Origin of the sequence: Guptibacillus hwajinpoensis (genome assembly GCF_020171785.1) — a bacterium.
Taxonomy (GTDB): domain Bacteria; phylum Bacillota; class Bacilli; order Bacillales; family Guptibacillaceae; genus Guptibacillus; species Guptibacillus sedimenti.
The window spans coordinates 1-57,671 of the sequence record NZ_JAIVAE010000013.1; the positions used below are offsets into that span (position 1 = coordinate 1).

Below are 57,671 nucleotides of genomic sequence, written 5' to 3' on the forward strand. Positions count from 1 at the left end.
ATCCAAGATTGCCATCTAAATACTCGGTTACAAGTTTTATTTTAAATTCCTCACTATATTTAGCCACAAAAACACCCCCAAAAGTTAGTTTTCTACTCTAACTTTTGGGGGTCGATACCTGCCTCTATGGCAACTGCTCTTTTTCATACCTAATTAATTTTACTTAAGACGGGAATCCTAGTACTGCTTTTGTTTCGAGGTACTCCTCAATTCCGAAGTCTCCCCACTCGCGGCCGATACCAGATTGCTTGTAGCCACCGAACGGTGCTGAGAAGTCCATATCAGCATTATTCACTTTAATGCGACCGGCACGGATGCTTGTTGCGACTTTGCGAAGTGTTTCTTTATCTTCACCAAAGACATATCCAGCAAGACCGTATACGACGTCGTTCGCAATTTCAATCGCTTCATCAATTGTTTCATATGTGATGATTGACATCACAGGACCAAAGATCTCTTCTTGTGCAATCACCATGTCATTTTTCACATCTGTAAAGATCGTTGGTTTTGTATAGTAGCCTTTCTCAAGACCTTCTGGCTTACCAGTTCCACCTGCAATCAAGTTGGCACCTTCATCGATTCCTTTTTGAATGTAAGACTGCACGGTATTCCACTGCTTTTCAGAAACGAGTGGTCCCACATAGTTGTTTCCGTTCGGGTCACCTACAGGAAATTCAGGAAGAACATTTTTCACGGCTTCTTCAAATTCTTCTTTTCGAGAAGCAGGAATAATCATTCGAGTCCCAGCCGAGCAAACCTGACCGGAGTTTGTTGCAATATGACTCACCGCAGCTTTAGCCGCTTCCGTAATATCCGCATCTTCTAGCATGACAAATGGAGATTTACCTCCAAGTTCAAGTGCAACTGTCTTGATTGTTTCTGCCGCGTTTTTCATCACTTTCTCCCCAACGCCTGCAGAACCAGTGAATGATACAAAGTCGATGTCAGGATGTGAGCTAATACCGTCACCAATCACTTCGCCTGTTCCGTTCACGAGGTTAAATACGCCTTTTGGTACGCCCACTTTATCAAAGATTTCGGTTAAAATAATGGCAGCAAATGGTGTGATTTCAGCTGGTTTTAAGACAACTGGACTTCCTGCTGCAAATGCACTCGCAATTTTAGTAGACGATTGGTTTGTTGGGAAGTTCCACGGTGTAATTAAACCACTCACGCCAATGGATTCTTTAAAGATTGTATGATCACCACGATCTTCTGAGAAAGAATACTCTTTCAATGCTTTTGCTGCTTCAGAGAAGTGTTGATAGCCCATGTTGTAATGAACTTTTTCTGAAATAGAGCGTGGAGAACCGAGTTCTTGTGTAATGACGTCAATAATTTCTTCTTTACGGTTCGCATATTCTTCCGCGATATCTTCAAGCATTTTCACACGTTCTTCTCGGCTTGTTTGAGAGAAAGAAGGGAATGCCGCACGTGCTGCTTTCACTGCTTTATCCAAATCTTCTTTCGTTCCTAAACTAATTTTGCCGATAACTTCCTCTGTCGCTGGATTGATTACTTCATGTGTTTCTGAACCTGTTGATTCAACCCATTCGCCATTAATGTAATGTTTTAATTGGTTACGCATGATGTAAAAACTCCTTTTTATGTTGATCGATTTAAATTGATTTAGCTTTTCTTTGCTTCCACAGTAACTGTAACCGTTAAGGACTATAGTTAAACATGCGGATGCTTTTATGAAACTTAGAAAGCGGTTGCTAATCTTTGAATCTCTGCTCTGCTAGCTATAGACTAGAAAGTAGTAAATTGGAGAAAGGATGATACAAAATGGGACAAACAATTAAAGGAAAAATTGCGTATATTACAGGCGCAAGTAGCGGTATCGGACGCGCGACAGCTCTTCAGCTTGCAAGTGAAGGGGTTCATGTTGGCTTGATTGCTAGAACCGAGAGCAAGCTAAACGAAGTCGCTAAGGAAGCAGAATCTTATGGAGTTAAAGCGATCGTTGCCCCTGCTAACATTGCAGAGATTGAGGAAGTCAATAAATCCATCGATCACTTGAAAAACGAACTCGGCTCGGCAGATATTCTGATCAATAATGCTGGCATGGGACGTTACGGATCGTTCTTAGAGATTGAACCCGATGACTGGAAGGAAACATTCGAAGTAAATGTTTATGGAACGTATCATGTAACACGGGCTGTTCTTCCACAAATGATTGAAAAAGATAGCGGTGATATTATCACAATCTCGTCAAGTAGTGGTTTAAAAGGGACTGCTGGATCTACGTCATATAGCGCTTCTAAATTCGCCATTCAAGGGATGACCGAAGCGCTTATGCAGGAAGTTCGTCGAAATAACATTCGCGTCTTTACTCTTAATCCAAGCCTTGTTGCGACTGAGCTCGTCTTTGGTGACAAGCTTGACGAGCAAGATAAAGAAAAGTATATGCAGCCTGAGGATCTTGCCGAATATATGGTGGGTCAATTGAAGTTGCACCCCCGGATTTTCATAAAGCAGTCATTGCAGTGGGCGACGAATCCGTTTTAACCTAAATTCACTAAATAAAAGGAGGTAACGGCTGTCCCGTTACCTCCTTTATTTTACTTTCTACTTTCGCCATTTTTCATAAAGTCGCTTGATTTGTTCAGGACTTGTCCGACAGCATCCACCAATTAGTCGTGCACCTGCTTGAAACCATTCATTTGATTCATCGACAATTCCATCACACGACTCACCCTCCCGCCATGTTTTGGTCTTAGCGTCATAAAATTCTCCTGAATTAGGATACACGATAATCGGTTTATCGGTTTGAGAAACTAATTGATGAATCGCTTTTGTCACAAGCGAAGGTGACGCACAGTTAATGCCGATTGCCGCAATCTGGTCATTTTCCTTAAAGTATTGAGAAGATGCTTTTAAAGACGTTCCATCGCTCATTTTCTCTTCATTTTGAAGAGTGAAAGAAAGCCAGGCATAAGTGAATGGAAACTCTTGTAATAGGGAACCTAAAACTTTCGCTTCTTGAAAAGACGGAATGGTTTCAAACGCCAAAACATCTGCACCTGCCTCAATCAATGCTTCTATTCTTGGACGATGAAACGCGGTAAGTACCTGATCGCTAACATTGTAATCGCCCCGATACTCGGAGCCATCAGCTAAATAGGCTCCATAAGGTCCAACGGAGGCTGCGATAAAAGGTTTTGGGCGATTCAACTTCCCCTCTTGCTCCCAGAAATCATCCCGTGCCTGGCGTGCAAGAAAAACCGTTTTCTTTATTAGCTCCACTGCCTCTCCTTCACTTAAACCACGAGATGTTAATCCTTCCATTGTAGCTTGATAACTTGATGTAATTGCACAGTCTGCACCTGCACGGAAATAATCTAGGTGAACCTGATAGATGAGCTCTGGATTTTCAAGCAAAACGCGCGCAGACCAAAGTGGGTCATTTAAGTTACAACCATATTTCTCAAGCTCTGTCGCAAGCGCCCCATCTAATAGGACTAAATTGAATTCTTCTAAAATAGACTTAATAGGATTCTGTTTCTGCCACATTACTGACTCCTCTTTTCTTTATTCGTTTTGATAAATAATAATTTCCATAGCACAGTGCAATGAACGGAATCCCGCAGTACAACGCGATTCGCTGAGTCGGATCAAAAGCAATCCCAATCAAAGAAGCGAAGCAGAGGACGAAAGCTAGAATCGGAACGATTGGATAGAATGGCGTTCGATAGCCGAGGTCTTTAATTGATTTGCCGCCTTTTACATATTTCTTTCTAAAGAGAAATTGTGACGCACTAATACTCATCCAGACAATGACAACAGCAAGCCCAGAAATAGAGACAAGCACCACATAAACGGTATCCGGCGCAATGATGCTTGAAAGTAGTGCTAGAGCTCCACCTAACATGCTTAAAATCACAGCATTAAGAGGGACACCATTTTTGTTAAGCCTAGCAAAAATAGGAGAAATCATTTGCTTGTGTGAAAGTGACCAGAGCATTCTCGACGAAGCATATAACCCTGAATTTGCAGCGGATAGAATGGCGGTAAGAATAACAAAATTCATGATATCTGCCGCATAAGGAACCCCGATCCTTTCGAGTACCGCTACAAATGGGCTTTCTAGAACGCCAGCTTCTGAGGCTGGTAGGAGAGCTGATAATATAAAAATGGATCCGACAAAAAATAGAATGAGCCGAATTAACGTGGTTCGAATCGCTTTTGGTATGGTTTGCGCAGGGTTTTCTGTTTCTCCAGCTGCAATTCCAATAAGTTCAGTTCCAGAGAAAGCAAAATTCACTGCCAGCATCGTCATTAGAATGGCAAACGCTCCATTCGGAAAGATGCCTTCATCTGTAAAGTTAGCGAATAAGGATTCATTCGCTCCAGAATCCATTGGAATAAATCCTACGATCGCTGTTGCACCTAAGATAATGAACAATACGATCGCCAGAACTTTTACAAGAGCAAACCAGAATTCGCTCTCAGCAAAAAATTTCACTGTTAGCGCATTTAAAATAAAAATCATAGCAGCAAACAATCCACTCCAGATCCACACGCTAACGAATGGAAACCATCTCTGCATGAGCATACCCGCAGCTGTAAACTCAGAACCAAGCGCTACAGTCCAAGTTAGCCAGTATAACCAGGCAACGGTATAACCCGTTCCTCCTCCAATATATTTAGCCGCATAGCTATGAAAAGCACCTGTTTCAGGCATATGAACCGCTAGCTCTCCCAAACACAGCATCACCAGATAAACAACAAGTGCACCTACCAGATAAGAAAGGATCGTCCCAATAGGGCCAGCTTGTTGGATCGTGTATCCAGAACTTAAAAACAACCCCGTACCGATGACTCCTCCAAGAGAGAGCATCACCACATGTCTTGACTTCATTTCCCTTTGAAAACTCTGTTTGCTTTCCATGTTACTTCTCCTTACTTTTCCATCCAGAAAAACAAAAAAACGCACTCGAAATGAGTGCGTAACTGACAAAATAAAACCGAAGGCTCTCATCTATCAGGTTTATCACCCGCTGGAGTTAGCACAGTATCCCATGGACCTGTTGCTGAGGTTTCGTAGGGCCAGTCCCTCCACCTCTCTGGATAAGAAAATATATTTTATCAAAAATACCAAGTTAGACAGGATTTGTCAAGATGCGACGATAAAACCATCTACCAAATGTCTCTTTTCCATTGACGACTTCCCTGCATCTGTCTTTGAACAATTGTTTTCATCCCATCCCGTTTCTTTACTTTTGAAAATCGCGTCATCGCTTCCCTCATATCTTTCTCAGCCTGCTGTAAAATGTACTCATTTTCCATTCCCTTTCCCTCCTCCTAAAAAAAGATGGCTCCCCCTAAGAAAGTGGAAGCCATACCATGATGTGAGAACATGCATTCGGTTGTTAACCTAAGTTTAGCGAACATTCGTTCTTTTAGCAAGGATTACTTTTATTTAAATATCGAAAAATCTACTGTATCTGCCATTTTCTTATATCCTTTATCATTGGGATGCAAATGATCTCCAGAGTCAAACTTTGAAAGGAACTTATCTGGGTTATCTGGATCTCGCAATGCTTTATCGAAGTCAATGACCCCATCAAACTCACCGCTTGTTCGAATCCACTCATTTACTTCCTGACGCGTCTTTTCTCCCTCTTTCGTAAACATACTGGAATCTTTAAATGGGGTTAATGTACCTCCATAAATCGGAATCCCCTGTTCATGAGTGGCTGTAATGATTTTTTTCATTCGATCAATAATTTTCTGTGAGTCGTATTCAGGATAGTGTCTTAAATCGTTAATGCCTTCATGCAATATCACACCTTTTATCCCTTCTTGACTTAGAACATCTCGTTCTAATCTCGCAAAGGCATTCTGTCCTTTTCCTTCTTCACTATTAATCAGGTGATTAGCAGAAATCCCTGCATTTAAAACCGACATTCTTACCTCAGTGTTTTCCGAATTCATACGATTCGCTAAATAATCAGACCAACGGCGATTTGCATTTAACGTGGAATAGTTGCCATTTGCAATGGAGCTTCCCATTACCACAACAGAACCTTCTACTGATTCATCAGGCACAACCTCTAAACGGTCTAGCCAGAACCACGCTTCTTCTTTTGAGGTAAATGCAGCGTCCTTTTCATCTCCGGTATGGTTCCCCTTTTCAGACATATAGACGGTTTGATTTGAACGCTGGTGCCACGTTGTTGGGCCTGTTTCACGATCTACATACAAACTAACCGTTATATTTTGATCGGCGTTTACCGGAAAATCAATTGGATCACTATATTGTGTTTCTCCTTGAGGAATCGTTACGGCTTCTTTATCATTAAAGGTAATCAGCTTGTCCGTCTCCTTATCAATACTTGCACCTTCCTTGGATATCGCAACTCTCACTTCTTTCATAGATAAAGGGAGGGAACCAAATTCATTGGATAATCGAATCCGCATCTTCTCCCCTTCCATATGCGGTCGAAGAATTAATCGGATTGTTTGATCCTTAAATCCCTCATGAGAATTTCCATCTTTAGCAGGCGCCTGCATGCTTGCCGTCCATGAACCTACCCATTCACTCTTCTCGGATGCATTCTTTGTTGTAGATGGCCACCCTTTTGCACTAACTAAGCTTATTAATCCAATCATTAGAACAATAACAATTCCAGTTAAAATACGTGTCATGTAAATCCCTCTCGTTTGCTAATTCTTTTTTTCATAAAAGTCTTCGCGTTTAACCGATTAACTTAGGTCGTTTTAATATTTCTGTTTCTTAATTGTTAACAGAATGCCCTTATCCTATTTGATTAATGCCGTTTCAAGTTGAATGTTAAGGATTTGCAATCCGTTTGACATATCGATGATCCTCGATTAGTATAAACTCATGGAAAATTACGTTGATATTTTTAAAGTGCTGGCAAATGAAACACGTATTGATATGTTAATGTGGCTCAAGAATCCAATGGAGCATTTCGAGAAACCAACCGCACACCTTTCTAAAAACATCAGTGAAAAAGGTGGCGTGTGCGTAGGCGACATTCAAGAAAAAGCGAACATGTCGCAATCGACCGTTTCACATTATTTATCCATGATGCAAAAAGCCGGGCTCCTAGAGTCTGAGCGACATGGGAAGTGGACCTATTACCGTAGAAATGAATCCACAATTCAACAAGTCGCTGCTTTTATTGAAAAAGAGCTCTAAGCTCTCTTCTTTTAGCAAACATATCGACATTACTCGAAATATAAATATGTTAGGAGTTGGTTAGCTTGAAAATTGGTATTTATCTTCTCGCCTTACTAGCCGGTGCTGCCTTAAGCATAGAAGGAGCAATCTATGGGGAGTTAGGCAAGTCAATCGGAAAATTAGAGAGCAGCTTTTATAATTTTGCTGTAGGTACAATCATTATTGGGATTATTGTGCTATTTCTTGGAAAAGGGTCTCTTTCTTATACGTTTAAAGCACCGAAGTGGCAGCTATCCGGAGGTTTTCTAGGCGTCATTTATTTAACCATTCTTGTCATTGGTATTCCTATTGTAGGTGTAGGCCTCGCGATGATCAGTGTTATTGTAGGTCAGATGGCTATGAGCATGATTATTGAACATAAGGGCTGGTTAGGAAGTAAAGCAACAAAGGTAAAAAAAGAAAAAATGATAGCCGTTTTATTAATGGCCATTGCACTTATCTTAATCTTTTAAGGAGTTGATTAATCGATGTCGGTTCTTATTCTACTTGCCTCTGTCTTTGGCGGCATTTTTCTAAGCGCTCAATCTTCCATCAATGGGGCTTTTAGTAAAAAAGCAGGAACATTTGAGAGTACATTTATCACTTTTATCACTGGGGCTATGATTTTATTTATCGTCATTCTTTTCTTTGGGAATGGAGATTTGCTTAAAGTTTTCGAAGCGCCGAAATGGCAGCTTAGTGCAGTTTGGTTTGGAGTAGGTTATCTTTTTCTTACGATTCTTGCTGTTCCAAAGATTGGTGTCATTGCAGCCAATATCTCAACCGTCATCGGTCAGCTATCTATGGGGATGCTAATTGATCACTTCGGTTGGTTCGGCGGCTTGCAAATTTCTTTTGATTTAAAACGATTGATTGCTATCCTACTCATGCTAGTCGCTTTGCGTTTCATATATGTTGGAAATATGAAGGCTGAAAGAGAAGCTTCGACTGAAGTTCATGAGTGAATCAAAAAATCCCTTCTCTCACTGTCCGAGAGAAGGGATTTTTTATTAAAAGAAGTCCATGAAATTTGTTTCCTTTGCGGAACGTATGCGTTGCAACCGCGAAACCTCTTCCTTTGATCCTTCTAATAAACCAGCTTCGTAAAGAAAGAAAGGCTCCTGGTATCCAGTTAACACAGAAGTTAGCGTATTAATGGTGCATCGTAGGCCTCGTTTTGGTGGATGAGCACACGCTGCATTCGATTTATCTCCTTTAAATACCCTCACTCCTTCAGCATCAATCAGGTAGCTTCCATTGTTCCACTCTGCCTGATCATCTGCAATATGGAGAAAGAGAGTCTCGCCTGACTTCAACGTAAACGGATATTCCCTAAGAAAATTCTCGACATCAACAATGCGTGCCATAAAGTACGGCTCGACCGTTGTTTTCACTTTGGGATTAGCTAATAAAAAAGCAAGCTGGTCACTTTCATTAGTTAGAATCGTAGCGCGATCAACCATAGAATCGTGCTGACAGAGATAATTCCACAATCCTCTTCTTGCTTCGCCATCTAAACAAAACATTTCTTCAACCTCTAACGTTCGATTCTCTATTTTGTAATAAATGTATCCTGTTATATCCCCCTCTTCATTTGTATAAGTAGCAAACCAGAAACCTTTTGAATAAACCCGTTCCTTCCACCAACTTTCCGTTCGAACGAGCATGCCATTAAAGCGAGACGCAAATGTATCGTAAACAGGATTCAAGACTTCAAAGACGTGATCTAGTTCGACACGCCTCACTTTTCCACTTACAGCAGGAAGAGGCTTAAGGTCCTCCGCTTTCAGCTCTAATTTCTTCCAATTATTTAACACTTCATAACCGAATTTTCGATAAAAAGAGATTTGAAACGGATGAAGAAAAGAGATTGTTTGGCCTTTTTCTTTCATTTGTAAAAGACCATTTCGGAGTAGGCGTGAAACCCTCCCCCCTCTTCTATGTTCAGGATAGGTTGCAACTGAGGCAACACCGCCCATCTTCATTTTCTTTCCTCCAAGCCATGTTTCAAAGTCAATTAGGTGGAGTTTCGCAGCTAGTTCATCCTCCTCGAAATCGCCCCATATTTCATGCTCGCTATATTTTTTAATTTTGTCATCTAACTCTTCTTTAGGTACTGTATATTGAAAGGCATATTCTGAAAGTCGTACAGCATCGATTACTTCGTTTTTTTCTAATTTACGCATGTTTTCGCTCCTTACCGTTTTTAGTAATGATAAAAAATAATGGGCCGATAATTGGAAGCAACCCGATCCACCCCGCTATCCCATCTCGATCTCTTAAAGCAACGATTGAAAGCCCAATTAATACAAGAAAATCAATGGTCATCACATGGACAAAATTTGATTCTAGAAAAGCTTTTTGGTAAATCATCGTGTCTCCTGCAAGAAGCCCATATACCATTAAACCGAAAGCTAGTCCGATTAGAACAATAGACAGACCTCTTAATTGAAGAAATCGCCTCACTTTATTTGGTGTTCGATTCGAACGTTCTTTATTTTTATTTAAAATAAAGTAGGGAAGCAAACTAAAAGCACCTAACACAAAAGAACCTACCACAAATGGCCAAGCTGGAATTGATCCACTATCGTCCCGTAGAAGAAGAATAGCAAATACCGCTGGAAAAACGCCAAGTAAGGAAAACATAGCAAGTAAACCTGCGTCTGGATTATTCATCGTTAGGAGATCTGAGAGATAAGAACCATTGCCATTCGGTGCTAGAAAAACAGAATATAAAATGAACCCAAGCCATATCATAAGGAATGAAACCCTGCTCATCGTCAACACTACTTTCTCATTCATCTTCTTAAATCATAAAGTGCTCGCAAAAAAATCTCAAATATGTGTAGAATTTTCAAACAATTGTGGTATACTAATTGTAACAAAACATTCACAAATTATCCTTTAATTCGACACAAGTTTAATTTGTAAGCGGTATCACTAAAAGGAGTTGTTCACTTTGGATGTCTATATGGTCTATCTTTTCGTTATCACAGCTACACCGTTGTTTCTGTGGCAGGATTATAAGAAACTTGCATTCGTTCACATGCCGTTTATTGTGGCAATCTGGGCACTGCTCATTTTCTACATTGGTGGCGGTATGACTCCAGTAGCACACACACTCTTCATTACACTTTTTGCGATTAACGTTTTATTTGCACACATCGCTGCTTACCTAATCTTTGCTCGTCCATTCCTTAAGGAACGTCAGCTTGCAAAGAAGATGCCACAAACAGAAGAATAAACAGCTTTTTAAACAAAAACCGTTGTTTCCCTTAAAGGGAAACAACGGTTTTTTAATTACATGTTCATATTGTGCATGCCGAATGACATAACCCAGATTGTACCTGCAACAACTGCAACGGCAATAAAGACCGCATATAAAATCGTTCCAACTTGAATTCGACTACTATCACTCTCTGTAATATGCATAAACATCAAGAGCTGAATCGCCGCTTGAATCAATGCCAGGATCACGACAATAATCATAATCGTTCTAAGGCTAAAGTCTGAAGCAAAGCCTACCCATAAAGCAAGTAACGTTAAGAAGATCGAAAGTCCGAACCCAATTAAATGGCTCCATGGGAAGTGGCTATGACTGTTTGTCTGCTCGTTGTTGGACATCTTACATCACCATCCCATACAAGTAGACTGCTGTGAAGATAAAGATCCACACAACGTCAAGGAAATGCCAGTAAAGACTTGAAATAAAGACCTTCCTTGTTGTGTCAGGTGTTAACCCGCGCTGTTTTAACTGAATTAAGATAAGAATAATCCACGCAATACCCATTGTAACGTGGGCACCGTGCGTTCCGACTAATACGAAGAAGGCAGACCAGTATGCACTGGTTGTTAGTGCCGCGCCTTCATGAATGTAATGAACAAATTCATAAATTTCAAATCCTAAGAAACCTAGACCTAATGCAAGTGTAATGCCTAACCAGAGAAACAAACCTTTAAGAGAATGATTTCTCATATAGTGTATGGCAAGTCCACATGTGAAACTGCTCGTTAGTAGCAAAAACGTTTCAATTAACACACCACTTATTTCAAAAAGCTCTCCTGGTCCTGGACCGCCCGCTGTTCGGCCAACCAATACTAAGTAAGTTGCGAACAACGTTGAAAATAGGGCAATTTCGGCGCCGAGGAAAATCCAGAAGCCTAGAATATTCAGTCGGCCAGTTTCCGACTGATATTCTAAAGGCGTGTTAGGAGAATATTCGACTGATTCCATGCTTCACGCCTCCTTTATAAAGTAGTCCTTTTTTGATCTTCTTCTATTTCTTCTACGCTTACGTAGAAACCTTTATCATAATCAAACGAACGAATGACCATTGTGGCTAGTACACCAATGAGCCCAAGGATCGACATCCAGTGCCAGGAGAAGACCATACCGAAACCGGCGATAAAGAAGAACACACTCATTACAATCGGCACACCAGAGTAACTTGGCATATGAATTGGTTTATAAGGTTTCTTCTCTTGGGTCTTTCCTTGCTTTCTTTCTTGTTTCATAATCCAGAACGCATCATGTCCTTTTGACTCAGGAAGATGAGCGAAATTGTAATGCGGTACTGGAGCTGGTGTTGACCATTCAAGCGTTCTAGCATCCCATGGATCTCCAGTTGTTTCACGTGGAGAATAACGGAAGCTGTAATAGATGTTATAGACAAGAATCAGGAATCCGATTCCCATTAATACGCCACCCATTGTGGCAAGTACGTTCAAGTTCATCCAGCCGTCTGCGGCCCCATACGTGTAAACACGACGTGGCATTCCTGCAAGTCCTAGGAAATACATCGGGAAGAAACATAAGTTGAAGCCTGCTACAAAAATCCAGAAAGTCCATTTTCCTAAGCGCTCGTTCAAACGATGATTGAACATCTTCGGGTACCAGAAATGTAAGCCTGCAAAACAAGCATAAACTGTACCAGAAATGAGCACATAGTGGAAGTGGGCTACAAGGAAGTACGTATTATGGTATTGATAGTCAGCTGCCGCCATGGCCAGCATAACACCTGTTACCCCACCAATAACAAAGTTAGGGATAAAGGCAAGTGACCAGAGCATTGGCGTCGTAAATCGTATTCGTCCCTTGTACAGAGTGAATAACCAGTTAAAGATCTTCACACCTGTCGGAACGGCGATTAACATCGTTGTGATAGAGAAGAACGAGTTAACTGCTCCACCTGCTCCCATCGTAAAGAAGTGGTGAACCCATACTAGGAAACTTAGTCCGGCAATAACAACCATGGAGTAAACCATTGCTTTATAACCGAATAGCGTTTTACGAGCAAATGTACTAATAATTTCCGAGAACATACCAAATGCCGGAAGTATAACGATGTACACTTCAGGGTGACCCCAAATCCAGAAGAGGTTTGCCCAAAGCATTGGCATACCGCCGTCCATCATTGTAAAGAAATGACTTCCGAACAAACGGTCAAACGTCATAAGTGCAAGCGCTACTGTTAGTACCGGAAATGCAAAGATGATGATAACCATTGTAATTAATGAAGACCATGTGAACATTGGCATATGCATGAGCTTCATAGTTGGGACTCTCATTTTCAATATCGTTACTAGGAAGTTAATCCCTGTTAATAATGTACCGATACCGGCAATCTGTAACCCTAGTAAATAATAGTTCTGTCCTACTGATGGACTTAATTCTAGACCTGCTAAAGGAACATAGCTTGTCCAACCAGCTGATGGCGATCCTCCAATAACAAAAGAAATGTTAAAGAGCATTGCCCCCATGAAAAAAGTCCAGAAACTGACTGCGTTTAAAAACGGATAAGCGACGTCGCGTGCTCCAATTTGTAGCGGAACAACAACGTTAATTAAACCAATTAAGAACGGCATCGCCATGAAAATAATCATGATCGTTCCGTGAGTTGTAAAAATTTCGTTATAGTGGTTGGCGTCTAGGAAGCCTGCATCTGGGACCGTCAATTGCGCCCTCATGAGCATAGCATCTACACCACCGCGGAATAGCATCAGAACGGCTGCGATGATATACATAATACCGAGTTTCTTATGGTCAACTGTTGTTAGCCATTCTGTCCACAACCATTTCCACTTTTTAAAATACGTTAGTGCAAATATAGCACCGATCAACGTTAAGGCGATCGAAACATCCGCACCGTAAATAAGCGGGTCCCCGGTGACAAAAAATTCATCCAATTTCATGGTGTCTTCCTCCTCTCTTAATGCGAGTGTTCCTCGGAATCTTTCTCAGAATCATCATGGTTCATTTCTGAGTGATCCATCTCTGAGGAATCATCTTCATCAGTTGATTCGCCGTTACGAACCTTCGTTGCATATTCAGCATCCATTCCATGATCAACCCACTGAAGGTGCGTTCCTGAGAATGTCTGCTCTTCTGTATGGCCTTTCAGCATCAGCTCATTGTATTTCTCTTGAGTAAGTTTAGGTGCGTCTTGCGCCTCTTCCACCCACTCTTCATAATCGTCTTCCGATTCAGCTGTTACGGTAAATACCTGTTCCGTAAACCCTTCACCAGTGAAGTTTGCGTTACGACCACGATACTCACCTACTTCATCTGCTTGCAAATAAAGTTCATTCATCATGCCAGACATCGTGTACTCCTGCCCACCAAGCGATGGAATCCAAAAAGATCCCATTGAATCGGCAGATGCTAGTTTAAACAAAATCGGATGATCTTCAGGAATGTGAATATAATTCACCGTCTCGATATTTTCCTCTGGATAGCTAAAGACCCACTTCCAATCGACGGATGTTGCATGAATCACGATTGGATCTTTATGAGACGTTGCTTCCGGTGCCTCCTCAAGTGCAAAAATCGTTTGTACAGTTGGCACTGCAAGGACAATTAGGATAATAACCGGAATAACAGTCCAAACAATTTCTAGAAATACATTCCCCTCGATATGAGGAGGCTCATATTCAGGACCACTCTTACGTTCACGATATTTAACAAGGATGAGTGTAAATAGCACGAACACGACCAAAACAATAAACAGCATAAATCCAATTGAGAAAAGAATTAAATTCGCTTGTTGTTCTGCTACAGGTCCTTTTGGATCAAGCACGGTTAAGTTACTACAGCCACTCAATACCATCACTGCTAGAAACATACTGAGTGCAAAAAATGATTTCATTCGCTTCACCGCCAGGCCACCTTCCTTTCTTCCTATATAATAGTTAAGTAGATTTTAAACAATAAATGACAGGGAACAACTGTTACCATTGGCTATTGTAGCAGGTTCATCGTATAAATGTGACACGTGTCACAAAGTGTCAAAAGTTGCTCATGCATTTATCACTTTTTCGACACATTTCATTCATAATTCGTTCATATTTGTGGGTTTTTTTAACTCTAATGGATAAAACAGCGCTTGCTTGTTTTGACATATTTCGCATCGTGTTTCACTCGTGTTAATCACACAATAGTTTTTAAATATCATGGATTTAATGCAAGAAAACAAAACCCCACTGGATTCAGTGGGGTTTTGTCCGTACCGTATTAATTTAACAACCATTTCGTCACTTGAAATTTCGAATCGCCAACAGCTTCAAATACAAGACTCTCGTTGCTTTCCTCAGGGAAGAACCTCGATGTGAAAACTTCTTCGCCATCGTTCACAAACACTTCAATGGAAGAAGCATCAACATAAAAACGGAGCTCTTTCACGCTGTTAATCACGCAGCTGCGCTTTTCTTCTCTCCCGTCTACAAAGCTTTCTCTCTTAAATGTTAACAATGCCTTTGTAGAATCATATGTCAGAGAGGCGTTGTTTCGTAAGTTTACCGATAACGTTCCTTTTACTTCTTCTAGTTGAACTAGCAGCTCGTATACCGTACCGTTCAGCTCACTCCACTGTTTTACCTCATTTGACAGATTCGCTTCTTTTGTCATTTCGGTATGTCGCATCGCTTCTAGTTCCACGGCAGGTCGCTGAATGAGTCGCTCGTCCTCGTAATGAAGTTCCCGAGGAACTGTCAAAATATGAATCCATTTATGAGCAATCGTAGGGTGATGCCCTTCACCCTGCTCCGGTACACCCATCCAACCGATGACCAACCTTCTTCCACTTTCATCAAGCGTTGTTTGCGGTGCATAAAACTCAAAACCACGGTCAAGCTCTGTAAATCCCCCGTGACTCATCTTTCCACTTTCATAATCTAATTCGCCAGATACGTATCCGGTTTGATAAATGTTTTGATACAAGTATCCTTCTGGCGCTATCCCTTGAGGTGAAAAGAGGAGAATATCCTTACCATCTAATTCGAATAGATCTGGGCATTCCCACATAAATCCTAGATCACCAATCGCTTCTTCCCCTGAGGCAGTCACGTCACCTTTAAACGTCCAATCCATTAAGTTAGCTGACTCAAATAAAACGACTCGTCCTTCTTCATCTAAGTTTTGCGTGCCAATTACCATATACCATTTACCTAAATGCTCCCACACTTTTGGATCACGAAAATGCGGTGTATACCCCTCAGGTAAGTGCAGTACCACACCTTTTTTCTCGAAGTGAATCCCATCTTCAGAAACGGCTACACACTGATAAGTTTCTCGATTGCCTTCTTCATCCTTCACATTCCCTGTATAAAATAGATACATTTTATCTTCATAAACCACTGCACTTCCTGAATAACAACCATTCTTGTCATACCAGTTTCCTGGAGCTAACGCGATTGGTTGAAGTTCCCAGTTCACAAGATCTGTCGACGTATAATGACCCCAGAATTTTGCACCATGATTTGTTTTGAACGGCATCCATTGAAAGAAAACATGATAAACGCCTTTCCAATGTATAAAGCCGTTTGGATCATTTAATAATCCAACGGGCGGCATTAAGTGAAATGCAGAACGATAATGATCTTTTTCAACCGTATTGCGATGTTCATTTATTTCTTTTATTGCTAACTCTTTTAATTCAGCATTTCGATCGATCATATAAACCACCTAATTCGTCAAAATTTTGAAAAGGGGACCCGCTTTTGATAAGGACCCCTTTTCTAACTTTTCCTTTATTTATCTAGCATACCGTCTTTGTAGCCAAACACCCACGTCAGACCGAACGCAACACCGATTGAAATGATATTCACAAGAAGGTATAAAACGATCTGGCTGTTTAAGAACAAAAGAGTACCTGGAATAACTGTAACTGCAAGACCAGTTGCTTTAAGCTTAAAGAGTGATGCAAGGAATCCACCAACTGCCCCACCAATGAGTCCCATAATAAATGGCTTCATATAGCGAAGGTTTACCCCGAAGATTGCTGGCTCTGTAATTCCAAGAAAAGCAGATAGTGAAGATGGAAGAGCTAGTGCTTTTAGTTTCTTCGATTTTGTTTTCATTCCAACTGCAAGCGCTGCCCCACCTTGAGCTGCGATGGCAGCCGAAATGATAGGGTTAAACGGATTATAACCAAGGTTTTCAAACAACTGAATTTCAAGGAAGTTGAAGATATGGTGAACACCCGTAATAACGATAATCTGATGGAAGAAACCAATGATGAGTCCGCTTAGTCCGAATGGAAGATCAAGAATGAAAATCGTACCATCCATAATGTACTCTTCTACTGTATGGAAAATCGGTCCGATTGCAAACAATGACAAAGTAATCATAATTAACAGAACTAGAAATGGCGTTAAAATTAGATCCAGTGCTTCGGGAACCATTTTACGAATACGCTTTTCTAATTTTGCACCGAGAAAACCAGCAACAAATGCCGGAATAACTGAACCTTGATAGCCAACGACTGGAATAAATCCTAGAAATTTCAGAGGTTCTGCATTTCCTGCTGCTACTTCCCATGCGTTCGGAAGAGCTGGCGTAACAAGCATCAACCCGAGAACAAGACCAATGGTTGGATTTCCTCCGAACACTCGGAATGTCGACCATGCTACAAGTGCTGGTAAGAAAATAAACGCTGTGTCAGTTAGAACTTGAGTGAATAGAATAAAGTTTTCCGAAATGTCCCCTGGCGTTAAACCGAAAAGGGCGAGGATTTCTTCTTGTAAAACTAGACCACGAAGTCCCATAAACAGTCCAGTTGCAACTAGTGCAGGAATGATTGGAACGAACACGTCACCAAATGAGCGAATCGCACGTTGAAATGCATTTCCCTGTTTGGCGGACTCTTCTTTCATATCGGACTTCGTTGAACCAGTCGCTCCTAGAGCCGTCACTTCATCATAAATTCGGTTAACTGTTCCAGTTCCAAAGATAACTTGATATTGTCCGGAATTATAGAAGGCACCCTTTACTTTCTCAACACCTTCTACTCTTTCCTGATCAATTTTTTCCTGATCGTGCACCATTATTCTAAGTCGTGTTGCACAGTGAGCAACGGATTGGATATTTTCCTGGCCTCCAATGGCATCAATGACTTCCTGTGCAATCTCACGGTTTGTAGCCATAATTAATAACTCCCTTCAAGGTTTATCTTGCTCGTGGTATCGATTCCACATTCTGCGAACAAGAATGCGAGCGTTTTCATTTACTCGCTCTTCTTTGCTAAATAATTCAGTATTAATTTTATTCAATGTGTGAACGATTCCACATTAATTAAAAAGAAATTGACATCGTTTTCACTAGTTACTATACACTATCTCTTTCGATAAGTCTATAATCAAGTTTAATTTTTTCTTTCTCCAAAGCTTTCCCTGATAACTGTTCTAAAATAAGCTGGGCTGTTTTCTGTCCAGCATCCTCATTAAAATAGTCCACTGTAGATAGTGGTGGGGTCACATGTCGTGATAAATCTGATGCACCAATCCCAAATAAAGCGATGTCCTCAGGGATTCGAATATTTTGTTCTTTCAAAAAGCCAAGCGCTCCGATCGCCATTCGATCTGTTACAGCGAAGATCGCGGTTGGTCGACTCTCTGATTGTTCGACTAGTTGACTTGCCGCTTCATACCCTGATTCAAACGTAAAGTTACCATATTGAATCCACCCTTTTTCAACTGGGAAACCGTGCTTTTCCATTGCATCAAGATAGCCCTGTTTTCGCACAACCCCAACAGAGTGGTCAGTCTCTTGTACACCAATAAACCCAATGTTACGATGACCTTTTTCAATAAGTAACTCGGTTACACTAAAAGCAGAATGGTAATCGTCGTATACCACTGAGGTTACTCCACTCAGCTCTTGTCCAATGGCTACAAAAGGGATTGAAGCTTCAGAAATCGTATCAAGTAAATCTTGATTGCGGTTTGTGGCAAGCAAAATAATGCCGTCAACTTGACGACTTTTTAGTAGTTTAATATTTTGTATTTCTTTCTCAGGCTGTAGTTGTGTATTTGTTAAAAGAATTTGATACCCGTTGGCTGCAAGCTCTTTCTCAATGCCATTCACAACGCGACTAGCTGTTTCCGTACTAATTCTTGGCAAAATAACGCCAATGACACCAGAGCGCTTCGTTCGCATCGTTTTCGCATGTGCACTTGGAATATATCCCATTTCCTCAACGGCTTCAACGACACGTTGCCTTGCTTCATGACTTACGTAGCCGTTGTCATTTAGTACTCGTGAAACTGTTGTGCGAGAGACTCCAGCACGTTTTGCTACATCTTTAATTGTTGGCATAACCGTTCCTCCATTAATGCAGTCTTTCCTTATTTCATCATAATCGATCTATCCTCTAATGTCTATAACTGGGAAAATATGTACGGTTGAATTGTTTAGACAGGCAACTTAGTTTACATCTCCCTATAAGCCCTCTATGATTACATGGAGTGTGTATTATTTCGGGTTACTAAATAAATCTTTACTAACCAAATTTAAAAATAACTAAAGGAGGGCAGCTATGTCAGACGACTATGAACACGAAAAATTGGATGCATCGGCACGCCAAAAATTAATTATCCTTGTTTGTACCATATTAGCTTTTGCTGTTATGAATGGAACGATGTTTAACGTAGCCATTCCCGATATTGCAGCATCTTTTAATCTTAGCCCTTCAGAAGTAAGCTGGGTCTTAACTGGATATATTCTTGTGTTTGCGATTGGATCTCTCATGTACGGAAAGTTGGCCGATATTTACCCAATTAAAACACTTTTCACTATAGGAATTAGTATCTTTGCTACTGGCGCTTTTATTGGCTTTCTTTCTCCAAACTATCCGACTTTATTAGCCGCGCGAATCCTTCAAGCGATTGGTGGTGCAACAATTCCAGCTCTTGCCTTTATCGTACCAATTCGATTCCTGCCCAATGAAAAAGGTAGAGTATTCGGACTGATTTCTTCTACGGTTGCATTTGCTTCAGGAGTTGGCCCGATCATTGGTGGCGTTGTAGGTGGCACTTTGAACTGGCGTTTTCTTTTTCTATTTTCTGTTGCCACAGTGTTCGCAATCCCACTCTTTCGAAAATGGTTGCCGAATGAAGAAAAGCGAGCAGGCTCCATTGATTTACCAGGCGCCGCTTTAATGGCTGTATCGGTTGCCTCACTGCTGTTCTATATTACAACATTCCTATGGTACTTACTTGTAATCTTTATCGTCTTTTTCATTCTATTCTTATGGCGGACATTTACGATCACACACCCGTTTATCGATCCTGTAATATTAAAGAACACGAAATATACGATAACCGTTCTAACAAGCTTTCTCGGTACATCAGCACTTTTCGGACTGATTTTTGTGATTCCGATCATGTTGCGCGAACTAAACGGGTTATCCACCTTAAAGATCGGTCTTGTCTTATTTCCTGGCGCTATGGCAGCCGGATTGATCGGACAAATAGGCGGTAAAATTATTGAACAGCGTGGCGCCATTCTTGTCGTTAAAATTGCTCTGCTCCTGATTGCGGGCGGCACATTTTTCATTTCAACCTTTTCAGGTTACAACGCCTGGGTCATCGCACCTTGTTTATTAATTGCTTACCTTGGATTCCCGCTCATCCAAAGCTCAACTGCCGATTTACTATCTTCTATTCTACCAGACAACCAAAACGGCGTAGGAATGGGCGTTTTCAATTTACTGAACTTCCTTGCAGGGGCATTTAGCTCAGCTATTTTCGGAAGACTTCTTGAAATGAAAAACGTGTCTTTTTCTATGAATCCCTTATCACTAACGGGAGAAAATCTTATCTTTAGTAACCTATACCTAGGGTTAACGTGTATTGCACTAATTGCATTTTCAATCTTCACGTTGAAATTCTTAACGAAACGTGAAAAAGCACTATCAGAATCATCTGCTTCGTAACACTCACTAAAGAGATCGGCCATAGTGCCGATCTCTTTTTATATCATTTTTGCTGCATATAAACCGCTTGCTGCTGCCTGTGATAAGGAATGTGTTTCTCCTGAGCAATCACCAATTAAAAAGAGTCCGGTTACATCTGTTTCAAAGGAATCATTCGTTGGTATTTTTGCTTCATAAAACTTTCCATCTATGCCATATAACAAGGTTTCTTCATCAATAGGCTCTCCTATCAACTTTTCGAGACGATCAAAAAACTCCCGAAGAGCGTCCAGATAGATAGTTGGCAATTCATCTATTAGGTTACCAGCTTCTCCATTAAGAGAAGGCACAATTGAATTTGAACTCAGAATGTGAGACGTTGTCGCCTGCTGTTTTTTTAAATCTTGAAGACGCTGAACAACGATTCGATCTCTTCCCCTATTAATTCCACCTATCACCTGTTGTGCAAAAAGGTCGGCCTCTTCTTTCGAAGAATAAAAAGATGGCACAAATAAAGTGAAATTTAAATTGTTTCCTGCGCTATCTTTTTCTCTCTTATTTTGCCCATCAGGCATCACAAGGCCATGTTGATATTTCCTTATTATTCTGCCATTCGGGTTCATGCAATACGTCGTTCCTTCAAATGCCTTTCTATTGATATGAAGTTTCGTTTCAAATGTATCTTTTAAGATTGACTCAAGCTGGTTTCCTCGCATTTCAACGCGAATCCCTAAATCGAGACGAGCAGGACCAGGTAGAAGACCAAGCTGTTCACACTGACGATACATCCACTCACTTCCGCTGTTACCCGTTGATAGCACAACTTTCTTGGTTTTTATGTTTCCTTTTGAAGTATGTATTTCAAAGGAATCGCTTTTTTCAATCGAATACACGTCAGTTTCAAACCACAAATCAATTCGTTTCGTTAGAACCTCATATAAGCTTTGAAACACGTGGTGAGATCGTTTCGTTCCGAGATGTCTTACCGAAGTCGTTAACACCTCTAATCCTACGCTCTTTGCATTCACCTCTAACTCTGGACTATGAGTATGATAGAGTTCAGCCTCTTCTCCACCAAAAGAGCAAAGGATGCTGTCGACTTCCCACATCAGCTTTTCTGCTTGAACTGTTCCTATTTTTCTACCGAGACTACCACCAAAATCATTCGTATAATTAAACTTGCCTTCTGATTTACCAAGTCCAGCGAAACCAATGTATTGATCACAAACGTCACATGAACATTCTTGTTTTGAACGAGCCTTACAGTTGCGTTCCGACAGTTTCTTCCCTTTATCAATCAACATAATTTTGGATTCTGGGTATCGCTTTGTCAGCTCGTATGCCATAAAAATGCCGCTTACTCCAGCTCCGATGATGGTTACATCATACATAATCAAACCCCCTGCTTTTAACTAGCATATCATTACGGTATCCCATCAGTCTCTAGCTATAGTACCCTCTCTATCGGACTTTCGCTTTGAACATAAAAAAGCCCCTCGCTGGGGGCTTTACTCATCTTCTAAACGACGTTCTTTTTCTTTTTCTTTCTCTTCTTTCTCATCGGTACGCTGCTTATCAAGCTTTTCACGAATCCGATTAAATTCTTTACTCGGCGGCATCAGGCTTACAAGTACATCGCCTGCTTCCGCTCTCGTTTGAGAATCGTGAGCAAAAAATTCTAAGCTACCAGAAGGTTTCTTCACAAAGAGCATGATCGTTTCTTCATCTCGTTCTTTCAAATATCGATCATACGTATACTGCTGAGTAATGTTTGTTTTACGAAAAACATAGCCACTCTCTACTTTACGATTCAAGGTCTCCCACGTGGCTCCTTCTTTAAACGCCACGCGTCCACCAATCGTATGAACAAGCTCCTCAAGATCGTCGCCTCGATCGTTTCGTAAACTTAACTGGAAGAGGTTGTTCCGTCCAATTTCAGGAACGAATGTTGTACAAACAAGGGCGTTATAAGAATCGAGCTCAGTTGCCGCAATCATATACTCGTAAGGCGTTAAATCCAGACGATATTCGGTTTGTTCAGAAAGAATTTCTCCTCTATAAAACGGCACGCCTGCTTTTCTCGTTGTAAGCAGCCTTTGCCATGATGAATCCGTGATTAATACTGGGATCTTTAATTCTTTTAATGTTTTAGAAAGCGCCGTTGAGAACGTACTTCCTCCAACGATTAGAACTCCCGGTTGACCGTCACTTGCAAGTCCAAGCTTCTCTGCCGTCCAACGAATGGAAAACCCATGTACAACAACCGTTGCAAATACTAATGCAAATGTGAGAGACATTAGGATTTTTGCATCTTCAAACCCAGCATCAAGCAACACACTTGCAAAGTAACTTGCGACAGTTAATGCGACGATTCCTCGTGGCGCAATCCAACCAACAAGCGTTTTTTCCTGCCAGGATAGATCCGTTCCAATCGTGGATAACCAGATCGAAATTGGTCTTACCACAAATAGCATAAGTAGGACAAACGCAAGGATTTGCCAATGGAAGATTTCAAGCAATGTGTCAACGGATAAGGAAGCGGTTAGCATGATGAAGATTGTTGAGATTAAAAGAACTGAAATGTTTTCTTTAAAATGTCTCATATCATCAATCGATGAAATATGCATGTTCGCTAGCGTAATCCCCATTGCCGTAACAGCAAGCAATCCCGTTTCATGCGTAATTTCATCAGATACCGCAAAACAAAGGATCACGACAGCGAAAACGACTGGAGATTTTAAGAATTCAGGAACATATCCCTTCTCAAACATCCACCCAATACCACGTCCACATAGGAACCCAAATAGCGTGGCAAAAAGAGATCCTAAGAAAAAGACAAGAAGAACGGTAGCCGTTGCTTCCTCTACTTTTAGAAATTTAATAATTTCAAATGCAAAAACAGCAAGAAGTGCTCCAAGCGGATCGACGATGATTCCTTCCCACTTTAATATCTTTGCTGGTCTTGGCTTAAGTTTGGCTTGTCGTAGTAGCGGTAAGATTACGGTTGGGCCCGTTACAATAAACAACCCGCCTATTACAAACGCAACGCCCCAGGACAAACCTGCAACATAGTGCGCCGACAGTGAACCTAACAGCCATGCTAGAAATGCGCCAACCGTTACAATTCTTCCAACCGGGCGACCAAGGCCCTTAATTTCCCTAAAATCAAGATTTAGACTGCCTTCAAATAAAATGATAGCTACTGCAATCGATACGAATGGATCAAATAAATCTCCAAATACATCTTCTGGATGAAGGAAGCCAAAAATCGGCCCGACAAGCAAACCAATAATAGACATAACGACAATGGCAGGGAAATGAAAACGCCAGGCAACCCATTGCGAAAAGATGCCGAGGGCACCAACAAGCATAATATTAAATAAAATCGAATCGACCATGGATAGCCTCCTTATGTTTAACAACTGCTCGTGCTTCGTTCTTATTCTGCCCTTCACACTAACTTCACTATAATTGAATTGAACAGAAATGTTTGAAAATATGCTTACAATTGGCTAAATTAGTAAAAAACGAAACACTTTTTACATGTCGTCATTTTATATGCAATTGGTACGATAAGGCAACTATCTACTCTTTTCAACCAAAAGAACTATTATCAAGGAAATATGTAAAAGAATAGTACCCTTTAATTGGTTAAACCAATCCATTTCCATACTATATTATTTTTTTATTACATGAATAACAGCTAAATGAAAAAAGAAGCAGGTCACCCTGCTCCCTGTTATTTATCTTGATCTAATTTTAATTTCGCTAATGCATCAGCTAGAGCTGTATTAACCGGCTCGTCTTTCTGCTGGTTTTTCATGTAGCTTGAAACATCTTTCTTCGTCGCTTTTGTATTTTTTTCTTTTTTGCGTCGTTCATTAAATGTCGACAGTTTTTCACGATGACCGCACTTGCATATAAAGGTTTGGGCATCACCTTGTCCATGAAGCTCAAGTTTCTTTTTACACTTTGGACACCTTGCGTTAGTTACTTTGCTTTTCCCTTTACGATAGCCACATTCACGATCCTGACAAACAAGCATTTTACCTTTTTTACTTTTCACTTCAAGCATCAAATTCCCACAATCAGGACATTTTGTTCCTGTTATGTTATCATGCTTATATTTCTTCGTACTTGATTTGATTTTCTGAACAGTTTCGTTCGCATAGGCTTTCATCTCTTCAATAAATGCCTGCTTTGAAAGATTACCTTTGCCAATCGCTTCAAGCTTTTGCTCCCATTCTGCAGTTAAAGCAGGTGATTGCAATTCATCTGGAACGATCTCAAGCAATTGCTTCCCTTTTGATGTGATCGTTAAATCTTTTCCATTCTTTTCAATTAAAAAGCTATTAAATAATTTCTCGATAATATCCGCACGCGTTGCAACGGTTCCGAGTCCACCGGTTTCACCAAGCGTTTTTGCAAGCTTGTTATCTTGCATGCTTAAAAATTGAGCTGGCTTTTCCATCGCAGTTAATAGTGTTCCTTCGTTAAAACGAGGCGGAGGATTGGTTTTCCCTTCTGTTCTTGTTAAAGAGAGCACGCGAAGTTCCTGGCCCTCTTTAAGCTCAGGAAGCACGACATCCGCTTCCTCTGTTTCGTATATTTCTTTCCAACCGGCAGAAAGCACTCTCTTTCCCTTGGCATCAAAGTTTGCTTCACCAATCTTAGCCTTTACCGTCACTTGCTCGTATTCAAATGGCTCGTATAATGCGGCTACAAACCGTTTAACAATTAAATCATATACTTTCCGATCCTTATCACTAAGTTCTCGAATAACGGGCGTTTGCTCCGTCGGAATAATCGCATGATGATCGGATACTTTTCGATCATCAATAATATGCTTCCCCGTTTGAATTGTTTTACCGAGTACTTTTCGTGCTGCTTTCTCATAAGGCGCTACCGCTTCTAATCTTTCTTTCAATGTGTCTTTCATATCAGAAGAAAGGAAGCGTGAATCTGTTCTCGGATACGTAACTAGTTTGTGCTGTTCATACAATCGCTGAGTAGCTGAAAGTGTTTCTTTCGCTGAAAATCCGAATCGCTTGTGCGCGTCTCTTTGTAGTTCAGTTAAGTCATACAACCCAGGTGCAAACGTCTTTTTCTTTGCTTTCTTAACTTCTTGAATGCGCGCTTGTTTCCCTGATAACTGCTTAAGGTCAGAATCAATTCGCTCGCGATCGAATACGCGTGAATCATTTGATTTTGAATCCCGATACGTTAGTGTAAAACCATCCACCACCGCTGCGATTCCATAATACCGTTCAGGTTGAAAGGACTTGATTTCTTCCTCACGCTTCGCAATCATCGAAAGCGTAGGGGTTTGCACTCTTCCACTTGAAAGCTGTGCATTGTATTTTGTAGTAAGCGCACGAGTTGCATTAAGACCTACATACCAATCTGCTTCTGACCTTGCTGCAGCTGCTTGATAAAGATTTGTGTATTGATTGGCATCTTTTAGATTTTTAAATCCATCACGAATCGCTTTGTCTGTGACAGATGAAATCCACAACCTCTTTAGTGGTTTTTTAGCGCGCGCTTTCTCAATAATCCAACGTGCCACTAACTCTCCTTCTCTACCGGCATCCGTTGCAATCACAATTTCACTTACATCATTACGGTTCATTTGCGTTTTCACAACGCTAAATTGTTTTCCACTTCTTTTAATAACGACAAGTTTTAACGGGGCAGGAAGCATTGGCAAATCTTCTAACTTCCACGTCTTGTATCCCTCATCATAAACTTCAGGATCAGCAAGCGTCACTAGATGACCAAGTGCCCACGTTACAATATAGCGATCTCCTTCAAGAAAGCCATTTCCACCTTTTGTACAATTCAATACCCTCGCGATATCACGTCCAACAGAGGGCTTTTCTGCAAGAATAAGTTGTTTACCCACAATACCAATCTCCTCAAATTTCGATTATTTCTCTATCATACCAGCTTCAATGTTACACGTGAAACATTGCAAATCAATTGTCCTGTTGAACAAACAAAAAAGAAGATGTCTTCCATCTCCCTTTGGCTAGTTGCTATTCAGAATGCCTTCTTCAATTAAAACCGCTTCAAGAGCATCGACCACTTCAGCATCGTATAAGACGCCTGAAAGACGTTTTAATTCATTCATAGCATATTCAGGTGTATAGGCTTTTCGATAGGAACGGTCGTCCGTCATCGCATCATAAGAATCACTAACACCAATAATTTTGGCACCAATCGTGATCTCATCACCCTTCAAACCATCAGGGTAACCAGAACCGTTAAGGCGCTCGTGGTGCTGATAAATAATATTACTTATATCAGCATAATACGTATCTTTTATCATATCCGCTCCATCAGCAGGATGTTTTTTAATAATGTCATATTCTTCATCAGTCAGACCTCCTGGCTTGTTAAGAATTTCTTCAGGAACGTTAATTTTTCCGACGTCGTGAAGTATGGATGCAACAATAAGGTTGTCAGTATCTTCTGGAGATAATCCCAAATACTTCCCTATTTTGATACTCATACTTTGAACACGCTCACTGTGTTCTTTGGTATATTTATCTTTATTTCCTACACTTTTCACAATTTGTATCAGTTTGAAAACATCTTCACTAATCAATCTAAAAGTTGGCTCATTTATAACCCAAAGAAGCGTTGTTTCATTTATTGCCTCAAAAAATATTAACTCAGTTAATGCTTTTACAGAAAAATAATCACCCACACTTAGGATAATATCTTGATCTTCACATTTTATTTGACCTTCAAGAATATAAAAGAATTCATATGCATCTGGATTTTTTCCAGGATAGATATAAAAAGCGGTTTCTTTATTAATTGTGTGTTTCATAAATTCAAGACCTGCCCCCCTTGCTAGTAAACTAAGGGATGCCGACTCCTGTTCTACACTTTCAAGATACGTATTCTTTCTGCCGAAAACAAAACCTTCCAACTTTTACCCTCCTCGAGTGCGGAACAATAGACTTATATATATTATATACAAATTTATGTTACAAAAAAGGGTGCATCATAAAATTGATGCACCCTTTTTTGTATCATGGTCCAATAATTTTAATCGGATCAACCCATACCCAACGGTCTGCAATCTGCACATATACCCATGAACATTCTGCTTGTATGCCTTCTTTTGCAGCTTCCTCAATCATGTCTGCAGTCATTTTGTTCGTTTTGTCGATTAGCTCACCGATTAGTTTATCAAGGTCCTTGTTGTACTTTGCGGTAAGATCTGCTTTTTTTGTCTGTACTTCCTTTTCAAGCTTCGCAATGTCCGCTTCTGATGCTCCATTTTGTCTAGCCGTTTCTAGTTTTGCATCTAGCTTTGCTGTTTCTAGAGAAAGCGCTGACAATAGTTTGTCACCTTTAGCTTGTGCTGCTTGGATTTCTTGTTCAATTGCTACATTTGTTTCTTCAATCTTTTGTAATATCTCTGCGTTGTCATTTTCTGCTGCGAATGCCCCAGTACTCATAAACATAAAAAGTGCTACTACGGAAAATAAGGCGACAAAAAACTTTTTCATTTTAATCCTCCCTAATAAACTAGTATGTGTGAAAAGATAGATGTGGGTCATACCTCCCACTAATCAACACTATACGGTAAATTTTTCTAGAAATCTATTCATATTTACCCTAATGATTCGACAAATTTGGTAAATTATAGAGATAAGAACGACTTTGGTTTGTATTTTCACCTGTAAATCTAGAGAAATAGACAGCCGTAAAGCACGGCTGTCTTCTAATGAGATATGTTAAAGACGATAGACTCTTGCCTCATATGGCTTTAAAACAATAGAATCATTCACTTCTTCAATAACAGGATAGTTATTCAAAAGTAGCTGGTTCATCTCCAACGTAAGATTCGATTTAAATACTGCTGGCTCGATCGATAGATTTGTGAGAACAAGAACTTTGTCATCCGCTGTTGTTCTTGTATAAGCATAAATTTGCGGATCATCTTCAAGTAGTAAATCATAGCTTCCATAAGTGAAAACAAGATTGTTTTTCTTCAGCTCAATCATCTTCTTATAGAAAGATAGAATGGAATGATCATCCGCTTCTTGCTTCTCAACATTAATATCTGTATAGTTTGGATTTACTTTCAACCACGGTGTTCCAGAAGAAAAGCCAGCGTTATTATCGGCGTTCCACTGCATCGGTGTTCGGCTATTATCACGAGAAGATGCCCAAATTACTTTCATAATAGCATCATGAGCTACTCCTGCTTCTCGCTGAATGCGGTAGCGATTTTTGTCGGCTACATCATCATAATCTTCAATAGAAGGATATTGAACATTGGTCATACCAATTTCTTGCCCCTGGTAAATAAATGGCGTTCCTTGCATAAGGAAATACATCGCTCCCATTGAAGTGGCACTTTCTCTCCAATATTCCTGATCGTTCCCCCAGGTTGACACAACACGCGGCTTATCGTGATTCTCAACAAACAAGGCATTCCACCCTTTATTTTCAAGGCCCTTTTGCCAACGTGTTAGCACTTTTTTTAGGGAGACAATATCAAGATCAGGTTTCTCTTCGGCATCCCATAATCCAAGATGTTCGAATTGAAAAATCATGTTCATTTTGCCGTCTTTTTCATCTACCCATTGATCAGCTTCATCAATGCTTACACCATTCGCTTCTCCAACCGTCATCACATCGTACTTCGAATACGTTTCATCCTTAAATTCTTGAAGGAACTCCTGAATTCCCTTTTGGTTCATATGCATATCAAATGAAGAAACATACTTTTCATTTTTGGGGTTCGGCATATCAGGAAACCCTGAGCGCTTCTTAATGTGGCTAATGGCGTCGATACGGAAACCATCAATCCCCTTATCTAGCCACCAGTTCACCGTGTCATACAGCGCTTCGCGGACATCAGGATTTTCCCAGTTCACATCTGGCTGTTTCGTTGAGAAGACGTGGAGAAAATACTGATCTGTTTTCTTATCATATTCCCACGCCGATCCTCCGAAGATGCTTTCCCAGTTATTTGGCTCCTTACCATTCTTTCCATCGCGCCAAATGTACCAATCACGCTTCGGATCTTCTTTCGATGAACGGGATTCAATAAACCACTGGTGCTCATCACTTGTATGGTTTAAAACGAGATCAATGATCAATTTCATATCCCGTTTATGAACTTCTTTTAACAACAAATCAAAGTCTTGCATGGTACCGAAGTCTTCCATGATGTCCTGGTAATCAGAAATGTCATACCCATTATCATCGTTAGGAGATTTGTACATTGGACATATCCAAATCACATCGATGCCAAGATCTTTAATATAATCTAACCTCTGAATGACGCCTTGTAAGTCACCAATACCATCACCGTTTGAATCTTGGAAGCTCCGTGGATAAATTTGATAGCCGACAGCTTCTTTCCACCAGATTCTTTTCATATCTCTACACCTCATCTATTTAGTAAAGTTCGTAAAGTGCAAACGTTTGCCTAAAAATCGATAAAAAAAGCGCTTTCTTTTTTGCGTATTTACTTCTACCTACTTGTAGTTTACTTGGATTTGTCTCATTTATCAATATGAATTTGAAAGTATTTTTTAGGTCGTAATGTTAGATGCTATTGACGAGCGCCCAAGACATCTATAAAATACGCTAATAATACGTACCAGGTTTCGTATAATTTTGGAGATATGGTCCAAAGGTTTCTACCAAACTACCGTAAATGGTTTGACTACGATGACAATTCTGGCAATGTGAATCTGTCATCCTCTGTCTAGACTGAGAGGAGCAAAAAAAATGGATAAACTAATCCAACGAATTCAAACAGCTGCTGGCGAGCTCCCAGCCGAATGTGTAATTAAAAATGGACTTGTTTTAGATAGTTACAATCTCGAATTTATTCAAGCTGACGTCGCAATCGTCGGTGGCGTTATTGCAGGAATAGGAAAATTCGAAGGAAAGCACGTGATTGATGCAAGGGGAAAGTATGTTGTTCCTTCTTTAATAGATGCCCACGTTCATATTGAATCCGCAATGGTTCCTCCATCTGAATTTGCAAAGGCCGTCCTTCCTTGTGGGGTAACGACCATCATCACTGACCCTCATGAAATCGCAAATGTTTCAGGGACTGAAGGCATTTCGTATATGCTTCAAGATTCTGAGAATGTCCCAATGGACATATACTTTATGCTCCCTTCAAGCGTTCCTTCTACACCGTTTGAAAACTCCGGAGCGATTCTTTCGGCTGAAGACTTGAAGCCTTTCTATGATCATAACCGCGTTCTCGGTTTGGCAGAAGTGATGGATTATCCATCAGTCGCTACTACATCTCCTTCTATGATGCACAAATTGCATGACGCACAAAACAGAAAGATAGATGGCCACGCAGCAGGTCTTGATACTCGTGCTTTGAATGTTTATAAAACGGCCGGCATTGGAACTGACCATGAATGTATCACGGCCGAAGAAGCACTTGAGCGAATTAAACGAGGAATGTATGTTTTTATTCGTGAAGGCTCCGTCGCGAAGAACTTAAAGCAGCTTCTTCCCGCTGTAACCGAGCGAAATGCAAGACGATTCATGTTCTGTACAGACGACAAGCATATTGACGACCTGATCACAGAGGGAAGCGTTGACCATAATGTTCGACTCGCTATCCAAGAAGGGATAGATCCTCTCGTAGCGATTCAAATGGCATCACTAAATGTAGCAGAGTGCTTTGGTTTAAAAACGAAAGGAGCGATCGCACCAGGACTTGATGCTGATTTCCTTCTCCTAGATGACGTCGAATCATTTTCTGTTGCAAACGTTTATCAAGCTGGAGAACTTGTTGCAGAAAAAGGGAAAACGAAGAGGATTGCGAAAGTAACGCCTTCAAAAAGAATAACCAATTCCGTTCATTTACCAACGCTTCAAAAAGAACACCTTCATTTACCCGTAACGGACAAAGAAGCAAATGTCATTCAATTGATTCCTAATCAGATTGTGACAAAAGCAAAAAAGCTCATTGTTGATCGCAACGCGAACAATGGTTTTGTTTCAAGTGCTGAAAAGGACCTTATGAAACTAGCTGTTATTGAACGGCATCACCATACTGGAAACATTGGCCTTGGCATTGTCGAAGGTTTTCATTTCCAAGATGCAGCGATAGCAACAACCGTTGGACACGATTCCCATAACTTAATTATGGCCGGCACAAACGATGAAGATATGATGAAAGCAGCAGAAGTTATTCAAGAAATGCAGGGGGGCTTAGTAGTTGTGCGAAATCAGGAAGTGATTGCGAAATTACCACTTCCCATTGCAGGCCTTCTTTCAACGAACGATTACCCAACTGTCGTGAAAGAACTAGAAGAAATCGATCGGGCGCTACACGAAATAGGTGCCCCGAGGGATTTTAATCCTTTTTTAACACTTTCCTTTCTAAGTCTTCCAGTCATACCAGAACTTAAATTAACCGACATGGGGCTTTTTAATGTTCAAGAATTTCGCCACATTTCCATTAATGAGTAAAGAAGAAAGCAGCATGGCGCCGGCGCCATGCTGCTTTTGCATTAAAGAGATCGTTTTAGAATATCTCGAACGCTTTCACGATCAAGTTCTTTGTATGTGCCAACTCCTGGTTTAATAAAGGTTTTTTCAACCATACTTTCGAATTCAGCATCATCGATCTCATAATCTGCGAGACGAGATGGTGCACCAAGAGAGTTCCAGAACGTACGAAGTGCTTTCGCTCCTTCTACAGCCACTTCATAATCACTTTTCCCTTCTGGCGAGACGCCAAGAACGTTCACGGCTAACTGTTTCACTCGAGAAGGATCCTCTTCAAGGACATGTTCCAACCAGTTTGGGAATAAAATCGCCAATCCTCCACCGTGAGGAATATCGTAAACGGCAGATACAGCATGTTCAATTCGGTGTGTGGCCCAATCACCGCCATCAGTGCCATTGCTCAATGTGCCGTTAAAAGCCGTCGTACTAATATACATCATCGTTTCACGATGATCATATGATTCCAGATCACTTAGTAGCTTTGGACCTGTTTCAATCGCCGTACGGAGAAGGGATTCAATAAATCCATCAATCATTGGCGTATTGCGCGTGCGGTGAAAATAATGCTCTAGCGCATGCGACATGCTATCAACAATGCCGTAAACAGTGTGGTTTTCTGGAACTGAAAATGTGTATGTTGGATCAAGTACAGAAAACGTTGGAAAGACGTGCGGTGATCCCCATCCTAGCTTTTCTTTCGTTTCCCAATTGGTAATAACCGAGACAGAGTTCATCTCCGAACCTGTAGCAGCAAGGGTTAGCACTGTCCCAAATGGTAGAGCTGATTCAATTGGTTCCTTTTGTGTGATTAAATCCCACGCTGAGCCTTCATAGTGCGCACCTGCAGCTATCGCTTTTGTGCAGTCAATGACGCTACCGCCACCTACTGCAAGAAGATAATCAATGCCTTCTTTTTTACAAATGGCAGAGCCTTTTTCGACTGTGGTGAGACGAGGATTCGGTTCTACTCCCGAAAGCTCGTGCACTTCTGCATTTACTTTCTTAAGTTCAGTCATGACCGCGTCATAAACGCCGTTTCGCTTAATGCTTCCGCCACCATATACCACAAGAACTTTTACCCCATAATGAAGTTCTCCTGCTAATTCCTTTATTTTATCTTTGCCAAAATAAAGACGGGTCGGATTGTATTGTAAAAATGGTTTCATAAGGCACCTCATTGTCATTAGTCGAAGCTAGTGTACCATACTCCAATCGCCAAACTGTAGGATTGACTATCGGGGATTGATAACAATTTCAGACTTAGTATTCTCTGCTTGATAAGCGGCTTCCATTAACACGGTTAGATCAAGAGCAAGCGCAAGGTTTTCATCTGTCCCTCTATCCGTTTGGATGTGGTCAACCCACTGTGAAAATGGAGAAGGTTTATCCGTTGGTATCCTAACTTCTTCCCATTTCTCCGAAACTTTTTTGATGAGCTTTTTATCAGGTATGCCGTAGACAGCTGACCCTTTTGTGCCGTGTATTTCAATGGTAAACGGAGAGTGAGCCGTTACAAAACCCGTTTCTGCTACTCCATAAGAGCCATTCTCATACCCGAATGTTACAATCGCCTGATCCTCTACTTCTTTCTTCGTTAAATATCCGAATTGAGCTGTAACTCGTTCAGGCATACCTAGAAATAGTCTCGTTAAGTACACTGGGTGACAACCAAGGTCAATTAAGGCTCCCCCCTGACACTCCTCTTTGTTATAGAAATGGTTTGGAAGCCAATCAGCAGTCGCTCCATTATGAGCAAGTCGCACGCGCGTCTGCGTCAGTTCTCCTAGCTCCCCTGATTCAATTAAGTTTTGAACCGCTTCCGTATAGCCATCATAAACGCGTGGCAATGAAACAAATAACTTTACTCCAGATTTTTTCACCGCATTCAGTATTAGGATCGCTTCTTCTTCAGTAGACGCCAGAACTTTTTCGGTAAAAATATGCTTCCCTGCTTGAGCTGCTTGTACCATTACTTCTTTATGACGATTTGTCGGTGAACTAACCACAACTGCCTCTATTTCTTGTCTGTTCAGAAGATCTTCTAAATCACTTATGTACTCAACTTCTCTCATTTGAGCTTCTTTTCTTCCACGCTCTTCATTCTCGTCCCAGATCGCTGCAATTTCCACATCAGGATGAATCCGCGCTTCTTCTGCATAATCTTTTGCATGGACGTGCCAGAAACTAATCATTCCAATCTTCATTTTTGTAACCGCCTCCATAGTTGGCCTAAACCAAATTTGTCTATAATTGTAATGCAGTTTGCATCGATCAAGCAATCAAAGTGCCATATCGAAAAAAATATTCCATTCGTACAAATTAATTGTTTATGTTATAATAGTAGATGTGCTATAATTTATAAATTTGGGGGTGGGCGCTTGTTTGAGGTAGGCGATAAGATTTTTTATCCCATGTACGGTGCAGGTATAGTCGAAGCAATCGAGGAAAAAGAAATACTGGGTGAAACTCAGATCTATTATATTCTTAATATGCCTTTTCGTGACATTCAGGTGATGATTCCAAAAGGAAAGACGGAAAACCTGAAAATCCGTGAAGTGTCTGACGTCAACACGATGGACGAAGTACTTACTTCTTTTAACGAAGAAGTTGACGTTGAAGAGCCCAGTGCAAATAGAAACCAGCGTTACAGGGATAATATGAACAAGCTTAAAACAGGAGACATCCACAACCATGTGGAAGTAATCCGTGAGCTCGTTGCCCTAAACAAGAAACGACCACTCGGAACTGACGATAAAAAACTACTGGAAAACGCCCAGCAGTTTCTCATAAGCGAGATCGTTTTGACAAAAGATGTTGAGTTAGATCAAGCAACTGTTATCTTAAAAGAAGCGATTAAACATTAATTCTAGCTATATAAAGGGACAGCCAAATGAGGCTGTCCCTTTTTTGTATAGCTGAAGGCGTTGCACTTACGCTTTAGCTCCATCTAGCCCCAACACACCAGGACCTCGGCCACTTCACCTTTCAACCTGAACACAAAAACCGTGTTCATTTTGAAGGCTTCCAGTGCCTGCCGGGTCTAAGCGTGGCACATACGCTTTAGTTTTTCCCCAAAGTTTTGTTTTGGAAGTTGGCTATGGCTGTGTATTCTTCGGTTAGTTTTCTTGAGATTCTGATGTAGATTGGGAGTAGTTCTGAGTAGATTTGGACGTTTTCTTTTTTTGGTTCATGGCTAAATGTATCTCCTACTAGATCTGAGACGATGCTTAGGGAGTCGATTTCGCCGAGCGCTTTTTTACCGAGAACGATGGCACCGAGGCAAGAGCTTTCATAGCTTTCTGGAACGGTTACTTCTTGGTTAAAGATGTCGGCCATCATTTGTCTCCATAGAGCTGATCGAGCAAATCCACCTGTTGCTTTGATTTGCTTCGGTTCACCAATTAGCTCTTCAAGTGCAAGCAGGACACTGTACAAGTTATAAATAACTCCTTCAAGTACTGCACGGATCATGTGCTCTTTTTTGTGATGCATGGCAAGTCCGAAGAAACTTCCGCGCGCATCTGAATTCCATAATGGAGCACGTTCGCCCGCAAGATATGGATGGAAAAGAAGACCGTCAGAGCCCGGGTTTACCTGTTCGGCAATTCGCGTAAGTATTTCATACGTATCAATACCAAGACGTTTCGCCGTTTCTGTTTCAGATGCTGCAAATTGATCGCGTACCCAGCGGAATGTAATCCCACCGTTATTGACAGGACCACCTACAACCCATTTATCTTCCGTAAGTGCGTAGCAGAAAATGCGGCCTTTTGGATCTGTCACGGGACGGTCAGTGACAGCTCTAATGGCTCCGCTTGTCCCGATTGTGACAGCTACAACCCCTGGCTCAATCGCATTCACTCCAAGGTTTGATAAGACACCATCACTTGCTCCAATAATGAAGTTAGTTGAAGAAGTAAGTCCCGTCTCTTCAATATACGGTGCTTTTAACCCTGACATCATATGCGTGGTTGAAACGGGCTTCGATAATTGTTCCGCTGTAATACCAGCGATTTTTAACGCTTCCTCATCCCAATTAAGTTGCTCTAGATTAAATAAGCCTGTTGCTGAGGCGATTGAATAGTCAATCACGTATTCATGGAAAAAGCGATAGAAAACGTATTCTTTAATTGAAATGAACTTTGCAACTGATTGAAATAATTCATTTTCATCATTTTTAAGCCAAACGAGCTTCGAGAGCGGAGACATTGGATGAATAGGGGTTCCTGTTCGGCGATAAATTTCATGTCCATCCATGTCATTTTTTATTTTCTCAGCCCACTGTGCACTTCGGTTGTCTGCCCAAGTGATGCATTTGGTAAGCGGCTTTCCGTTTTCATCTACTCCAATTAAACTATGCATGGCTGAGCTAAATGAAACAAATTTCACTTGCTCCCCACGTAACTGGTTATCCTGAATGACCGTCCGAATCGACTCTACAACAGCTAGTAGAATTTGCTCTGGGTCCTGTTCGGCCGTCGCGGGTGTTGGTGTAAAGAGTGGGTACTCCACATTATGTTTTGAAACAGGCTGACCGTCATCATTAAATAGAACGGCTTTTGTACTCGTTGTCCCGATATCGACACCAATCATAAATTGCTCTTTCATTGTCATAAGCCATTCCTCCTACTTGATAGATCTTCCACTTTTTTATTATACTCACGCTAAAAAAGTTGTCTTAAAAACAACTGTAAGCGCGTTCAAATAACACAAACCAGTAGTCATTAAACTATCAGGAAGCATGTTTACGTCAACATGCTTCCCACATCTATCTATTTAATTGCTTTTTTCAGTTGCGTGACCGCCGAATTCATTACGAAGAGCTGCAACGACTTTACCAGTGAACGTATCGTCTTCTAATGAACGATAGCGCATCATTAGGGAAAGCGCGATAACAGGAGTTGCTGTTTGGAGATCAAGAGCTGTCTCTACTGTCCATTTCCCTTCACCTGATGAGTTCATCACACCACGAATTTCATCAAGATTAGCGTCTTTTGAGAAAGCCTGCTCGGTTAATTCCATTAACCAAGAACGAATAACAGAACCGTTATTCCATACGCGTGCCACTTTTTCGTAGTCAAAATCGTACTCACTTTTACTTAGTAAATCAAAACCTTCGGCAATGGACTGCATCATGCCATATTCTACGCCATTATGAACCATTTTCAAGAAGTGACCGCTACCGGACTCGCCAGTATACAGGTAACCATCTTCAACGCAAATGTCTTTAAATAATGGCTCGATGGTTTCAAACACAGTGCTATCTCCACCGATCATCGTACAAGCGCCATTGCGTGCACCTGACTTCCCACCGCTTGTGCCTACATCAAAGAAATAAATGCCTTTTTCTAAAAGCATTTCGCCTCTGCGCTTTGAATCCTTATAGTGGGAATTCCCGCCATCAATGATGATATCACCATGGTCGAGAAGCCCCGACAATTCAGTTGTAACAGCTTCAGTGATATCGCCTGAAGGAACCATCATCCAAAGAATACGTGGTGATTCGAGTGATGCTACCACTTCTTTAAGAGAGTGCTTTCCTGTAAAGCCCTCTTCATTCATTTTCTGAACCTGCTCATCATTTGCATCGTGTACGATCACGTTGTGTTCATGATCACGTAAGTTTAAAGCAAGGTTGTATCCCATTTTGCCAAGACCAATTAATCCGACGTTCATATGAAAAACTCCTTATACGAATGAAATATTTTTTCTTATACACTAATTATACATTAAATATTTTTTGTTTCAATTGGTTGAGCGGAATCTATTTTCATCTTAATTGTAATCGGTTACAATGATAAAATCAGGAGTGATAGAGAGGAGAATGAACATGTCCGATACGGAAACCCGTCATTGCCTTCCAAGAATCCGTTCTTCTTATTCGCAATTTAGCGAAAAAGAACGACAGGTGGCGGATTATATATTGAACAATTCGAATAAGATCATCCACAGCACAATTAATCAGGTTGCAGAAGATTTGAACGTAGCTGATGCAACTGTTTTTCGTTTTTGTAAGCGAATCGGTTTCAAAGGCTTTCAAGCGATGAAAATTGCCCTGGCTGCAGAAATTGTTAATCCGATTCAGGATATTCATGAAACCATCACAGAAACGGACTCCCCGAAAGAGGTTGCGCAAAAGGTGCTTCGATCAAACATTCGAACGCTAGAGGACACGTACCACATATTGGATGATGCGACGATTGATCAGGCCGTTCAAATTTTATTAAAAGCGACGCATATTGAATTTTACGGAAATGGTGGTTCTGGAATTATTGCGATGGACGCACAGCATAAGTTTATTCGAACAGGATTACGCTCAACGTCATATAGCGATGCACATTTGCAAATCATGTCAGCCTCTCAGCTATCAAGTAGTGATGTGGCCGTCTTGATTTCTCATTCTGGTACGAATAAAGATATGCTTCGCGTAGCTGACATCGCACGTGAAACTGGGGCAACCACGATCGCTATCACGAATCTGGCTACCTCGCCACTAAGTAAAAAAGTTGATATTCCTCTCTATACCGTTTCACAAGAAACAGACTTTCGCTCTGAAGCGCTCGCATCTAGGATTGCACAGCTAAGTCTCGTTGATGCACTTTATGTAAATATTATGATTGCACGAAAAGAAAAATCAAAGCACTCCCTGCAACTTATGCGTGAAGCCATCTCTTCAAAGCGAATTTAACTTAAACGACTACCGCTGATCCTGGCGGTTTTTTTATTTGAATGTTCCTTACTTCCAATAAAAACAAAGCACTTCGTAAGACAAATTAAGAATCGTCGTGCTAAACTGTAAGAGTTAGAATTACAGTAAGTGTACAGAAGGAGGAATACAATGACTTCAAATCGAAAAATGCTACAAGCTTATACGCTACCTTCCGGGGTAGAATTAAAAAACCGTGTCATGCTTGCTCCAATGACCAATTTCTTATCAAATGATGACGGCACTGTTTCCGCACAGGAGCTTGCTTATTATGAAAAGCGCTCTGGCGGTGTAGGTGCAGTTATTACCGCTTGTGCAAATGTGCTTCCACACGGAAAAGGCTTCGCTGGTGAAATTGGAGCGAACCGCGATGAACAGATTCCAGGTCTCAAAAAATTAGCAGACACTATTCACTCTGAAGGTGCAAAAGCCATTCTACAAATCTTCCATGGCGGAAGAATGTGTCCTCCAGAGCTCGTTCCAGATGAAGAAATCCTTAGCGCAAGTGCTATCCCGGCTGAGCGTGAAGGTTCGAAAACACCTCGTGCTATGACAGAAGATGAAATTCAAGAAACCATTCAAGCTTTCGGTGAAGCAACGCGAAGAGCAATTGAAGCGGGGTTTGATGGAGTAGAACTTCATGGTGCAAATACGTACCTTCTTCAACAGTTCTTTTCTCCTCATTCAAACCGAAGAGAAGATTCATGGGGTGGAAGCCTTGAAAATCGCATGAAATTCCCATTAGCTGTCTTAGAATCTGTCCAAGCAGCAATCAAAAAACACGCTAGTGGTGCTTTCGTTCTTGGTTATCGCATCTCACCTGAAGAACGTGAAAATCCTGGCATCACAATGGACGATACTCTTCAGCTTGTAGATGTTCTTGCCACACGCAATCTGGATTATGTTCACGTTTCACTATCCGATTTCTATCAAGGTTCGATGCGTGAGGAAGACCCTACACCACGCATGGAAATCATCAAAGAACGAATTGGTCACATCGTTCCCGTCATCGGTGTCGGCTCTCTTCATACTCCAGATGAAGTAGAAAAAGCACTTGATACAGGCGTACCTCTCATTGCCCTTGGTCGCGAAATGATCATGGAACCGAACTGGGTAGAGAAAGTCCAAAATGGAGACGAAGAAAACATTCGTGTAACGTTACGGAAAGATGCTCAGCAAGAACTCGTTTTACCTGATCCGCTTTGGAACGCGATATTCAGCGTGCCTGGCTGGTTCCCAATCGAAGAATAAAATGAATAAAGCCCCCGCAATTTTTTTGCAGGGGCTTTATTCATTTCAATACAGGGCGCAGATCCTCTAGCTTTTCAAACAAATGCCAAACAAAATCATCGACACCTAACTCACGATGTGGATGCAAATCTTCAAGATCAGGATCATTCACATAGTTGTAAATGCCCTCTTTCGATTCCCATTCAACGAGCATCATCACCTGCCTCGGCGCAATGTCCCCTTCTGGAGAGGAATCGAGCTTCCCGATAGCCACAACTTTTCCCCCGTATTGACGTAGCGGTTCTTCTGCCCTTCTAGCATATTCAGCATATTCTTCCCCGTCTTTTACATTAAATAGATTCAGTGCGTACAGTGCCATGCTTCTCCCTCCCACTCTTTGTTTTACTAACTGTTATTGGGATCCCATTTAAAACGGCGGTTCCGGAGACAGCATCACGCCTTTTTTCATCGCTTAATAGATTGGTATTCACGCCTTTGTTATCCTTTGCTACCGCCATTTTCACACCGCTAAGATCATGCCCATAGCCATGGGGAATGCTTCCTACTCCAGGCATAATGTCGTTTGTGAGCTCCACAATGACTTCAATACGCCCTACTTCTGATTCCACAACAGCGACATCGCCATCTTGAATCTTAAGCCTCTCTCCGTCTGTTGGGTTAAGCCACAATGTACACCGATCTTTTCCTTTCATAAGCACAGGTAAGTTATGCATCCATGAATTATTTGACCGTAAATTTCTTCGACCAATTAAGAGCATATCGGATTTGTTCGTCTCGTTCTTAAGTCTTGTTACGTCATCAACAATCAATTCAGGAGCGAGCTCGATCTTCCCTGTATGCGTGAGCAGTACTTCTGGAATCCGTGATTTTAACGCTCCCAAATCAATGCCATGTGGGTTCTCTTCAAGCTTCTTTAGACTTAAACCATCCTGTTGTTTAAAATGGTCTCCGTAAGGCCCAGAACGGAGCATATAATCAAGCATTCGTTCTGGACCTTTTCGTCCTTCTAACGCTTCCGATATTTCCTTTGGGTTGCGACCATAAATGGGTGAGCGATCATTTTTAATGTCTTTTTTGATAAGATAGTGTATCGATGCATCATCTAATTTGTTTACTGCATCTTGATGTGGTTCTTCCTCTCCAACTAATGCTGCAAGCTTGAGAAGAATTTCCCACTCATCAAGCTGACCTTCATTCTTCTCAAAAACGGGTGGCGAGTAGTGAGAAATATTACGAACTGAAAGCTGGTAAAAGGAAAGGTCATAGTGTGAGCGTTCAAGGGGTGTTGGTGCCGGAAAGATGACGTTTGCGTTTCTTGTCGTTTCATTTATATAACAGTCAACACTTACCATAAAATCAAGATTTTCCATCGCGTTTTGTAATCGCTTACTATTTGGAGTTGATAAAACAGGGTTACCCGCAACCGTGACGAATGCTCGAATTTGCCCTTCACCAGGGGTATCCATTTCTTCTGCAAGACACGCAACAGGAAGTTCACCTAGTACTTCAGGCATACGACTAACCCTGCTTCTAAAACGATCAAAACGATAACCTTTCTTAGACATTTTTCCACCGGCAGCAGGCGTTGTGAACATGACGCCGCCTTCACGATCCAAATTACCTGTCACATAATTTATCACGTCAATTAACCAGCTATTTACTGTTCCGAATGCCTGCGTACATGTCCCCATTCGTCCATACACAGAAGCGCACGTGGCAGAAGAAATGTCTCTTGCGATCGTACGAATCGTTTCTGCATCAAGACCGCATACGGCTGCCATTTTTTCAGGAGGGAAATCGTTTGCCAGTTTCTTTACTTCCGAAAGGCCGTTTACATGCTGAGCAAGATGCGTTTCCTTCGTTAACCCTTCATCAAATAAGGTGTAAAGGATACTAAATAAGAAATACCCATCTGTGCCAGGTTTAATAAAATGATGGTCATCCGCCAGTTTAGCGGTAGCTGTACGAACTGGATCAACAACAACCAGACGCCCACCTCTGTCCTGTAAAGCTTTCAGTCTCCCACGCATGTTAGGTCCCGTCATTAAACTTCCATTTGAAACGATCGGGTTCGCGCCAATAACTAGAAAATACTGCGTCCGATCAATATCTGGGATCGGTATGCTAAAGTCGCTTCCGTACATAAACTCTGCTGCTAACTGTTTGGGAATTTGGTCAACTGTGCTGGCAGAGTATTGATTACGGCTTCCAAGTGCACGAAGAAACAGAGGCAAATAGAGCATGCCTGATAGGTTGTGCACATTTGGATTTCCAAGATAGACGCCCACAGCATCTCGTCCGTGCATTTCAATCACACTACGAAGGCCTTTTCTTACTTCCTTAAAAGCTTCTTCATAGCTCACTGTAAACCATTCCGCGCCTTTTCGTATCATAGGCTTTCTTATCCGGTCTTTATCGTGATGCAATTCCTTTAAACTAAACCCTTTTGGACATAAATACCCTTTGCTAAAAGGATCTTGCTTATCTCCTTCAATATGCGTAACTTCTCCATTAACAGTGTGGATTTCTAACCCACACGTCGCTTCGCAAAGTGGACAGGTGCGATAGTGAACGTCCTCCTTAACCGAATCCATCATAGAAACCTCCTTTATACAATTAAAAATACCAACTGGTCAGTATTTTAAGTTTACTGAAAATTCCATTATTATTCAAGGAAAAGAAAAAGCCTGCTCAGCTATAGAATCCACTTTTTTCGTAGTGCGTTTGCAACCGCTTCTGCACGATGGTTCGCATTTAACTTTCGAATCGCTGAACTCATATAATCTCGAGCTGTAAAATCACTTATATTAAGATGCTGAGCCATTTCTTTCGTACTATAACCATCAGCAGCATACTGAAGCACTTCGGTTTCACGTTTACTTAAAGGACTAGGGATTGTTGGAGTTGTTGGGAGCAAGTATGCGAGTGCGTGTTGAAAATACATCATCACTTCTTCAATAAGACCTTGATGAATCGTCACTCCTTCTTCTCTCTCGTCAAGAAGGACACAACCAATTGCAATACGTTCAATGCTTAGAGGAATAATTAAGACTGATGTTAAATCGTACGCTTCGATGTATTCTTCGGGGAAAAGCTGATGATGCTGATCCATCATTAAAAAAGCCGGTTTGTTCATAAGAAGGGCACGTTGAATGGGCGGTATCCGCCTGACGTCTTCACGAATAGCATTCATAGAGAAGACGCCATGGCGATCCACGCGAAGGATTCCTTCTCCTATACTAGTAAAGTAGGAAAAAGTGAACATGCTCGCACGCATGAATGGAAAATGAGCAAGGCATTGCTGAATCATGACTTCACAACGGTGGATTGGATCTTTGATCGAAAGCATTCGATGAAAAGAGCGCACCCACGCTTCCTCATGCATCGACATAATTCCCCCCTATCTTTTCAGGAATATAACCTTTGGATATCATTCGTTACACTAGTTATGTAAGCGCTTTCTAAGATCGCTCTTTTATTATAGAAGGTGCTCATTGAAATCGCAAGGAAAGGCGGTCTATTATGCGAAAGGAAATGATCACAACAAGTGTGCGTGGGCTTAAAGAAGATTCACTACCATTTCGACTCTATCAAAAAGCTAAGAAATTTGGCGGATGGGACCCAAGGGAGATCGATTTTACTCAAGATTTGAAAGACTGGCAGTTTCTTACCGGTGATCAGCAGGAAGAAATTCTAAGACTCGTATCTCAATTTCAAGCTGGTGAAGAAGCCGTAACGCTTGATCTTCTTCCTTTAATCATGGTGATCGCAAAAGAAGGAAGATTGGAAGAAGAGATGTATTTAACAACCTTTCTGTACGAAGAGGCCAAACATACGGAATTTTTTCGATTTTTTCTAAATGAGATTGGTCAAACTGGCGACCTTTCACGTTTTCACTCTGACACCTATCGCACCATTTTTTACTCGATCTTGCCGGATGCGATGGAAAAGCTACAGCACGATCATTCACCTGAAGCATTAGCGGAAGCATCTACCGTCTACAACATGTTTGTAGAAGGTGTTCTTGCTGAAACCGGCTATTTCTCTTTCTACGAATCTCTTGCAAAAGCAAATGTGATGCCAGGATTAATGAAAGGCATCGGTTTACTTAAACGAGATGAATCGCGTCATATTGGCTACGGAACATTTCTGCTACAGCGACTGATTGCTGAACACCCCCACCTCTTTGACTTTGTTCAAAACAAAATGAATCAACTCGCTCCTCTTGCCGCACAGCTTACACAAGAAGGAATCGGAGGAAGAACACATAGTGCATTCGGAAATACCCTTGATGCGACTATGGCTTTTTCAATGAAACAACTTTCTGTTCGTATGGATATTCTGGCACGTGCAAAAGGAAAAAGTATGAATGAAATTTATCGCACTACCGAATCAGATGTTGGCGTTCTTTAAAGTAAAGGAGGAAAAAAGATGTCAGTTAACGTAGAAATCAAATCATTTCCCCTCTTCATCAATGGTGAGTGGACTCCCTCGAGAGGAGGAACGCTGTTTGATGTGACGAACCCTGCAACAGGCGATGTGATTGCGAAAGTAACAGGTGGTACAGCTGAAGATGTTGATCAAGCTGTTGAAGCAGCTACTCAAGCTTTTGAAAGGGAAGAATGGCGGGAGATGCCTCCGAAAGAGCGGTCTAAATTGTTGTATACCATCGCTCAGAAAATCATGGAAAACGGAGAAGAGCTTGTCGCGTTAGAAGCACTTTCATCAGGCGGCACAGTAAGAAGGCTTGCTTCAAATGACATTATTCAAATGGTCGACCTTTTCCAAACGCTCGGCAAATTCGTGCTCGACTATACGTATTCAGAAACCCTCCCTTCTCCACCCTTTCCTGGCCCTGCCCATAACTTTATTTGGCGTGAACCAATTGGCGTATGTGCGGCCATTACGCCCTGGAACATGCCAATGCTGATTGCAACGTGGAAGATCGCACCAGCACTTGCGATGGGAAACACCATTGTCATTAAGCCTGCTAGCTACACGCCGCTTACTACGCTCCGCCTTGCAGAAATTATTTCTGAAGTTGTGCCTAAGGGCGTTATCAATGTTGTGACAGGTAGCGGGAAAGACGTTGGTGAACCTCTAGCAACACACCCTAAAGTCGACAAAATTGCCTTCACCGGGTCCACAGAAGTCGGCCGTCATATTATGAGCCTTGCTTCTGACACAGTAAAAAACACAACGCTCGAGCTCGGCGGAAAATCACCTTCTATCATTCTTGAAGACGCTGATCTATCGCTTGCTCTGCCGGGTAGTCTGTTCGGCGTATTTCTTCATTCAGGCCAGCTTTGTGAAAGCGGCACGAGATTATTTGTTCCAGATCAATTGTATGATCAAGTAATCGATGGTCTTAAAGAACTATCTGAAAAGCTTGTGCTTGGTAACCCGATTGACCAAGCAACAGATATGGGACCAGTCGTTTCTGCCACGCAAAAAGAAGCCATTTTATCGTATATCGAGAAAGGAAAGCAGGAAGGTGCTCGTCTCATTTGCGGAGGTCACGAGGTAAATGTGAAAGGCTGTGAGAAAGGCCATTTTATCGCTCCGACGATTTTTGCTGATGTGACAAATGATATGACCATTGCTCGAGAAGAAATTTTCGGACCCGTGCTTTCCGTCATTCGCTATAGTGACGTTGATGATGCGATTCAAATGGCGAATGATACGATTTATGGTCTTGCAGCGGGGGTTTGGACAACTGATGTGAATAAAGCCTATAAAGTTGTTCGCAAACTGCGTGCAGGCATTGTTTGGATTAATGACTGGCATATGCTAAGGAATGATGCGCCATTTGGAGGATACAAACAAAGCGGGATTGGTAGAGAAATGGGCAAGCATTGCCTTGATGCTTATACGCAGGTAAAACATGTGCATACATCTATGGTTCCAGAAGCTGAGCGGAGATCGTGGTACAGTCTTCTCTTTTCAAATCCATCTAAATAAAGGAGGCCGAAACGTATGTCTTTAACCTATTCACAATATATGCTTCGAACCGCCATTCACAGTGGCGCCGGCACTCGCGCACTCGTTCCAGACCTTTTCAGAGGACTTGAGGCGAAGCGAGTGGTTCTCTTTAGTGACCGTGGGCTTGAGCAGGCAGGCATTATTGAAAAAATCAAAGAAATTTTTGAGCTAACACCACATGGGACAGGTCCAGAACTTGCAGGAGTTTATCTTGATATTCATCAAGATGCTGGTAGCAATGATGTGAACGCTGCGCTTAAATTCGCTAGAGAAGTGAGTGCAGATGGGCTCCTCGCTGTTGGTGGCGGAAGCGTAATGGACACCGTAAAAGGAGTTAAATATGCCCTTCATCACGGCTTAACCGATATTAAAGAAGCGATCCCAGGTGGACTGCTTTATTTATCATGGCCAGAAGCGACCTATATGCCAATCCCTCATATTTCCATTCCGACGACAGCCGGGACAGGATCCGAAGTATCGCCGATTGCCGTAATCTATAACGAAGAAATAAAGATGAAGACAAATATCATTCATCCTTTCATTAATGCGGACATGGCCATTTTAGATCCCGAACTAACAACCGGTTTACCGGCTAAAATCACTGCATTTACTGGATTTGACGCCTTAACTCATGCCATTGAAGCGCTGGCCTCACCAACTGCTACTGCTCTAACAGATGCATATGCACTACAGTCGATACGCCTCATCGAATCCCATCTTCCCACCGCAGTGAAACATGGAGAAAATCTTCATGCGCGCATGGAAATGTTGCAGGCGAGTATGATGGGAATTACGGCATTTAGCTTTGCCCTTAATGCTATTCCCGTGCACAATTTCGCACATGCATACGGTGCCCTATTTCGTATTCCGCATGGTCTCGCCAATGCTGTTTTCTTACCCGTTGTGATGGAAGCACTTCCAGATCTTTACCTTCCGAAAAGTAAAGAGCTTGCTGAAGCTCTGCATTTAGAGACATCTGGAAAAGAGAAACAGACGCTATTAACAGCGGTAATTGAAAAAATTCGAAATATGCAGCAGGACATTGGACTCCCTGCTAATTTTAAGGACTATTCAATTCCCCCTGAAGCATTAGAGACAACTGTTGTGGCCGTTAAAATGGATCCAGCCGCTCTCAACTATCCGCTTCCTCCAGAAGTGATTAAAGCCGTTGGAGAACGAGTCATTCATGCTAAGAAAGTAACAGTATAAGGAAAAGCACCGTGAGGGTTTCCCTCACGGTGCTTTTTTTAGTAAGCAAGCCCAATTGATTCTCGAATATAAAGATGATTGCTTACCGTTTGAAGCAGAAAAGAAGCCACATCTTCTCGTGATATTCGGCGTCCACCTTTTGGTACTCCCGTTCGCGCCTTTCGATATTCCCCCGTCAATTCATCATTCGTTAATCCCATCGGCCGAGCGATTGTCCATTCTACTTCACTTGCATGAAGTAGATCAGCCGCCCTTCTGTGATCAGCCAAAACGTTTTGCAACAGCTTACCTGCAATGAACCCTGTTACACCCGGAATTTCTTTGTTAATTCCTGCGGAAGCCATATACACAATGCGATTCACATCATGTATACTCATCGCATCGAGAATATTCGCGGTCATCGTCGAAAGTTCCGTTGTTTTTCCAAGTCCACTTGCCCCAAGGCAAGAAACAACCGCGTCGACATCAGAAGACATGGCCTGCTTCACATCAGCCGATTGCATTGCATCGCCAATTTCAACTAACAAATTCTTATGAGACGTTTCAAGCTTTGAAGGTGTTCGAACAAATGCTGTTACAGTATGCCCTGCTGCAATGGCCTGCCTGATAAATGCATTCCCAGTACCGCCAGTCGCTCCGAATACGAGTAGCTTCATTGTATTGACCTCTCCCCTTCTCATGCGTTATATCTCTTTTATCCCTTTTTGTAAGGAATGTGAACCACCTTGCTACTTTACTTTTTTAATGAAAACGACTTTTAGATAATTCCCTTCTCTAAATTCTTTAATCGTTCGAAAATCTTCGGGAAGGGTAAATTCTTCTAGAAGCTGATAACGTCCATTCGTTTCTTTAAAAGCTTGATCAACGAATCCTTTAAATTTTTTCATATCATAACCGCTATAGTTTGTTGAAGCGACGATGATCCCATTATCTTCTGTAATGGAAATCGCATCTTTTAAAAGATCTTTATAGTCTTTTGCTGCGCTAAACGTATGTTTCTTAGAACGTGCAAAGCTTGGAGGATCAAGAATCACCATATCGAACGATAAATTCTTTTTCACAGCATATTTAAAGTACTTAAACACATCCATGACAAGGATGTTCTGTTCTTCATAATCAATTCCATTCACGCTGAATTGCTCGATTGTTTTATTTAAGCTTCGATTGGCAAGATCAACGCTTGTCGTGTGAACCGCTCCACCTTCAACAGCAAAAACGGAGAATGCGCCCGTATAAGAGAACGTATTTAGCACCGTTTTTCCCTTCGCATATTTATCTCGAATTAATTTACGAACCGGACGCTGATCAAGAAAAACGCCTACCATTGCTCCTTCATTTAGATACACGGCAAAGTTCACATCGTTTTCTTTGACAATCAGTGGAAACTCCCCGCGTTCACCTGCGACAAAATCATCATCTTCCACATACTGCCCTTTAGCATCAAAGCGCTTTTTCTCATAAATGCCTTTATAATCCACGAGCTGCTTCAACGCTCCAATGACAGCATGCTTAAATGAATAGACACCCTCGCTATACCAGTTAATGAGGTAGTATCCATCAAAATAATCAATCGTTAAACCTCCAAGACCATCTCCTTCGCCATTCACAATGCGAAAAGCAGTTGTCGTCGGATCGTTAAAAAAGGATTTGCGGTGTTGAAGCGCTGTTTGAATTTTTCTAACAAAAAAATCCAGATCGATTTTTTCGTTTTCATTTTGCGATAGGACCCAACCAAAACCTTTGTTTTGTCGTCCATAATAGCCTTTTGCAAGAAATTGCCCCTTCTCATCTTCTAGCCTAAGAATAACCCCTTCTTCTTTTAGGTTATCTGCATTCACGATCGCTTCTTTAAAAATAAGGGGATAGCCTTTTTCGAATTTTTTCTGATGCTTTGCTTGCACCTGCACGCTTCGTTCGTTCCTCATCGTGTCATCCTAACTTTTCATGTTTTTTAATCTGCTTGCATTATATCACGTATTCTTTCTCCTCCATAAGTGAGTATTCCCAGGTGGATAAATCAATACATCCGTTCAAAAACTAAGGATGAAAGGTGGTGAACCATCATGAAAACAAAATCAGGAACAGATATCGAGGAGGTAAAACGCCTTAACGCAAATTCTGGCCTCAGCTATAATCAAGTCAAAGAACAATTAGCTAAAAAAATGATGAAGAAAAACAATGAGCTTCATTGAAACCTTGAAATGAGACGAATCACGTCTTTATCGTTTACAATAAGCTGGTGCTTTACTAACGCATCAGGAGGGTTTAAATGAACGAAAAAGCAACTTCAAGCTATTTCAAAACCATTCTTCTTCTAAGTGTGGCTGTCTGGCTTGTAGTCATGAATACAACTATGTTTAATGTAGCACTACCTAACGTATTAACTGAGTTTAATCTCTCACCTGCTGATGGCGCCTGGATCGTATCAGGTTACTCAATCATTCTCGCGATTTTTACGATTACGTACACGCGCTTATCGGATTACCTTCCGATCAGACGGCTGCTAATTGCAGGGATTGTTATATTTGGAATAGGATCTGTTCTTGGTTTCTTTGCTACAACATTCCCTCTTCTTCTTGCTGCACGCCTTTTACAAGCGACAGGTGCAGCAGCCATACCAGGATTATCGATGGTATTCGCAGGACGGTTTATTCCATTTGCAAGACGTGGAAGAGCAATGGCGATGATTGCCTCTGCCTCATCACTTGGTTTTGGTCTTGGTCCGGTTGTAGGCGGAGTTGTAACGGAGTATCTTAATTGGAATTACTTATTTACCGTAACGTTATTTGTCGTTTTGCTTATTCCGATTCTCTTTCGTCGTCTTCCTGAAGAAGAAGTCCGTAAAGGAACCTTTGATATTGTAGGTGGAATCTTAACTGGAGCCACCGTTACAAGCTTCTTACTCTATATTTCAACATTTAACTGGTTATTTTTAGCGATCGGGATCATTGTAGGTGGACTGCTTTGGCTTCGAATCACTCGAACAAAGGCTCCTTTTATTCAGCCATCTCTTTTCAAAAACAAAGGATACCGAAAACTTCTGTATATGAGCTATCTTGGCTTCACGACACACTTTGCCATCTTATTGTTAATGCCGCTCATGCTTCAGAACGTTTACGAGAAAGGTCCATCTGTTGTTGGGTATATTATCTTCCCTGGAGCTATGCTTTCTGCTGTTGCTGCCATCTATGTTGGCAGACTGCTCGATCGCTATGGGAACATGAAAGTTATTTACCTTGCTCACGGACTGCTTCTCATTTCAACCGTGCTTTTCTATTTCCTTTCTCCACTTAATGAGTACATGATTATGATTGGCTATATGTTCACAAGTTTCGGTTTCTCTAGTCTTTCTTCAAGTACGACAAATGAAGTATCACGCATTCTCCCTTCCGAAGAAATCGCGACTGGTATTGGCATGAAGCAACTCATTCAATTTGTCGGCAGCGCTTCGGGATCTGTAGCCGGAGGAATACTCTTAGAGCTAAACGGATTAACCTACAGCACACAATCCTTTCAGCTCACGTATGCCTTCTTGTTCGTCTTAATGGCTCTATCAGCAGTCATTCTGATTGTTTATGCAAGAAAAGCAAAATCGTAAATTAGTGGTAAAACAGAAAACAATATGACCCACATAAAAACCCACCCTAAAACACGAGGGTGGGTTTTCATTCGACAAAAAGCGCGAGTGCCTGTCACCTCAAGCCCCTCTGCCATGTAAGCGGAACAATAAACAGTAGAAGCGCGAGATAAAACCATATACCAAATGGAACATTTGTTACGACAAAGTGAAGGCCTCCAAATACAGGAATTAAAAGCGCAAAAGGAATCGTCTTCCAGCCATCACTCTGCCCTGCAGACTCGAAAGGCTGTGAGAAAGGAAGCTTTCCTTTCAACATTCGAAAGCAAATGACGCTGTAGATCACAGCGATTAAGAGTACGATAACCAAGTCTGGTATGATCCGCATCCCAAATAAAATACCATACAAAATACTAATCACACCAAATACTGGGGCAAACAGACGGATTAGGAAGGCTTTTAACGTACCTTTAATGATCACTCCCTCACCTTGCAGGGGTGTAACGTGATAAATCCACGAGCCTTTGCTCTTGCTAGAATATTGAAGCATAATCACAATGCCTGGAATCATCATCATGCTCGCATAAATGGTTAAATACATTCGCCCAGAAGTGATGCTATCTAAAGATCCACCAGCAGAGTATCCATTGTAAAGAAAAACAAAAGGAAAGATGATGGCAAAGCCTAACGAAGGATAGATTTTAAGCTTTAAATCACGCTCATTTTTCAACATTCTTTCTGCAAATTGATAAAAAGCATGTTCTTCTTTACTCGTTGTTAGAAGAGAAGCCAGACGGTTCATTCCTTTCGTCGTTTTCTTTTTCGACGGTCCTGCTTGATCCATTAATTTCAGTAGATTTTTTTCAAAGGTAGGTAATAGCGAAAGGTAAATCCATAAAGCGATTAAAGGAACTAGAAGTGCTAAAGCCATAAAAACATAATAATAAGCTCCGCTAGCACCATTTAAAATAACGGCAAATGGCGCTCCAAACCAGACCGGCGGCAATAACACGTTCCACCATGCTGCTTCAAAGCTTGACTGTAATCCTTGAAATTCAAAGGCACGTGCAAGTACTTGGTAACCTATAACAATTGTAAAGGAAAGTCCTATTTGCACATAGTTAATGACGTCTCGCAAACGTTCTCCACCAAAAAATTTTAGAATCACATAATAGAGTAACGCAGTGATGGCCACAATGAACAAGTCGCTAAACAAAACCGTTACACTAAATAGTAATGCAAAGATAACACCAAACTGAACAAAGCCAACGACGAGAGGAACACTCACAATCGCTGCTGTTAAAAAGAACAAATAGACGGTCACATGGATCGCACGTGCAGCACTAATGGTCCTGTGATCAACTGGCCTTGTCCCTATTACCGTCTGATCACGAACGTCCAATAGTACAGATGAGAAATCGGAAATCATTGCCGTCATTATTAAAAACATTAACACTCCAAAAATCAAACTCATCTTAAACATAAAATTATCGCCAATAAACAAAATGGGGATTAACGTTAATCCAATGAAAGCATAAAACCAGAGCGATTTCAGAAACTGGTTTGAATCCTGCTTTTTCTCCCCGCCCCTATTTTGACTCATAATCGTGGTAGGTCGCCTACCATCCATCGTCAGCTTTACCTGGAGAATACGCCTCATTGTCGGATAATCAATCTCAAATCGCTCAAATATCACTCGAAACAAATCTAGTATTTTTAACGTAGTAAAATTCTTCATCTATGATCACGCTGAACGATCTGCACAAAATCCTCTGCAAGATTTTGGTGCTCATTAAATCCTGTCAACTGATTGAAAATTTCCTCTAAAGACCCTTCTTTGTTTTTCTGACGAAGCTGTTCAAAGCTTCCATCCGCTACGATTTTGCCATCGTTTAAGAGAAGGATGCGACTGCTGATTTTTTGAACAACCTCCATAATGTGAGAAGAATAAAAAATCGTTTTCCCCTGTGATGAAAGTTGTGCAAGAATTTCCTTAAACACCATGACACTGTTCGCATCTAGCCCATTAATTGGTTCATCTAGGAACAGAATATCAGGATCATGCAGCAAGCTCGAAATCAATAAAACCTTCTGTTTCATTCCTTTTGAGTAAGAAGAAATGCGCGAATCATAAACATCTTCAAGGTTAAATACACCCATAAGTAATCGCGCTTTGTAATCGGCTGAATCCGCGGTTAAGCCATAAAGCTCTCCTGTAAACGTTAAATATTCTCTCGCAGTTAAATTATCATAAAGGTCCGCAGATTCTGGTACGTACCCTATTCTTTTCTTGTATGCTACCCCACTTTCCTTAATGTTCTGGCCAAAAATTTCTACTTCTCCCGAATATGACGCTTCTAGTCCAAGCATGATTTTAACCGTCGTGCTTTTTCCCGCTCCATTCGGACCTATGTAACCAATGATTTGCCCCTCATATACGTCAAGATCAATATCATCGAGAACAAGTTTCTCACCATACCATTTTGTTAATCCTTTTAAAGAAAGTATCTTGCCCGGTCCGTGGTCCATGAAATCCCCTCCGTGTGTAAGCTTCTACTTCTTTCTACGAAACTTACAAAAAAAGGTTTCACTCTAAATAGGAGCTTCAAAGAAAAGACGATGCTCCCTCGCCTAACCTCTTCTTATTGGTTCTCTTTACCTAATAACGAATTTGCCTTCTCTGTCAGCGCATAGCCTTTTGAAAGCTTTTCGAGCATGCCATCCTTCTCAATCGATTTGATTGCTTTCACAACGTGTTTTTCTTCCCAGTCGTTCAGCAAACCATAGTTTTCATCCTCATGCAATCCTTGCATTCGCAGGGCATTTGTTGTTTGTCCAGTTAATACTTTCGACATCACATGTAGCGGCTGATTCTCATGCATCGAAATGAACTGAAGTACACCTTTTAGTTCCCCGAAAGTGAGCACATTTCCCTTTATCGTTACATACTTCTCCTCATTTCTTGGACTGTGCGTACTTAGCAAGATTAGGTTGTCTAAATAAGCACGTACACGCGTAAACTCCGTTTCATTCACAATAGGCAAAATCACTCTCGGTTTAAAAGGTTCAATGGTATCCGTAGAGATTTTTGAAAGCCATAGTAGCGGAGAACCTTCTCTCTTTTCAGGGAGACTTACCTTTCTTAACTGCTCATATAAAGTCACTGTATTCGGCGACTCGTCTATTTCTAATCTACTTTTGAGGTCCAGCACATCGTTATAAAGGTCTACAACTGGTTCAAACGACGAGAGTGCTTTTGCTACCTCATCAATCTTTTCAACTAAGCGAGGTGTTTTTTCTACCATTTCATTAAATTGACGTTCAATTGTGGCAATACGTTTCTGCGCACGTTCCATATTGATCTCTTCTCTTAGACGCACCCGCTCTTCCGATACGTTATAATAAACCGAAAATCTGCACGAATCACAACAATATTCAATCTCCGAGCTCGCAGCGTGAAAAATCATTTGTTTTTCATGTGAGCAAATGCTATCGCCCCTCCATAACCACGCATCAGGAATTTCCCGATACGGTCGCATGACAATCTCTACACGGTGTCGCCAAAAAGAAAGGTCTTCAGGAGAGTTTAACAAAGAAATGAACGGAGAATGATTGATTTTTTCTACTGCTTGAACAACTTCTTCCTTTTCTTTTGCGAGTTGAATAAAAGGATGGCGTTGAAAACCATCAACAATTCGTTTTTCCCAATCATGTCGAGTCTGTTTGGCGACATCAGCACAAAACAAATAATCGCGAAGCACCTGATCGAGATGATGATCAAGCTCTTCCGTTGAAAGATTTATGTATGATTCACGATAGGTGGAAGAGCTATGAATTGGTATACCGTGCATCGGCGAGAAAGATTGCCAGATTAATTGCTCAGGTTTAATCAAATGTGGGTATATTTCATCTTCTTTATTTAAAGGAATCGGTAATACAGCCTCGGTATCTTGTTTGAGAAATGTCTGCAATTTCTTGCGTTCTTCCCTAGTAAAAGCATCCATTTTTCGTTTCACATGATCATGAAGGCGATGTAGCAATCCTTTTTGTACTTTTTGTCCCACTGATCGAATTCGTTTGTTCTTCTTTCCCATTGGCACAAAAGCAAACATTGGATAAGCGTCAAAATGGTACGTATGTTGTTCCAAAGACATGATGCAAAACCTTCTTTCTACCTTCCAGTTGATTATCCATCAGTATAAGCCTAAGCTCACATTTCAAACAACCATTCGACATCTAAAAAACACATTCAGAATGGGGATACTTTTGTACGACATAGGGTATATAAAAAGAAAATCGAAGTTAGGGAGCAAGTCCTATGAAGAAACGGTCATGGTACAGAAGAAAGCGTTGGATTTTATTCAGTATTGTTATTCTCATTTACGTCTCCGTTATTACATATCATCGTTGTAAGCCTTTACCAGAAGGAATTTCTTATGCAAGCGAGGTTCATGAATTAAGCAGTGATGAAATCGAATTCCTGTATGATTTAACGTACGATAAAAATGACAAAGAAGTGTATGACCATAGTATCTTTGACGAAGTCAACAAAACGATTAAAGAAGCGGATGAATTTCTCATTTTAGACCTCTTCTTATTTAATGGATATACAGATGGAAAACGTGATTATCCGAAAATTAGCGAAGAATTGTCAAAAGCTGTTGTTGAAACGATGGAAAAGAAACCTGACCTAAATGTGATTCTAATAAGTGATGAAGTGAATACAACGTACGGATCTCATGAAGCAAAACAAATCAAGAAAATTGAAGAAATGGGGGCGGAAGTCATTTTTACAGATTTAGAACGACTTCGCGACCCTAGTTTGTTTTATTCAGGGGTATGGAGAATGGCGTTTTCCTGGTTCGGACAAGATGGAAAAGGATGGCTTCCAAATCCAATGGCTCCTTCTGCACCGAAAGTGACGGCACGGTCCTACCTGGAACTCTTAAATGTAAAAGCTAATCATAGAAAAACGGTTATCACAGAAGATGCAGGAATGATCATGTCTGCCAATCCACATGATGCGAGTGGTTTTCATTCAAATATCGCTTTCAAGGTGAAAGGTACAATTTTAAATGAGCTCATCAAATCAGAGAAGGCTGTTGCCGCGTACTCTGGAGGGAATGTGTCAAAATTCCCGGACAAATCGATCTCTGATACAAAAGTTACCGACGATGTGAAAGCGCAAATCGTAACCGAGAGTAAAATTCAAGATAGCGTTGTAACCGCGATTGATGATGCAAAGGAAGACGACCTTATTTATATTGGCATGTTCTACCTTGCTGATCGAGATATTATTGATGCTATCGTTGATGCGACGGAACGATCAGTTGACGTAAGGCTGATACTCGATCCTAACCAAAATGCCTTCGGACAACAAAAAATGGGGTTGCCTAATTTACCTATTACTGCGGAGCTGACGAAACAGGGAAATAAGCACCTCTCAATCCGCTGGTACGATACGAACAAAGAACAGTTTCATACAAAACTCCTTTATGTAAAAGGAAAGGAACAAAGTACGATTGTCGGTGGATCAGGTAACTATACCTCTCGAAACATGGACGATTATAACATGGAAACTAATATCCATTTAAAGGCTTCAAACAACCAGAAAGTGATGGAAGACGTTGATCGCTATTTTGAAAGAATGTGGACGAACGAAGATGGTACGTATACAGTCGATTACGAAAAATATCAGAATTCCCTGTCTTCTTATAAGTATATCATGTACATCTTACAGAAATTATTCCAGGTAACAACCTATTAAACCTAACTAAAAAAACCCCGATCCCGGGGTTTTTCTTTACCTAGTTCTTCGTTTATTTCGCATTTTTTTCACAATCGGATAAATAATCGGACCGTATTTCATCGCTTTTTTAATCAGGTTTCTCATAAAAAGATACCCTCCTCTGTTACTTAGGACTATTCCCGTTTTCGTATGACATAAACGAAAAAAATTAAAGGGATTTCATGTTATGTAGTAGAAATAGCAACTAAGCTTAAAACTAGGAGGAAAATCCCTTTTATGATCAAACAAGTGAGCCAGATTGCGATTCCCGTGAAAAAAATGGAACGAGCTGTTCAGTTTTACAAGGAAATGCTGGAGCTACAGTTATTATTTGAAACTGATCACATGGCCTTTTTTGATTGTAATGGACTGCGTCTTCTTCTTAGCCTTCCGGATAAAGAAAAATTTGCTCACGCTAGCTCTATTGTTTATTTTGAAGTGAGGAACATCGAAAAAAGTTATGAGCGATTTAAAAAAGATGGCGTGCTGTTTAGTAGTAAGCCTCATTTAGTTGCAAAAATGGATGATACTGAAACCTGGATGGCTTTTTTCGAGGATAGTGAGCAAAATACGCATGCCATTATGAGTGAGATTTCTACGAAGTAAAGAAAGGATGCCAGGTGGCATCCTTTCTTTACTGTCATTAATCTTCGTCTTTTACATCAGGATCTTCTGGAATTGGCTCATTCGCTTCCTCTTCTAACCTTAGCTTCATTTTTTCAAGCTGTTCAAAGTGAGTATTAAACTGCTCTTTATATAACAAATGCTGCTCACCATCAAAAATGGTACGAACGCGGTTTTCACGAATGAGCGTTTCAATATAAGATTCAGGGAGAGATAAATATTCTGCGGTCTCTTTAATCGTGAGGTACATACCGTGGCCTCCAATGTCATTATTTACGTCTTAAGTCTTAGTTCATTTACTGCTCTAGTTTCTACTTTAATGATCTCAACTACTATAAGATTACCATAGAGCATATACGGGAGGGAACGACATGAAAAGTGGATTTTATGTCATTGTTGGTTTGCTAGCTGTTGGCGCCGTACTATTAATTCTATATGAAAACACCTCACTTTTTGTAGGAGGAAGCGATGAGAATAGCATCAAAGTGACGGAGAGAACGGAGGAAATTAACATAATCACACACAGTAGTGATATGAAAATCGTTCCTGAAGCTCGAAATGATGTAAAAGCAGCATTGAACGGGAACGGAGAATTATCTTTACGTAAACAAGGGGATACGATTGAAGTAGAAGTGAAG

Annotated in this window: 51 protein-coding genes and 2 riboswitches (1 of these 53 running past the window's edge); of the genes, 18 read left to right on the forward strand and 33 right to left on the reverse strand. The window is 41.1% G+C overall.

Features of this window, described 5'->3' with window-relative positions:
- Nucleotides 1–163 precede the first annotated feature (163 nt).
- Nucleotides 164–1,588: an aldehyde dehydrogenase family protein gene (locus LCL91_RS17610; RefSeq protein ID WP_224884240.1), complete on the reverse strand. Its 1,425-nt coding sequence runs from the start codon at nt 1,586–1,588 to the stop codon at nt 164–166.
- Nucleotides 1,589–1,788: 200 nt separating this feature from the next.
- On the opposite strand from LCL91_RS17610, the gene LCL91_RS17615 reads away from it, so the two are divergent.
- A complete protein-coding gene (locus LCL91_RS17615; protein ID WP_224884242.1) occupies nt 1,789–2,511 on the forward strand; it encodes a 3-ketoacyl-ACP reductase in 723 nt (240 codons plus the stop codon).
- Nucleotides 2,512–2,571: 60 nt separating this feature from the next.
- Here LCL91_RS17615 and mmuM read toward each other — a convergent pair whose 3' ends face one another.
- The 4 genes from mmuM to LCL91_RS17635 form a co-directional block, all read right to left on the reverse strand.
- Nucleotides 2,572–3,516, reverse strand: a complete 945-nt coding sequence (mmuM, locus tag LCL91_RS17620) for a homocysteine S-methyltransferase (RefSeq protein WP_224884244.1) — start codon at nt 3,514–3,516, stop codon at nt 2,572–2,574.
- Nucleotides 3,491–4,894 carry an S-methylmethionine permease gene (gene mmuP, locus LCL91_RS17625; RefSeq protein ID WP_224884246.1) on the reverse strand — a complete coding sequence of 468 codons (1,404 nt, stop codon included), beginning with the start codon at nt 4,892–4,894 and terminating at the stop codon, nt 3,491–3,493. Before mmuP ends, mmuM begins: the two co-directional genes overlap by 26 nt.
- An 83-nt stretch (nt 4,895–4,977) precedes the next feature.
- Nucleotides 4,978–5,080, reverse strand: a riboswitch (SAM riboswitch).
- Between the two features lie 62 nt (nt 5,081–5,142).
- Entirely contained in the window at nt 5,143–5,292 is a 150-nt protein-coding gene (locus LCL91_RS17630; protein ID WP_224884248.1) for a hypothetical protein, read from the reverse strand.
- 129 nt (nt 5,293–5,421) lie between these two features.
- Nucleotides 5,422–6,654, reverse strand: a complete 1,233-nt coding sequence (locus LCL91_RS17635) for an SGNH/GDSL hydrolase family protein (protein WP_224884250.1) — start codon at nt 6,652–6,654, stop codon at nt 5,422–5,424.
- 199 nt (nt 6,655–6,853) lie between these two features.
- Here LCL91_RS17635 and LCL91_RS17640 point away from each other — a divergent pair, with 199 nt between their 5' ends.
- The 3 genes from LCL91_RS17640 (at nt 6,854) to LCL91_RS17650 (ending at nt 8,157) form a co-directional block, all read left to right on the forward strand.
- Nucleotides 6,854–7,171 (forward strand): ArsR/SmtB family transcription factor, encoded by a 318-nt coding sequence (locus LCL91_RS17640; RefSeq protein ID WP_224884252.1) that lies wholly within the window; start codon nt 6,854–6,856, stop codon nt 7,169–7,171.
- Nucleotides 7,172–7,236: 65 nt separating this feature from the next.
- The gene (locus LCL91_RS17645; protein WP_224884254.1) at nt 7,237–7,665 is read left to right on the forward strand and encodes a DMT family transporter; all 429 of its coding nucleotides are present in this window, start codon (nt 7,237–7,239) and stop codon (nt 7,663–7,665) included.
- A gap of 15 nt (nt 7,666–7,680) precedes the next feature.
- Nucleotides 7,681–8,157: a DMT family transporter gene (locus tag LCL91_RS17650; RefSeq protein WP_224884256.1), complete on the forward strand. Its 477-nt coding sequence runs from the start codon at nt 7,681–7,683 to the stop codon at nt 8,155–8,157.
- A 45-nt stretch (nt 8,158–8,202) separates the two neighbouring features.
- Here the strand turns inward: LCL91_RS17650 and LCL91_RS17655 are convergent, their stop codons facing one another.
- Together LCL91_RS17655 and LCL91_RS17660 are read right to left on the reverse strand one after the other, a co-directional pair.
- Nucleotides 8,203–9,378, reverse strand: coding sequence for a GNAT family N-acetyltransferase (locus LCL91_RS17655; RefSeq protein WP_224884258.1), 1,176 nt, complete (start codon nt 9,376–9,378; stop codon nt 8,203–8,205).
- The gene (locus LCL91_RS17660; RefSeq protein ID WP_224884259.1) at nt 9,371–9,994 is read right to left on the reverse strand and encodes a hypothetical protein; all 624 of its coding nucleotides are present in this window, start codon (nt 9,992–9,994) and stop codon (nt 9,371–9,373) included. The genes LCL91_RS17655 and LCL91_RS17660 overlap by 8 nt, the downstream gene beginning before the upstream one ends.
- A 157-nt stretch (nt 9,995–10,151) precedes the next feature.
- Here LCL91_RS17660 and LCL91_RS17665 point away from each other — a divergent pair, with 157 nt between their 5' ends.
- The gene (locus LCL91_RS17665) at nt 10,152–10,436 is read left to right on the forward strand and encodes a spore morphogenesis/germination protein YwcE (protein ID WP_224884261.1); all 285 of its coding nucleotides are present in this window, start codon (nt 10,152–10,154) and stop codon (nt 10,434–10,436) included.
- A 56-nt stretch (nt 10,437–10,492) separates the two neighbouring features.
- On the opposite strand, the gene qoxD is transcribed toward LCL91_RS17665, so the two are convergent.
- The 7 genes from qoxD to LCL91_RS17700 form a co-directional block, all read right to left on the reverse strand.
- Entirely contained in the window at nt 10,493–10,816 is a 324-nt protein-coding gene (gene qoxD, locus LCL91_RS17670; RefSeq protein ID WP_160918350.1) for a cytochrome aa3 quinol oxidase subunit IV, read from the reverse strand.
- A 1-nt stretch (nt 10,817) separates the two neighbouring features.
- Complete coding sequence (gene qoxC / locus LCL91_RS17675) at nt 10,818–11,426, reverse strand: cytochrome aa3 quinol oxidase subunit III (RefSeq protein ID WP_224884263.1); 609 nt, start codon at nt 11,424–11,426, stop codon at nt 10,818–10,820.
- Nucleotides 11,427–11,440: 14 nt separating this feature from the next.
- The gene (gene qoxB, locus LCL91_RS17680; protein ID WP_224884265.1) at nt 11,441–13,384 is read right to left on the reverse strand and encodes a cytochrome aa3 quinol oxidase subunit I; all 1,944 of its coding nucleotides are present in this window, start codon (nt 13,382–13,384) and stop codon (nt 11,441–11,443) included.
- Between the two features lie 17 nt (nt 13,385–13,401).
- On the reverse strand, nt 13,402–14,337 hold the full coding sequence (gene qoxA / locus LCL91_RS17685) for a cytochrome aa3 quinol oxidase subunit II (protein WP_224884403.1): 936 nt from the start codon (nt 14,335–14,337) through the stop codon (nt 13,402–13,404).
- Nucleotides 14,338–14,702: 365 nt separating this feature from the next.
- A complete protein-coding gene (locus LCL91_RS17690) occupies nt 14,703–16,142 on the reverse strand; it encodes a sucrose-6-phosphate hydrolase (RefSeq protein ID WP_224884267.1) in 1,440 nt (479 codons plus the stop codon).
- A gap of 74 nt (nt 16,143–16,216) precedes the next feature.
- A complete protein-coding gene (locus LCL91_RS17695) occupies nt 16,217–17,611 on the reverse strand; it encodes a sucrose-specific PTS transporter subunit IIBC (RefSeq protein WP_224884270.1) in 1,395 nt (464 codons plus the stop codon).
- Between the two features lie 181 nt (nt 17,612–17,792).
- Nucleotides 17,793–18,782, reverse strand: a complete 990-nt coding sequence (locus LCL91_RS17700; RefSeq protein ID WP_224884272.1) for a LacI family DNA-binding transcriptional regulator — start codon at nt 18,780–18,782, stop codon at nt 17,793–17,795.
- Nucleotides 18,783–19,002: 220 nt separating this feature from the next.
- Here LCL91_RS17700 and LCL91_RS17705 point away from each other — a divergent pair, with 220 nt between their 5' ends.
- Complete coding sequence (locus LCL91_RS17705) at nt 19,003–20,400, forward strand: MFS transporter (protein WP_224884275.1); 1,398 nt, start codon at nt 19,003–19,005, stop codon at nt 20,398–20,400.
- Nucleotides 20,401–20,438: 38 nt separating this feature from the next.
- Here LCL91_RS17705 and LCL91_RS17710 read toward each other — a convergent pair whose 3' ends face one another.
- The 6 genes from LCL91_RS17710 to LCL91_RS17735 form a co-directional block, all read right to left on the reverse strand.
- Entirely contained in the window at nt 20,439–21,770 is a 1,332-nt protein-coding gene (locus tag LCL91_RS17710; RefSeq protein ID WP_224884277.1) for an NAD(P)/FAD-dependent oxidoreductase, read from the reverse strand.
- Between the two features lie 117 nt (nt 21,771–21,887).
- Nucleotides 21,888–23,777 carry a cation:proton antiporter gene (locus LCL91_RS17715; protein WP_224884279.1) on the reverse strand — a complete coding sequence of 630 codons (1,890 nt, stop codon included), beginning with the start codon at nt 23,775–23,777 and terminating at the stop codon, nt 21,888–21,890.
- Nucleotides 23,778–24,118: 341 nt separating this feature from the next.
- Nucleotides 24,119–26,281, reverse strand: a complete 2,163-nt coding sequence (locus LCL91_RS17720; protein WP_224884281.1) for a DNA topoisomerase III — start codon at nt 26,279–26,281, stop codon at nt 24,119–24,121.
- 126 nt (nt 26,282–26,407) lie between these two features.
- Nucleotides 26,408–27,316, reverse strand: coding sequence for an HD-GYP domain-containing protein (locus LCL91_RS17725; protein WP_224884283.1), 909 nt, complete (start codon nt 27,314–27,316; stop codon nt 26,408–26,410).
- Nucleotides 27,317–27,419: 103 nt separating this feature from the next.
- Nucleotides 27,420–27,902 carry a hypothetical protein gene (locus LCL91_RS17730; RefSeq protein ID WP_224884285.1) on the reverse strand — a complete coding sequence of 161 codons (483 nt, stop codon included), beginning with the start codon at nt 27,900–27,902 and terminating at the stop codon, nt 27,420–27,422.
- Nucleotides 27,903–28,130: 228 nt separating this feature from the next.
- Nucleotides 28,131–29,786, reverse strand: coding sequence for a glycoside hydrolase family 13 protein (locus tag LCL91_RS17735; protein ID WP_224884287.1), 1,656 nt, complete (start codon nt 29,784–29,786; stop codon nt 28,131–28,133).
- A gap of 211 nt (nt 29,787–29,997) precedes the next feature.
- Nucleotides 29,998–30,099, forward strand: a riboswitch (purine riboswitch).
- 42 nt (nt 30,100–30,141) lie between these two features.
- On the opposite strand from LCL91_RS17735, the gene ade reads away from it, so the two are divergent.
- Nucleotides 30,142–31,857, forward strand: coding sequence for an adenine deaminase (gene ade, locus LCL91_RS17740; protein WP_224884289.1), 1,716 nt, complete (start codon nt 30,142–30,144; stop codon nt 31,855–31,857).
- Nucleotides 31,858–31,898: 41 nt separating this feature from the next.
- Here the strand turns inward: ade and LCL91_RS17745 are convergent, their stop codons facing one another.
- Together LCL91_RS17745 and LCL91_RS17750 are read right to left on the reverse strand one after the other, a co-directional pair.
- Nucleotides 31,899–33,062, reverse strand: coding sequence for an iron-containing alcohol dehydrogenase (locus LCL91_RS17745; protein ID WP_224884291.1), 1,164 nt, complete (start codon nt 33,060–33,062; stop codon nt 31,899–31,901).
- A 66-nt stretch (nt 33,063–33,128) separates the two neighbouring features.
- Nucleotides 33,129–34,100, reverse strand: coding sequence for a Gfo/Idh/MocA family protein (locus LCL91_RS17750; RefSeq protein ID WP_224884293.1), 972 nt, complete (start codon nt 34,098–34,100; stop codon nt 33,129–33,131).
- 174 nt (nt 34,101–34,274) lie between these two features.
- Here LCL91_RS17750 and LCL91_RS17755 point away from each other — a divergent pair, with 174 nt between their 5' ends.
- Complete coding sequence (locus LCL91_RS17755) at nt 34,275–34,760, forward strand: CarD family transcriptional regulator (protein WP_224884295.1); 486 nt, start codon at nt 34,275–34,277, stop codon at nt 34,758–34,760.
- A gap of 196 nt (nt 34,761–34,956) precedes the next feature.
- Here the strand turns inward: LCL91_RS17755 and gntK are convergent, their stop codons facing one another.
- Both gntK and gnd read right to left on the reverse strand, forming a co-directional pair.
- The gene (gene gntK / locus LCL91_RS17760; RefSeq protein ID WP_224884405.1) at nt 34,957–36,489 is read right to left on the reverse strand and encodes a gluconokinase; all 1,533 of its coding nucleotides are present in this window, start codon (nt 36,487–36,489) and stop codon (nt 34,957–34,959) included.
- Between the two features lie 183 nt (nt 36,490–36,672).
- Nucleotides 36,673–37,572: a phosphogluconate dehydrogenase (NAD(+)-dependent, decarboxylating) gene (gene gnd / locus LCL91_RS17765; RefSeq protein ID WP_224884298.1), complete on the reverse strand. Its 900-nt coding sequence runs from the start codon at nt 37,570–37,572 to the stop codon at nt 36,673–36,675.
- A 154-nt stretch (nt 37,573–37,726) separates the two neighbouring features.
- On the opposite strand from gnd, the gene LCL91_RS17770 reads away from it, so the two are divergent.
- Complete coding sequence (locus tag LCL91_RS17770) at nt 37,727–38,584, forward strand: MurR/RpiR family transcriptional regulator (RefSeq protein WP_224884300.1); 858 nt, start codon at nt 37,727–37,729, stop codon at nt 38,582–38,584.
- Nucleotides 38,585–38,734: 150 nt separating this feature from the next.
- Nucleotides 38,735–39,853, forward strand: coding sequence for an NADH-dependent flavin oxidoreductase (locus LCL91_RS17775; protein ID WP_224884301.1), 1,119 nt, complete (start codon nt 38,735–38,737; stop codon nt 39,851–39,853).
- A gap of 40 nt (nt 39,854–39,893) precedes the next feature.
- On the opposite strand, the gene LCL91_RS17780 is transcribed toward LCL91_RS17775, so the two are convergent.
- From LCL91_RS17780 to LCL91_RS17790, 3 genes are all read right to left on the reverse strand, one after another.
- Nucleotides 39,894–40,211: a DUF1330 domain-containing protein gene (locus LCL91_RS17780; RefSeq protein ID WP_160918363.1), complete on the reverse strand. Its 318-nt coding sequence runs from the start codon at nt 40,209–40,211 to the stop codon at nt 39,894–39,896.
- Nucleotides 40,183–42,447 carry a molybdopterin-dependent oxidoreductase gene (locus LCL91_RS17785; RefSeq protein WP_224884303.1) on the reverse strand — a complete coding sequence of 755 codons (2,265 nt, stop codon included), beginning with the start codon at nt 42,445–42,447 and terminating at the stop codon, nt 40,183–40,185. Before LCL91_RS17785 ends, LCL91_RS17780 begins: the two co-directional genes overlap by 29 nt.
- A gap of 101 nt (nt 42,448–42,548) precedes the next feature.
- A complete protein-coding gene (locus LCL91_RS17790) occupies nt 42,549–43,244 on the reverse strand; it encodes a helix-turn-helix transcriptional regulator (protein WP_224884305.1) in 696 nt (231 codons plus the stop codon).
- Between the two features lie 131 nt (nt 43,245–43,375).
- Here LCL91_RS17790 and LCL91_RS17795 point away from each other — a divergent pair, with 131 nt between their 5' ends.
- From LCL91_RS17795 to LCL91_RS17805, 3 genes are read left to right on the forward strand one after another with little or no spacing between them, the layout of a single operon-like run.
- Nucleotides 43,376–44,266 (forward strand): R2-like ligand-binding oxidase, encoded by an 891-nt coding sequence (locus LCL91_RS17795; protein ID WP_224884307.1) that lies wholly within the window; start codon nt 43,376–43,378, stop codon nt 44,264–44,266.
- 18 nt (nt 44,267–44,284) lie between these two features.
- Nucleotides 44,285–45,814, forward strand: a complete 1,530-nt coding sequence (locus tag LCL91_RS17800) for an aldehyde dehydrogenase family protein (protein ID WP_224884309.1) — start codon at nt 44,285–44,287, stop codon at nt 45,812–45,814.
- 15 nt (nt 45,815–45,829) lie between these two features.
- Complete coding sequence (locus tag LCL91_RS17805; RefSeq protein WP_224884311.1) at nt 45,830–47,044, forward strand: iron-containing alcohol dehydrogenase; 1,215 nt, start codon at nt 45,830–45,832, stop codon at nt 47,042–47,044.
- Between the two features lie 38 nt (nt 47,045–47,082).
- Here the strand turns inward: LCL91_RS17805 and LCL91_RS17810 are convergent, their stop codons facing one another.
- Together LCL91_RS17810 and LCL91_RS17815 are read right to left on the reverse strand one after the other, a co-directional pair.
- Nucleotides 47,083–47,700, reverse strand: coding sequence for an NAD(P)-dependent oxidoreductase (locus LCL91_RS17810; protein ID WP_224884313.1), 618 nt, complete (start codon nt 47,698–47,700; stop codon nt 47,083–47,085).
- Between the two features lie 72 nt (nt 47,701–47,772).
- The gene (locus tag LCL91_RS17815; protein ID WP_224884315.1) at nt 47,773–48,969 is read right to left on the reverse strand and encodes a class I SAM-dependent rRNA methyltransferase; all 1,197 of its coding nucleotides are present in this window, start codon (nt 48,967–48,969) and stop codon (nt 47,773–47,775) included.
- A gap of 138 nt (nt 48,970–49,107) precedes the next feature.
- Between LCL91_RS17815 and LCL91_RS22080 the strand changes: the two genes are divergently transcribed.
- A complete protein-coding gene (locus LCL91_RS22080) occupies nt 49,108–49,236 on the forward strand; it encodes a hypothetical protein (RefSeq protein WP_255461918.1) in 129 nt (42 codons plus the stop codon).
- Nucleotides 49,237–49,313: 77 nt separating this feature from the next.
- Nucleotides 49,314–50,642 (forward strand): MFS transporter, encoded by a 1,329-nt coding sequence (locus tag LCL91_RS17820; RefSeq protein ID WP_224884317.1) that lies wholly within the window; start codon nt 49,314–49,316, stop codon nt 50,640–50,642.
- A 94-nt stretch (nt 50,643–50,736) separates the two neighbouring features.
- Here the strand turns inward: LCL91_RS17820 and LCL91_RS17825 are convergent, their stop codons facing one another.
- The 3 genes from LCL91_RS17825 to LCL91_RS17835 all read right to left on the reverse strand — a co-directional run bounded on the left by LCL91_RS17825 (nt 50,737) and on the right by LCL91_RS17835 (nt 54,775).
- On the reverse strand, nt 50,737–52,359 hold the full coding sequence (locus LCL91_RS17825) for a hypothetical protein (protein WP_224884319.1): 1,623 nt from the start codon (nt 52,357–52,359) through the stop codon (nt 50,737–50,739).
- On the reverse strand, nt 52,356–53,150 hold the full coding sequence (locus LCL91_RS17830) for an ABC transporter ATP-binding protein (RefSeq protein WP_224884322.1): 795 nt from the start codon (nt 53,148–53,150) through the stop codon (nt 52,356–52,358). Before LCL91_RS17830 ends, LCL91_RS17825 begins: the two co-directional genes overlap by 4 nt.
- A gap of 113 nt (nt 53,151–53,263) precedes the next feature.
- Nucleotides 53,264–54,775, reverse strand: coding sequence for an RQC-minor-2 family DNA-binding protein (locus LCL91_RS17835; protein ID WP_224884324.1), 1,512 nt, complete (start codon nt 54,773–54,775; stop codon nt 53,264–53,266).
- A gap of 164 nt (nt 54,776–54,939) precedes the next feature.
- Between LCL91_RS17835 and LCL91_RS17840 the strand changes: the two genes are divergently transcribed.
- Together LCL91_RS17840 and LCL91_RS17845 are read left to right on the forward strand one after the other, a co-directional pair.
- A complete protein-coding gene (locus tag LCL91_RS17840) occupies nt 54,940–56,388 on the forward strand; it encodes a phospholipase D family protein (protein WP_224884326.1) in 1,449 nt (482 codons plus the stop codon).
- Between the two features lie 258 nt (nt 56,389–56,646).
- The gene (locus LCL91_RS17845; RefSeq protein ID WP_224884328.1) at nt 56,647–57,015 is read left to right on the forward strand and encodes a VOC family protein; all 369 of its coding nucleotides are present in this window, start codon (nt 56,647–56,649) and stop codon (nt 57,013–57,015) included.
- 37 nt (nt 57,016–57,052) lie between these two features.
- On the opposite strand, the gene LCL91_RS17850 is transcribed toward LCL91_RS17845, so the two are convergent.
- Nucleotides 57,053–57,283, reverse strand: a complete 231-nt coding sequence (locus LCL91_RS17850; RefSeq protein ID WP_098445581.1) for an excisionase family DNA-binding protein — start codon at nt 57,281–57,283, stop codon at nt 57,053–57,055.
- Nucleotides 57,284–57,404: 121 nt separating this feature from the next.
- Between LCL91_RS17850 and liaG the strand changes: the two genes are divergently transcribed.
- Nucleotides 57,405–57,671, forward strand: the beginning of a protein-coding gene (gene liaG / locus LCL91_RS17855) for a LiaG family protein (protein WP_224884330.1). Its footprint extends 585 nt past the window's final position; the window shows 267 of its 852 coding nt (coding positions 1–267); the start codon lies at nt 57,405–57,407; the stop codon falls past the right edge of the window.

Excerpts from the sequence above, each read along its gene's own strand:
- LCL91_RS17640 (WP_224884252.1), top strand. The coding sequence starts at position 6,854 with ATGGAAAATTACGTTGATATTTTTAAAGTGCTGGCAAATGAAACACGT.
- LCL91_RS17635 (WP_224884250.1), bottom strand. The coding sequence starts at position 6,654 with ATGACACGTATTTTAACTGGAATTGTTATTGTTCTAATGATTGGATTA.
- gnd (WP_224884298.1), bottom strand. The coding sequence starts at position 37,572 with ATGAACGTCGGATTAATTGGTCTTGGCAAAATGGGATACAACCTTGCT.
- LCL91_RS17715 (WP_224884279.1), bottom strand. The coding sequence starts at position 23,777 with ATGGTCGATTCGATTTTATTTAATATTATGCTTGTTGGTGCCCTCGGC.
- LCL91_RS17615 (WP_224884242.1), top strand. The coding sequence starts at position 1,789 with ATGGGACAAACAATTAAAGGAAAAATTGCGTATATTACAGGCGCAAGT.
- LCL91_RS17770 (WP_224884300.1), top strand. The coding sequence starts at position 37,727 with ATGTCCGATACGGAAACCCGTCATTGCCTTCCAAGAATCCGTTCTTCT.
- LCL91_RS17815 (WP_224884315.1), bottom strand. The coding sequence starts at position 48,969 with ATGAGGAACGAACGAAGCGTGCAGGTGCAAGCAAAGCATCAGAAAAAA.
- ade (WP_224884289.1), top strand. The coding sequence starts at position 30,142 with ATGGATAAACTAATCCAACGAATTCAAACAGCTGCTGGCGAGCTCCCA.
- LCL91_RS17705 (WP_224884275.1), top strand. The coding sequence starts at position 19,003 with ATGTCAGACGACTATGAACACGAAAAATTGGATGCATCGGCACGCCAA.
- LCL91_RS17830 (WP_224884322.1), bottom strand. The coding sequence starts at position 53,150 with ATGGACCACGGACCGGGCAAGATACTTTCTTTAAAAGGATTAACAAAA.
- LCL91_RS17630 (WP_224884248.1), bottom strand. The coding sequence starts at position 5,292 with ATGGAAAATGAGTACATTTTACAGCAGGCTGAGAAAGATATGAGGGAA.
- LCL91_RS17835 (WP_224884324.1), bottom strand. The coding sequence starts at position 54,775 with ATGTCTTTGGAACAACATACGTACCATTTTGACGCTTATCCAATGTTT.
- LCL91_RS17745 (WP_224884291.1), bottom strand. The coding sequence starts at position 33,062 with ATGAAACCATTTTTACAATACAATCCGACCCGTCTTTATTTTGGCAAA.
- LCL91_RS17785 (WP_224884303.1), bottom strand. The coding sequence starts at position 42,447 with ATGGATTCGGTTAAGGAGGACGTTCACTATCGCACCTGTCCACTTTGC.
- LCL91_RS17800 (WP_224884309.1), top strand. The coding sequence starts at position 44,285 with ATGTCAGTTAACGTAGAAATCAAATCATTTCCCCTCTTCATCAATGGT.
- LCL91_RS17660 (WP_224884259.1), bottom strand. The coding sequence starts at position 9,994 with ATGAATGAGAAAGTAGTGTTGACGATGAGCAGGGTTTCATTCCTTATG.
- LCL91_RS17850 (WP_098445581.1), bottom strand. The coding sequence starts at position 57,283 with ATGTACCTCACGATTAAAGAGACCGCAGAATATTTATCTCTCCCTGAA.
- LCL91_RS17775 (WP_224884301.1), top strand. The coding sequence starts at position 38,735 with ATGACTTCAAATCGAAAAATGCTACAAGCTTATACGCTACCTTCCGGG.
- LCL91_RS17845 (WP_224884328.1), top strand. The coding sequence starts at position 56,647 with ATGATCAAACAAGTGAGCCAGATTGCGATTCCCGTGAAAAAAATGGAA.
- mmuP (WP_224884246.1), bottom strand. The coding sequence starts at position 4,894 with ATGGAAAGCAAACAGAGTTTTCAAAGGGAAATGAAGTCAAGACATGTG.
- LCL91_RS17655 (WP_224884258.1), bottom strand. The coding sequence starts at position 9,378 with ATGCGTAAATTAGAAAAAAACGAAGTAATCGATGCTGTACGACTTTCA.
- LCL91_RS17710 (WP_224884277.1), bottom strand. The coding sequence starts at position 21,770 with ATGTATGATGTAACCATCATCGGAGCTGGAGTAAGCGGCATTTTTATG.
- LCL91_RS17750 (WP_224884293.1), bottom strand. The coding sequence starts at position 34,100 with ATGAAGATTGGAATGATTAGTTTCTGGCACGTCCATGCAAAAGATTAT.
- LCL91_RS17780 (WP_160918363.1), bottom strand. The coding sequence starts at position 40,211 with ATGGCACTGTACGCACTGAATCTATTTAATGTAAAAGACGGGGAAGAA.
- qoxD (WP_160918350.1), bottom strand. The coding sequence starts at position 10,816 with ATGTCCAACAACGAGCAGACAAACAGTCATAGCCACTTCCCATGGAGC.
- LCL91_RS17825 (WP_224884319.1), bottom strand. The coding sequence starts at position 52,359 with ATGAAGAATTTTACTACGTTAAAAATACTAGATTTGTTTCGAGTGATA.
- LCL91_RS17650 (WP_224884256.1), top strand. The coding sequence starts at position 7,681 with ATGTCGGTTCTTATTCTACTTGCCTCTGTCTTTGGCGGCATTTTTCTA.
- LCL91_RS17820 (WP_224884317.1), top strand. The coding sequence starts at position 49,314 with ATGAACGAAAAAGCAACTTCAAGCTATTTCAAAACCATTCTTCTTCTA.
- qoxB (WP_224884265.1), bottom strand. The coding sequence starts at position 13,384 with ATGAAATTGGATGAATTTTTTGTCACCGGGGACCCGCTTATTTACGGT.
- LCL91_RS22080 (WP_255461918.1), top strand. The coding sequence starts at position 49,108 with ATGAAAACAAAATCAGGAACAGATATCGAGGAGGTAAAACGCCTTAAC.
- gntK (WP_224884405.1), bottom strand. The coding sequence starts at position 36,489 with ATGATTGGTGTCGATATCGGGACAACGAGTACAAAAGCCGTTCTATTT.
- qoxC (WP_224884263.1), bottom strand. The coding sequence starts at position 11,426 with ATGGAATCAGTCGAATATTCTCCTAACACGCCTTTAGAATATCAGTCG.
- mmuM (WP_224884244.1), bottom strand. The coding sequence starts at position 3,516 with ATGTGGCAGAAACAGAATCCTATTAAGTCTATTTTAGAAGAATTCAAT.
- LCL91_RS17790 (WP_224884305.1), bottom strand. The coding sequence starts at position 43,244 with ATGTCGATGCATGAGGAAGCGTGGGTGCGCTCTTTTCATCGAATGCTT.
- LCL91_RS17795 (WP_224884307.1), top strand. The coding sequence starts at position 43,376 with ATGCGAAAGGAAATGATCACAACAAGTGTGCGTGGGCTTAAAGAAGAT.
- LCL91_RS17840 (WP_224884326.1), top strand. The coding sequence starts at position 54,940 with ATGAAGAAACGGTCATGGTACAGAAGAAAGCGTTGGATTTTATTCAGT.
- LCL91_RS17810 (WP_224884313.1), bottom strand. The coding sequence starts at position 47,700 with ATGAAGCTACTCGTATTCGGAGCGACTGGCGGTACTGGGAATGCATTT.
- LCL91_RS17700 (WP_224884272.1), bottom strand. The coding sequence starts at position 18,782 with ATGCCAACAATTAAAGATGTAGCAAAACGTGCTGGAGTCTCTCGCACA.
- LCL91_RS17610 (WP_224884240.1), bottom strand. The coding sequence starts at position 1,588 with ATGCGTAACCAATTAAAACATTACATTAATGGCGAATGGGTTGAATCA.
- qoxA (WP_224884403.1), bottom strand. The coding sequence starts at position 14,337 with ATGAAATCATTTTTTGCACTCAGTATGTTTCTAGCAGTGATGGTATTG.
- LCL91_RS17730 (WP_224884285.1), bottom strand. The coding sequence starts at position 27,902 with ATGAAAAAGTTTTTTGTCGCCTTATTTTCCGTAGTAGCACTTTTTATG.
- LCL91_RS17695 (WP_224884270.1), bottom strand. The coding sequence starts at position 17,611 with ATGGCTACAAACCGTGAGATTGCACAGGAAGTCATTGATGCCATTGGA.
- LCL91_RS17735 (WP_224884287.1), bottom strand. The coding sequence starts at position 29,786 with ATGAAAAGAATCTGGTGGAAAGAAGCTGTCGGCTATCAAATTTATCCA.
- LCL91_RS17805 (WP_224884311.1), top strand. The coding sequence starts at position 45,830 with ATGTCTTTAACCTATTCACAATATATGCTTCGAACCGCCATTCACAGT.
- LCL91_RS17690 (WP_224884267.1), bottom strand. The coding sequence starts at position 16,142 with ATGATCGATCGAAATGCTGAATTAAAAGAGTTAGCAATAAAAGAAATA.